General features: G+C 42.1%; 53 protein-coding genes (1 of these 53 running past the window's edge). 34 read left to right on the plus strand and 19 right to left on the minus strand.

All coding sequences use genetic code 11. The features are described from left to right. Window positions 1-423 precede the first annotated feature (423 nt). Window positions 424-1,083: a LiaF domain-containing protein gene (locus tag HUS61_RS16715; RefSeq protein WP_175083212.1), complete on the minus strand. Its 660-nt coding sequence runs from the start codon at window positions 1,081-1,083 to the stop codon at window positions 424-426. 330 nt (window positions 1,084-1,413) lie between these two features. Between HUS61_RS16715 and HUS61_RS16720 the strand changes: the two genes are divergently transcribed. The 3 genes from HUS61_RS16720 (at window position 1,414) to HUS61_RS16730 (ending at window position 2,659) form a co-directional block, all read left to right on the plus strand. Next, a complete protein-coding gene (locus HUS61_RS16720) occupies window positions 1,414-1,980 on the plus strand; it encodes a BON domain-containing protein (protein ID WP_054563315.1) in 567 nt (188 codons plus the stop codon). Between the two features lie 57 nt (window positions 1,981-2,037). After that, window positions 2,038-2,196, plus strand: coding sequence for a YqaE/Pmp3 family membrane protein (locus HUS61_RS16725; protein WP_064971745.1), 159 nt, complete (start codon window positions 2,038-2,040; stop codon window positions 2,194-2,196). A 253-nt stretch (window positions 2,197-2,449) separates the two neighbouring features. Then, window positions 2,450-2,659 (plus strand): hypothetical protein, encoded by a 210-nt coding sequence (locus HUS61_RS16730; protein ID WP_130167257.1) that lies wholly within the window; start codon window positions 2,450-2,452, stop codon window positions 2,657-2,659. Here HUS61_RS16730 and HUS61_RS16735 read toward each other — a convergent pair. Next, window positions 2,644-4,668, minus strand: a complete 2,025-nt coding sequence (locus HUS61_RS16735) for a methyl-accepting chemotaxis protein (RefSeq protein ID WP_175083213.1) — start codon at window positions 4,666-4,668, stop codon at window positions 2,644-2,646. The two genes, HUS61_RS16730 and HUS61_RS16735, sit on opposite strands and share 16 nt — an antisense overlap. 113 nt (window positions 4,669-4,781) lie before the next feature. Here HUS61_RS16735 and HUS61_RS16740 point away from each other — a divergent pair, with 113 nt between their 5' ends. After that, window positions 4,782-5,552 carry an NADP-binding protein gene (locus HUS61_RS16740; protein WP_175083214.1) on the plus strand — a complete coding sequence of 257 codons (771 nt, stop codon included), beginning with the start codon at window positions 4,782-4,784 and terminating at the stop codon, window positions 5,550-5,552. Here HUS61_RS16740 and hutC read toward each other — a convergent pair whose 3' ends face one another. Then, window positions 5,553-6,260, minus strand: a complete 708-nt coding sequence (gene hutC / locus HUS61_RS16745) for a histidine utilization repressor (RefSeq protein WP_055021370.1) — start codon at window positions 6,258-6,260, stop codon at window positions 5,553-5,555. Between the two features lie 142 nt (window positions 6,261-6,402). Between hutC and hutI the strand changes: the two genes are divergently transcribed. Together hutI and HUS61_RS16755 are read left to right on the plus strand one after the other, a co-directional pair. Further along, entirely contained in the window at window positions 6,403-7,644 is a 1,242-nt protein-coding gene (hutI, locus tag HUS61_RS16750; protein ID WP_175083215.1) for an imidazolonepropionase, read from the plus strand. A gap of 121 nt (window positions 7,645-7,765) precedes the next feature. After that, window positions 7,766-9,442 (plus strand): GGDEF domain-containing phosphodiesterase, encoded by a 1,677-nt coding sequence (locus tag HUS61_RS16755; protein ID WP_175083245.1) that lies wholly within the window; start codon window positions 7,766-7,768, stop codon window positions 9,440-9,442. Between the two features lie 247 nt (window positions 9,443-9,689). Here the strand turns inward: HUS61_RS16755 and HUS61_RS16760 are convergent, their stop codons facing one another. Continuing rightward, a complete protein-coding gene (locus tag HUS61_RS16760; protein ID WP_175083216.1) occupies window positions 9,690-10,739 on the minus strand; it encodes a formimidoylglutamase in 1,050 nt (349 codons plus the stop codon). 5 nt (window positions 10,740-10,744) lie between these two features. Then, window positions 10,745-11,242, minus strand: coding sequence for a ribonuclease E activity regulator RraA (gene rraA / locus HUS61_RS16765; protein WP_054552822.1), 498 nt, complete (start codon window positions 11,240-11,242; stop codon window positions 10,745-10,747). 212 nt (window positions 11,243-11,454) lie between these two features. Here rraA and HUS61_RS16770 point away from each other — a divergent pair, with 212 nt between their 5' ends. The 3 genes from HUS61_RS16770 (at window position 11,455) to HUS61_RS16780 (ending at window position 15,023) form a co-directional block, all read left to right on the plus strand. Further along, entirely contained in the window at window positions 11,455-11,991 is a 537-nt protein-coding gene (locus HUS61_RS16770) for a phosphatase PAP2 family protein (RefSeq protein ID WP_058583858.1), read from the plus strand. Further along, window positions 11,988-13,037, plus strand: coding sequence for an MJ1255/VC2487 family glycosyltransferase (locus tag HUS61_RS16775; protein WP_175083217.1), 1,050 nt, complete (start codon window positions 11,988-11,990; stop codon window positions 13,035-13,037). The genes HUS61_RS16770 and HUS61_RS16775 overlap by 4 nt, the downstream gene beginning before the upstream one ends. Before the next feature lie 105 nt (window positions 13,038-13,142). Beyond that, complete coding sequence (locus tag HUS61_RS16780) at window positions 13,143-15,023, plus strand: methyl-accepting chemotaxis protein (RefSeq protein WP_175083218.1); 1,881 nt, start codon at window positions 13,143-13,145, stop codon at window positions 15,021-15,023. Window positions 15,024-15,140: 117 nt separating this feature from the next. Here HUS61_RS16780 and HUS61_RS16785 read toward each other — a convergent pair whose 3' ends face one another. The 5 genes from HUS61_RS16785 to priA form a co-directional block, all read right to left on the minus strand. After that, entirely contained in the window at window positions 15,141-15,515 is a 375-nt protein-coding gene (locus tag HUS61_RS16785) for a gamma-butyrobetaine hydroxylase-like domain-containing protein (protein WP_175083219.1), read from the minus strand. Between the two features lie 76 nt (window positions 15,516-15,591). Beyond that, complete coding sequence (gene hslU / locus HUS61_RS16790) at window positions 15,592-16,920, minus strand: HslU--HslV peptidase ATPase subunit (protein ID WP_062566006.1); 1,329 nt, start codon at window positions 16,918-16,920, stop codon at window positions 15,592-15,594. Between the two features lie 11 nt (window positions 16,921-16,931). Further along, the gene (hslV, locus tag HUS61_RS16795) at window positions 16,932-17,450 is read right to left on the minus strand and encodes an ATP-dependent protease subunit HslV (RefSeq protein ID WP_054552816.1); all 519 of its coding nucleotides are present in this window, start codon (window positions 17,448-17,450) and stop codon (window positions 16,932-16,934) included. An 80-nt stretch (window positions 17,451-17,530) separates the two neighbouring features. Continuing rightward, the gene (locus HUS61_RS16800) at window positions 17,531-18,058 is read right to left on the minus strand and encodes an SPOR domain-containing protein (protein ID WP_054552815.1); all 528 of its coding nucleotides are present in this window, start codon (window positions 18,056-18,058) and stop codon (window positions 17,531-17,533) included. A 16-nt stretch (window positions 18,059-18,074) separates the two neighbouring features. After that, window positions 18,075-20,255: a primosomal protein N' gene (priA, locus tag HUS61_RS16805; protein ID WP_175083220.1), complete on the minus strand. Its 2,181-nt coding sequence runs from the start codon at window positions 20,253-20,255 to the stop codon at window positions 18,075-18,077. Between the two features lie 233 nt (window positions 20,256-20,488). Here priA and rpmE point away from each other — a divergent pair, with 233 nt between their 5' ends. Next, window positions 20,489-20,704, plus strand: a complete 216-nt coding sequence (gene rpmE / locus HUS61_RS16810; protein ID WP_036973208.1) for a 50S ribosomal protein L31 — start codon at window positions 20,489-20,491, stop codon at window positions 20,702-20,704. Window positions 20,705-21,239: 535 nt separating this feature from the next. Then, entirely contained in the window at window positions 21,240-22,481 is a 1,242-nt protein-coding gene (locus HUS61_RS16815; RefSeq protein ID WP_054552813.1) for a malic enzyme-like NAD(P)-binding protein, read from the plus strand. 100 nt (window positions 22,482-22,581) lie between these two features. Here the strand turns inward: HUS61_RS16815 and metJ are convergent, their stop codons facing one another. Next, window positions 22,582-22,902 (minus strand): met regulon transcriptional regulator MetJ, encoded by a 321-nt coding sequence (metJ, locus tag HUS61_RS16820; RefSeq protein ID WP_036973203.1) that lies wholly within the window; start codon window positions 22,900-22,902, stop codon window positions 22,582-22,584. Between the two features lie 224 nt (window positions 22,903-23,126). Between metJ and metB the strand changes: the two genes are divergently transcribed. Together metB and metL are read left to right on the plus strand one after the other, a co-directional pair. Then, window positions 23,127-24,386: a cystathionine gamma-synthase gene (gene metB / locus HUS61_RS16825; protein ID WP_175083221.1), complete on the plus strand. Its 1,260-nt coding sequence runs from the start codon at window positions 23,127-23,129 to the stop codon at window positions 24,384-24,386. A gap of 5 nt (window positions 24,387-24,391) precedes the next feature. Next, window positions 24,392-26,737, plus strand: a complete 2,346-nt coding sequence (gene metL / locus HUS61_RS16830) for a bifunctional aspartate kinase/homoserine dehydrogenase II (protein WP_175083222.1) — start codon at window positions 24,392-24,394, stop codon at window positions 26,735-26,737. An 80-nt stretch (window positions 26,738-26,817) separates the two neighbouring features. On the opposite strand, the gene HUS61_RS16835 is transcribed toward metL, so the two are convergent. Beyond that, a complete protein-coding gene (locus HUS61_RS16835; protein WP_063528766.1) occupies window positions 26,818-29,322 on the minus strand; it encodes a penicillin-binding protein 1A in 2,505 nt (834 codons plus the stop codon). Window positions 29,323-29,454: 132 nt separating this feature from the next. Here HUS61_RS16835 and HUS61_RS16840 point away from each other — a divergent pair, with 132 nt between their 5' ends. The 9 genes from HUS61_RS16840 to HUS61_RS16880 all read left to right on the plus strand — a co-directional run bounded on the left by HUS61_RS16840 (window position 29,455) and on the right by HUS61_RS16880 (window position 38,370). After that, entirely contained in the window at window positions 29,455-30,534 is a 1,080-nt protein-coding gene (locus HUS61_RS16840; RefSeq protein ID WP_054563334.1) for a pilus assembly protein PilM, read from the plus strand. After that, the gene (locus HUS61_RS16845; protein ID WP_175083223.1) at window positions 30,522-31,094 is read left to right on the plus strand and encodes a PilN domain-containing protein; all 573 of its coding nucleotides are present in this window, start codon (window positions 30,522-30,524) and stop codon (window positions 31,092-31,094) included. The genes HUS61_RS16840 and HUS61_RS16845 overlap by 13 nt, the downstream gene beginning before the upstream one ends. Next, window positions 31,084-31,689, plus strand: coding sequence for a type 4a pilus biogenesis protein PilO (locus HUS61_RS16850; protein ID WP_054563336.1), 606 nt, complete (start codon window positions 31,084-31,086; stop codon window positions 31,687-31,689). The genes HUS61_RS16845 and HUS61_RS16850 overlap by 11 nt, the downstream gene beginning before the upstream one ends. Continuing rightward, window positions 31,686-32,222 (plus strand): pilus assembly protein PilP, encoded by a 537-nt coding sequence (locus HUS61_RS16855; protein ID WP_054563337.1) that lies wholly within the window; start codon window positions 31,686-31,688, stop codon window positions 32,220-32,222. Before HUS61_RS16850 ends, HUS61_RS16855 begins: the two co-directional genes overlap by 4 nt. Continuing rightward, window positions 32,209-34,302, plus strand: a complete 2,094-nt coding sequence (locus HUS61_RS16860; RefSeq protein WP_082401713.1) for a type IV pilus secretin PilQ — start codon at window positions 32,209-32,211, stop codon at window positions 34,300-34,302. The genes HUS61_RS16855 and HUS61_RS16860 overlap by 14 nt, the downstream gene beginning before the upstream one ends. Before the next feature lie 179 nt (window positions 34,303-34,481). After that, on the plus strand, window positions 34,482-35,000 hold the full coding sequence (gene aroK / locus HUS61_RS16865) for a shikimate kinase AroK (protein ID WP_036973192.1): 519 nt from the start codon (window positions 34,482-34,484) through the stop codon (window positions 34,998-35,000). A gap of 27 nt (window positions 35,001-35,027) precedes the next feature. Further along, window positions 35,028-36,098, plus strand: a complete 1,071-nt coding sequence (aroB, locus tag HUS61_RS16870; protein ID WP_175083224.1) for a 3-dehydroquinate synthase — start codon at window positions 35,028-35,030, stop codon at window positions 36,096-36,098. Continuing rightward, window positions 36,098-37,474, plus strand: coding sequence for an AAA family ATPase (locus HUS61_RS16875; RefSeq protein WP_175083225.1), 1,377 nt, complete (start codon window positions 36,098-36,100; stop codon window positions 37,472-37,474). Before aroB ends, HUS61_RS16875 begins: the two co-directional genes overlap by 1 nt. 53 nt (window positions 37,475-37,527) lie before the next feature. After that, the gene (locus HUS61_RS16880; RefSeq protein WP_054563340.1) at window positions 37,528-38,370 is read left to right on the plus strand and encodes a Dam family site-specific DNA-(adenine-N6)-methyltransferase; all 843 of its coding nucleotides are present in this window, start codon (window positions 37,528-37,530) and stop codon (window positions 38,368-38,370) included. Here the strand turns inward: HUS61_RS16880 and HUS61_RS16885 are convergent. Together HUS61_RS16885 and HUS61_RS16890 are read right to left on the minus strand one after the other, a co-directional pair. Continuing rightward, window positions 38,342-38,527: a DUF2970 domain-containing protein gene (locus tag HUS61_RS16885; RefSeq protein WP_054563341.1), complete on the minus strand. Its 186-nt coding sequence runs from the start codon at window positions 38,525-38,527 to the stop codon at window positions 38,342-38,344. The two genes, HUS61_RS16880 and HUS61_RS16885, sit on opposite strands and share 29 nt — an antisense overlap. Window positions 38,528-38,532: 5 nt before the next feature. Beyond that, the gene (locus HUS61_RS16890; RefSeq protein ID WP_175083226.1) at window positions 38,533-38,826 is read right to left on the minus strand and encodes a hypothetical protein; all 294 of its coding nucleotides are present in this window, start codon (window positions 38,824-38,826) and stop codon (window positions 38,533-38,535) included. 333 nt (window positions 38,827-39,159) lie between these two features. On the opposite strand from HUS61_RS16890, the gene rpe reads away from it, so the two are divergent. Genes rpe through trpS form a run of 3 tightly spaced genes read left to right on the plus strand, consistent with a single transcriptional unit; the run spans window position 39,160 to window position 41,563 of the window. Next, window positions 39,160-39,846, plus strand: coding sequence for a ribulose-phosphate 3-epimerase (gene rpe, locus HUS61_RS16895; protein WP_054563342.1), 687 nt, complete (start codon window positions 39,160-39,162; stop codon window positions 39,844-39,846). Next, window positions 39,843-40,508 (plus strand): phosphoglycolate phosphatase, encoded by a 666-nt coding sequence (locus HUS61_RS16900; protein ID WP_063527519.1) that lies wholly within the window; start codon window positions 39,843-39,845, stop codon window positions 40,506-40,508. Before rpe ends, HUS61_RS16900 begins: the two co-directional genes overlap by 4 nt. Window positions 40,509-40,558: 50 nt before the next feature. Continuing rightward, on the plus strand, window positions 40,559-41,563 hold the full coding sequence (trpS, locus tag HUS61_RS16905) for a tryptophan--tRNA ligase (RefSeq protein ID WP_054552798.1): 1,005 nt from the start codon (window positions 40,559-40,561) through the stop codon (window positions 41,561-41,563). Between the two features lie 131 nt (window positions 41,564-41,694). Here the strand turns inward: trpS and HUS61_RS16910 are convergent, their stop codons facing one another. Further along, the gene (locus HUS61_RS16910) at window positions 41,695-42,585 is read right to left on the minus strand and encodes a TraB/GumN family protein (protein ID WP_175083227.1); all 891 of its coding nucleotides are present in this window, start codon (window positions 42,583-42,585) and stop codon (window positions 41,695-41,697) included. A 54-nt stretch (window positions 42,586-42,639) separates the two neighbouring features. Next, window positions 42,640-42,831 carry a hypothetical protein gene (locus HUS61_RS16915; protein ID WP_175083228.1) on the minus strand — a complete coding sequence of 64 codons (192 nt, stop codon included), beginning with the start codon at window positions 42,829-42,831 and terminating at the stop codon, window positions 42,640-42,642. Between the two features lie 277 nt (window positions 42,832-43,108). Here HUS61_RS16915 and HUS61_RS16920 point away from each other — a divergent pair, with 277 nt between their 5' ends. Continuing rightward, window positions 43,109-43,354 carry a hypothetical protein gene (locus HUS61_RS16920; RefSeq protein ID WP_055197515.1) on the plus strand — a complete coding sequence of 82 codons (246 nt, stop codon included), beginning with the start codon at window positions 43,109-43,111 and terminating at the stop codon, window positions 43,352-43,354. A 14-nt stretch (window positions 43,355-43,368) separates the two neighbouring features. Here the strand turns inward: HUS61_RS16920 and HUS61_RS16925 are convergent, their stop codons facing one another. After that, window positions 43,369-44,424 (minus strand): hypothetical protein, encoded by a 1,056-nt coding sequence (locus tag HUS61_RS16925; RefSeq protein WP_175083229.1) that lies wholly within the window; start codon window positions 44,422-44,424, stop codon window positions 43,369-43,371. 12 nt (window positions 44,425-44,436) lie between these two features. Then, entirely contained in the window at window positions 44,437-47,256 is a 2,820-nt protein-coding gene (uvrA, locus tag HUS61_RS16930; protein ID WP_175083230.1) for an excinuclease ABC subunit UvrA, read from the minus strand. Between the two features lie 162 nt (window positions 47,257-47,418). Here uvrA and HUS61_RS16935 point away from each other — a divergent pair, with 162 nt between their 5' ends. From HUS61_RS16935 to HUS61_RS16945, 3 genes are all read left to right on the plus strand, one after another. Continuing rightward, window positions 47,419-48,786: an MFS transporter gene (locus HUS61_RS16935; RefSeq protein WP_175083231.1), complete on the plus strand. Its 1,368-nt coding sequence runs from the start codon at window positions 47,419-47,421 to the stop codon at window positions 48,784-48,786. Window positions 48,787-48,806: 20 nt separating this feature from the next. Beyond that, window positions 48,807-49,496: a single-stranded DNA-binding protein gene (gene ssb / locus HUS61_RS16940; RefSeq protein WP_054563349.1), complete on the plus strand. Its 690-nt coding sequence runs from the start codon at window positions 48,807-48,809 to the stop codon at window positions 49,494-49,496. Between the two features lie 287 nt (window positions 49,497-49,783). Then, the gene (locus tag HUS61_RS16945; protein ID WP_175083232.1) at window positions 49,784-51,508 is read left to right on the plus strand and encodes an EAL domain-containing protein; all 1,725 of its coding nucleotides are present in this window, start codon (window positions 49,784-49,786) and stop codon (window positions 51,506-51,508) included. Here HUS61_RS16945 and HUS61_RS16950 read toward each other — a convergent pair. Further along, window positions 51,505-52,404, minus strand: a complete 900-nt coding sequence (locus HUS61_RS16950) for a 1-aminocyclopropane-1-carboxylate deaminase/D-cysteine desulfhydrase (protein ID WP_175083233.1) — start codon at window positions 52,402-52,404, stop codon at window positions 51,505-51,507. The two genes, HUS61_RS16945 and HUS61_RS16950, sit on opposite strands and share 4 nt — an antisense overlap. Before the next feature lie 238 nt (window positions 52,405-52,642). On the opposite strand from HUS61_RS16950, the gene HUS61_RS16955 reads away from it, so the two are divergent. The 5 genes from HUS61_RS16955 to HUS61_RS16975 form a co-directional block, all read left to right on the plus strand. After that, a complete protein-coding gene (locus HUS61_RS16955; protein ID WP_175083234.1) occupies window positions 52,643-54,670 on the plus strand; it encodes a formylglycine-generating enzyme family protein in 2,028 nt (675 codons plus the stop codon). Between the two features lie 132 nt (window positions 54,671-54,802). Next, window positions 54,803-55,846, plus strand: a complete 1,044-nt coding sequence (locus HUS61_RS16960; RefSeq protein ID WP_054552787.1) for a rod shape-determining protein — start codon at window positions 54,803-54,805, stop codon at window positions 55,844-55,846. Continuing rightward, window positions 55,846-56,688 carry a rod shape-determining protein MreC gene (mreC, locus tag HUS61_RS16965; RefSeq protein ID WP_054552786.1) on the plus strand — a complete coding sequence of 281 codons (843 nt, stop codon included), beginning with the start codon at window positions 55,846-55,848 and terminating at the stop codon, window positions 56,686-56,688. Before HUS61_RS16960 ends, mreC begins: the two co-directional genes overlap by 1 nt. Then, window positions 56,681-57,160 (plus strand): rod shape-determining protein MreD, encoded by a 480-nt coding sequence (mreD, locus tag HUS61_RS16970; protein ID WP_058583828.1) that lies wholly within the window; start codon window positions 56,681-56,683, stop codon window positions 57,158-57,160. Before mreC ends, mreD begins: the two co-directional genes overlap by 8 nt. After that, window positions 57,160-57,671: the 5' portion of a nucleoside triphosphate pyrophosphatase gene (locus HUS61_RS16975; protein ID WP_054563356.1), read on the plus strand. Its footprint extends 58 nt past the window's final position; only the first 512 of its 570 coding nucleotides appear in the window; its start codon is at window positions 57,160-57,162; its stop codon lies off the right edge, out of view. The genes mreD and HUS61_RS16975 overlap by 1 nt, the downstream gene beginning before the upstream one ends.

Genomic DNA, 57,671 nt, shown 5'->3' on the forward strand with positions numbered 1-57,671 from the left:
TAAGTACGCAGTCTGACAAAATTAACGAAGAGTATTGTGCAATAGGAGGAGTCCATATAAGGTACTTTAGTGCCGAAAATTTAAGGAGCCGTCAGCTTTCAGCTGTCAGTTTTGAGCCGAGCTGTGTTGTTTATGGGTCAGGCATAGGTTGATGAAATGGTGTTGTATGTAAGACGCGCCAAGCAAGCGTGACGCCTACGGTGTAGGAGGCGTATTAACGCCGAACAGCTTTATTTTATTCACGGCTAAAGCCGTTCCCACGTTTGATGTAGGCGTGAAATTTATTTCGCGCGCATTCTTGTAGGTCGTGCTTTAGCGCGTCATTGATGAAACGTATGCAATATCTTGTCGCCATAAATGACGACCTACACTAACATAATCGCATCTCGCACCTCGCATCTCGCAATTCGCACCTAGCAACTTTTACCGCACTTTATTCATCTCTTTCCAACTGGCTTTTAGGCTGTTGGCAAAGCTGATGAACTTTTCTTTCATGGTACGTTTAACCGAAATCTCGACTGAGCCTAGCCATACATTACCTTCAATAGTGATGGTTGGGCCTTGGCCTTTATTTAAGGCAACTGATTTATTCTCTACGCTGCCAATCACGCTAAATAATTTAGATACCACATTTACATGTTCTGGCACGTAGATTTCGTCGTTACCTAAAATACAGTTCACGTAAATGGTGACATGCTGATGTTGGAAAATTGCTTCGCTAAAGTCGAGTTCGATTGAACCTAGGCAGTTTGTTAGGTGAATTTCTTTTGGTACTACCCATTGGCCGCTGCGCTCATTTGAACCCAAAATACTCCTAAGCTGCAGGCTTTCGTTGTCGCTGCTGTGGCTGTAGTGAGGTTTAAATTGCGCATGCTTATGCGATTTGTAATCAATATCTGCCTTCAGATCTAAATCAGTAACTAGTTCAACCAGTACTTCGTTGCTGGTGGCTGCCATTGCCTGGTCTAGGCGGCGTTCGAATGCTTCGGCTGAAATAACAGCATGACTGTAGTTATAAATGAGTTGATCAATGACTTCTTCTCTTACTTGATCGATTGGGCGATCTTCAAGTTTAACGGCCATGGTAGTTCCCTGTTGTGATTTTAAAGGTGATTTTTTAGTTATTAATAACGAAGCAAGGCTTAGGCCAAAATTTATTTTCATATAAATCAATGGTTTGTGTTTTTGTGCTAATAAGCAACTTCGTTAAATTAACCACAGATTAATAAAATCAGCAACTAAATGGTTATTTTTGCAACATCGTGAACTTCTTACCGAGCAGCTTGTAAATCTTTACCTAAATGAATATAAATAGGCGCTGAATGACTGGTTAACTTGCTGAAAATAAACAAATAAATAGTTGGCATTATAGTCGCATTAGTAAAAGTGTCTTTAATCAAAAGGAGAAAGATTATGAACACTTTTAACAAATCTATGATTGCCGCTTTAGTAATTGGTGCAACTAGCATGTCAGCTCAGGCAAGCAGCTGGGAAAATGAAAGTAAAGATGCTTGGATTGATGGTAAGGCAGAAACTGTGCTTCTTATGAACACAAACCTTAACAACTTTGACATCAACACTGATGTAACGAATGGCAAGGTTGTACTTACAGGTAAAGTTGATAGCGAATTAGATAAAGAGCTTGCTGAAGAGCTAGTTCTTAGCCTAGACGGTGTTAGCTCTGTTGATAACAAACTAACTGTTGTTAAAAACATGAAAGCTAAGCACATGAAATCAGACAAAGCTGATTCAGCAGAAAGCGACTTAACCGACGCAAAAATCAGTACTGTAATCACGACACGTTATTTATTTAACTCAGAAGTAGGTGGTACAGACATCGATGTTGATACCGACATGGGTGTGGTAACACTAAAAGGTACTGTTGAGTCTGATGCAGAAAAGCAATTAGCGGTTAGCATTGCTGAAAATGCTGAAGATGTTCGCAAAGTAATCGATGAATTAACGATTGTTGCTGAATAATAGCAAGCCCAATATAGCCCAGCTTTGGCTGGGCTTATCTTTTTCAAGGAGTGAGTCATGGATTTAATACGTATTATTTTATCGGTTTTAATTCCACCTCTCGGCGTATTTTTACAGGTAGGTTTAGGTGCGCAGTTCTGGATTAATATTCTTTTAACCTTATTAGGGTACATTCCAGGTTTGATTCATGCTGTGTATATCATCGCTAAGCGATAATCACCGCATTAATCTACAAGGATGGGTAATGGAGCACAGCAAGGAGTTGCTGTAGGAGTAACGGACGATAAACCGCAAGGAGTTTACAGTATGGATAATGTAACTACGCACAAAGGACAACAAGGAAGTAACAAGGCGTTATGGAGTAGCGCACAATGGCAACGCTTTATGGATAAAGTGAATGGAGATGATAGCAAGGAATAAGCTTAGGCAGGAGCCAAACAGGATGAAGCTAGCGTAAGGAGGAGACTATATGGAACAAGTACAAACGCAACCAATACAAGGATTGACCGACAAAGGAGTTGCTTTATGGAACAAGCAACAGTGGCACGAATTTATGGAACACGCGAAAGCGGTTGCGCCACGACTAACAGGGAAGGCTGACGATAAAAACCCGATGTCATCTTCAGGTGACATCGGGTTTTTAACTACTTCAGCAATTTATCTTTATAACTTAAATTGATTCACCGTCTTATTTAAAGCGGCTGCCAATTCATTCAAATCACGTGCTTCATCCGCCAATTCATGGGCATGATCCGCAGTGCTATTCACTAAGTGATTAATCGCTGCCAAGCTATTGTTAATATCTTCTGCAACCACAGTTTGCTGCTCTGTCGAAGTCGCAATTTGATGACTTTGATCTTGCACATTTGTCACAGATTGGGCGATATCTTGTAGAGCTTGCAATACAATTTGTGTTTGCTCAACTGAGCCTTCAGCACGCTCTTGACCTTGTTGCATCATAGTCGATGCTTGTTGGGCAATTTGCTGTAAACGGCTGATCATGTTGCGAATATCATCTGTTGATTCTTGCGTTCTGCTTGCCAGTGAACGAACTTCATCAGCAACAACAGCGAAGCCTCGACCTTGCTCGCCAGCACGGGCTGCTTCTATCGCCGCGTTTAGTGCGAGTAAGTTGGTTTGCTCTGCTATTGAGTTGATAACATCAACTACCGCGCCAATGTTGCCACTTTCTTGCTCAAGACCCGCAACCACTTTAGACGCTTCACCAATATGGCTTGCAAGAGCGGTCATGACTGACTGAGCTTGAGTAGAACGCTTCGTACCGTCAACGGTAATGGTTTGCACTTCTTCAGCGGCATTATTGGTGTGCTGGGCATTGCGCGAGATTTCCATCACTGTAGACGCCATTTCGGTTACTGCCGCACTTACACTATCAACTTGTTGCTTTTCTTGCTGAATTTCATCGTTAGTTTTTTGCGATACAATTTTTAACTGGCTTGCAGCTTGGCTAAGTTGCTCGGCCTGCGCAGCAGTATTAAGCATCATTGCACGTAGCTTATCGATGAAGGTATTCATGTGATGAGCAAGTTGGCCCACTTCATCATTACTCTTGATTTCGATTTTCTGTGTTAAATCGCCATCACCTGATGCGATATCACGCATAATGTAAGTCAGTTTAGTCAGCGGCTTGGTGATCATTTGCGTGGCCCAGAAGATCATCGCAATGATAATCGCAAGAATGATGATCACTGAGGTTGTGGTTGTCATCACTGCATCATTTACTGGCTCATCAATCATACTTGTTGGAATTAAAATACCCACGTACCAATCAAGGTAAGGGGTTTCTAGCTCAAGGCGGTTGTATACAACGTAATATTGCTCACCTTTGAAAGTAACAAAGCTGCTGCCATCTTTTTGGCTTTTCATCGCGCGGTTTAATTCGCTAAAGCCTGATGTGTCGCTAAATTGTTTTTCGAGGGCATCTAAGCCTTCTTTGCCATTCGGACCTTCGTCAGTCACAGATAGCTTGTGGCCAGTGCGCTTAGATAAGTGCACAACCTTTTGATTGCCATCAAGTAAGAAACCAAAGCCTTGGCCATTAAAGCGAATTTCTTCAACCATGTCGTTGATATTATTTAGCTGTAAATCAACACCACCAAAGCCTATTAGTTTGTTTTGTTTATAAACAGGCTGTTGTACAACTGCAGAGGCATTACCTGTGGTTAAATCCACAGAAATAGGACCTACATAGAGTTTGTTGATCTTTAAAGCATCTTGCCACCAACCACGTTTGTAAGCGTAGTAAGGTTGGCCATTATAATGAGTGGTTCGCTCGTTTTCTTTGAAGTACTCACCTGTTGTTGCAGATGCAAAGAAGGCAGATAAGATGTTGTCATCGTTGCCACTGATACGCACAAAATCTTGATTAACGCTGTCGTATCCAGGTTGGTTATCAAGACTTTGATCACGTTCAGTCCAATTGTCGAACCAATTCACTAAATGCGGATTTGTAATGAAGGTTTGAACCACTTTACCGTATTTGGCAAAGTAACCTTGCATTGAAAGTCGCTCACTTTGTAAATAGCTGTCGGCTTCGCGTTGAATAGCTTGGCGCGATAGGTCTGCAATATGGCTAACAAAAAAACTAGACGCGATGATCAGTAGTACACTTATCGTCCCGCCGATGAGTAGTAATATTTTTTTACGTAAAGAGAGGTTATTTAACATAGGTGCACGTGTTTTTATTATCGGGTAGAGTTATCTATCTAATCATATTTGCACCCAAATCGCTATACCGTTAAGCGAACGTTAATAATAAATACTATGAGGTTGTTGGATAAATGAGTGATGAAAATAATAAACTAGTCGTTTTAGGTGCAGGTTGGCTTGGTAGTGCGCTTTGTGTTGAGGCAAAAAAATTAGCATGGCAAGTGCAGGGTACACACCGTAGTAGCGAGCACGAACATGACTTTCAGCGCCAGTTTGCGCTTGAAGGTACAGTGCTTAAACACGATGTTTCACTTGAAGATGCATGGTGGGTGTGTGCAATTCCACCGCGTAGTCGCAGCTCAGAAAGTAATTATTTAGCTACTTTGCAAGCAGGGCTTGAGCTTGCCAAGCAACTAAATTGCAAAGGCTTTATTTTATGTTCTTCGACGGGTGTTTACCCAACTGACAATGGTCATTACGACGAAAGCACAACAATTAATTGCCAATCAGCGCGCCAGCAACTGCTATTTGATGCTGAGCAGTTAGTGCTAAATGCCGGTGGTAAAGTATTGCGTTTAGCGGGCCTTGTTGGCCCTGGGCGCGACCCAGGTAAGTTTGTTGCAGGTAAAGAACTGTCTAGCTCAAGTCAGCAAGTGGTAAATATGGTACAGCAGCAAGATGTGATAGCGGCGATTTTTTCTGTAATTGGAAACTGGTCAAGCGCGAGCAGCATTTATAATGTGGTCAATCCGTCGCATCCTACAAAAGCAGATTACTACCAACAAAAATGCGCTGAGCAGGGTAATCAGCCACCGACATTTACTAGCCATGATAAAGGCGAGCGTCTCATTGATGGCTCGGCGATTGAGTCACTGAATTTTCGTTATCAAGCGCCTATTTAGTTATTTTTTAAAAGTTAGGTGGCCGCCCAGTCGGTATTTACTGCCCGGTGAGACTAAGCGCGCAAAGCTTACAATGCCTTGCGATGACCACGTTCGGCGGATCACTTGTAAGCATGGCTCTTCGTTGTACAGGTTGAGCCATTCACACATTTCTTGATTGGGCATAATCGCTTCAACCGTATGACGAGCCTCGGTAAGCGGGGCATTTTGCGATAAGTATTCATGGGGTGTTAGGCTGTGAAAATCTTGTTGTAAGTAGTCTTTAGCAAGAGCAGGGTTCACAAAACGCTCCTCAACTTGCAAAGGTTGCTCGTTCTCATTGTGCACAATCACACTTCGATAAACATGGCTGTCGACCTCGACACCCAAAGCAATCGCGATTGGGGCAATAGCGCTGATTGATTCCATCACTAAAATCGTACAACTGTAATTGCTGTTGCGCGCTTTAACTTCATCGGCAATGTTTTTGATTTCTAGTAACGAAGATTGTGATTTGAAGCTGGCAACAAAAGTACCTTGCCCTTGGCTGCGGGTTAAGATACCGGCATCGGTTAACTCACTGAGTGCACGCCTAGCTGTCATGCGGCTAACTTGAAATTGACTGGTGAGTTCGTTTTCTGAAGGGACACGGTCGTTTTCTTGCCATTCTCCCGATTGAATATTTTCCAGAATGAATTCTTTTATTTGCGCAAACTTAGGGACGCTCATTATGAAAAGATTATTTATAAGTTAACAGTGTGTTACAGGGTGGCATAATTTTCTTGTATATACAAGATGAGTTGATAAACTTTAAGCAAATTTAAATTTAGGCTCATACTGAGCCTTTAGCAAGCATCAAGATAGGTGAAAAATGCACACAACCAACAATGCTCAAGCGCTCTGGGATTTACTGATCACAGATGCCAATATCGCCACAATGGATCCTGCTGTTGATGCACCATACGGCGCCATTGAAAATGCAGCGATTGCCGTTAAAGATGGCAAAATTGCCTGGTTAGGTGCGCAAACCGATTTACCTGAGTTTGATGCATTAGCAACGCCAACTGTATCTGCAAAAGGTCAGTGGTTAACACCTGGGTTGATTGATTGTCACACTCACTTAGTGTTTGCCGGTAGCCGCGCAGAAGAATTCGAGCAGCGTTTGCAAGGTGTTAGCTACGAACAAATCGCTGCAAACGGTGGCGGTATTGCAAGCACCGTACGTGCAACTCGCGAAGCCGACCACGAAACACTGTTTGTTAGTGCTAAAGAGCGTTTAAATGCGTTATACGCAGAAGGCGTGACGACTGTCGAGGTTAAATCTGGCTATGGTCTTGATTGCGAAAATGAAATTAAACTTCTCGAAGTAGCTCGTTTACTTGGTGAGAACCACCCGGTTGATGTTAAAACCACGTTTTTAGGTGCTCATGCATTACCGCCTGAATATAAAGGCCGTAGTGATGAGTACATTGATTTGGTTTGCGGTGAGATGCTTGACCGTGTTGTTGAAGCTGATTTAGCTGATGCCGTTGATGCTTTTTGTGAAAACGTAGGCTTTAGCAACGAGCAAACTCGTCGCGTTTTTGAAGCGGCTAAAAAGCACAACTTACCGGTTAAGTTGCACGCTGAGCAGCTATCTAATCAACATGGTGCAGAGCTCGTTGCAGAATTTAATGGCTTATCGGCGGATCATATTGAACACTTAGATGAAGCAGGCATTCAAGCAATGGCCAAAGCGGGCACTGCAGCGGTATTATTGCCAGGTGCATTTTACTTTTTACGCGAAACAAAATACCCGCCAATCGAACTACTGCAGCAGTACCAAGTTCCGATTGCTATTTCAACTGACTTCAACCCTGGAACTTCACCATTATGTTCATTGCACTTAATGATGAATATGGCATGCACTATTTTCCGTATGACACCAGAGCAAGCATTAGCTGGTGTAACACGAAACGCTGCAGGTGCGTTAGGTCTTGACGATCGTGGCGTGCTAAAAGTGGGGGCTCGAGCTGATATTGCTCATTGGCAAATATCCCACCCGGCACAATTAAGTTACCAATTCGGCGTAAATAAACTGTTAAATCTGTGGATTTTGGGTAGACTTAGTTAGATAAGTTTTATTACGCAGTTTGGATTACATGTCATTGATTTTTAGTTTAGCGAGTAGTAGCACGCAACTCGTAAATTTAACAAGTGATGTAGTGCCAGTGTTTTTAGCTGGTAGCGTTTTTATGGCAATGATCTGTGCCCTATGCGTAACCCAAAACCCTATTTTAAGACTAAGCCTAGTCGTTAATGGCGTACTAGGTTTAGCTATTTTAAGCTTAGGATTACCATGGCTGGTGATCTTACTTGCTTTAGCTTTATGTTTTCATTTATGGCAAGCATTTCGCACCACTAATTGGCTTGCCATAATATTGAGTGTCTCTGCCGCAATTTCGTTCGCGGTTTTATACTCAGCCCATCTATTACTCGACACAGCCTTATATTGGCTTGTTTTCTCGGTAGTTATTTTATCTATTTCAGGGTTTTTTAATTACGAAGAGCCCGAAGAAGATGAGCAGGTTGAAGTAGAACCGCTCCATAACGATGACTTAGATGCTGCTCCACTGACTGGTTTACCAGACCGTAATGCACTTAGAAATAGCTTTGTTGCATGGACTGAAGAGCACTCAGCAAACTGCGCACTAGTGATGATCCGCCTTGAAGGTTTTAACGATGTTAACCAGCATATTGGTCGTGACTTTGGTGATTTATTATTAGCGCAATCGGCCACACGTATTAAACAGCAACTCAGTGTTGATGCCGTGCTGAGTATGGTAAGTAACACCGCAAATACTGAAAAATTAGCGCATTTAGGGGGCTTAAACTTTGCGTTTATTTGCTCTCTTGAAGAGCAAAAGCACCTTCATGAGCAGCTGATCAGCCAAATTAGGCAAGTCACATTAAAGCCATTCAACGTTGCTAATTGTACGATTGAAGTAAAAGTGCGCGCCAGTTACGTGAACTGTGACGAACCAGAGTACAGCTTCGAGAACTTAATTTCATTTGCCAACCTTGCCCTTGATTCAAACCCAGAGCGAGAAATTGTGCCTTATCACCCACAAATGATGATTGAGCAACTAGAGCAACAAGCACGTCTACGCGAATTAGCTCACTTAGATTTTGCCAGCGAACTTGAGCTTTATTTTCAGCCTGTTATTCGTAATAGCGACGAGCAAATTGAGTTTTTAGAATTGCTGCTACGTTGGCAGCATCCTAAGCAAGGCATTCTTTCGGCTAACAAATTTATTGATGATATTCGTGTCGCTGGCCTAAGTTACCCTGTGGCAGCATATGTTATTGAACGTGCTGCTGAGCTTGCTATGGCACTGCGTATGGAAGGCATTGAACTACCACTCAGTATTAACGTGTTTGGCCCAGAAATGCTGCACGAAGAGTTCATTGAATTTGTTGACCGCATTATGACTGAACACCGTTTAGAGCCGGGTGATTTAATCATTGAATGCCCGCTCGATCTATTTATGAGCTTAGATGATCAAGGTAAAGCCATGGTCGCAAGGCTAAATAGTATTGGTATTAAGCTGTGTATTGATGGCTTTGGCGACACGCCTATTTGGCTTGCTAAGCTGCCTAATCTTAATGTTGAGTACATTAAAGTGGCTGCTTCACTAACTGCTGATTTTGCTCATCAAAGCCAAGTTCGCAGCCTAGTTTCTGGCATGGTGGATATGCACAATCAAAATAATGCCAAGGTGATTTGTGAGGGGGTAGAAACCCTAGAGCAACTTAAATTTGTTAAGTCGTTGAACACCTACGCCGCCCAGGGTTATTACTTTAATTACCCGCTTAGCAGCGTAGGCATGATGTCGTGGTTAAAACAGTGGCGGTTAGAGCATCAGGGGTAAGTTAAAGCCGTCAGCCGTCAGCCGTCAGCCGTCAGCCGTCAGCTATCAGATTGAAAGTTAGCGAGCAGTTTGACTTGTTACATCGCGTTTTATCTCGAATCTTGCTGCCAATTTAAGGGTCGTACAGGTAGGCGTGAAACTTGTTTCGCGCGTCTGACCGCTGAAGGCTGAGAGCTGACCGCTTCTATGTGTTGGTATCGCTTAGTTCGTCCCGACCTCACAAAAATCAGTCGTTACACGCTTCTTTCTAACTTGCCTCTCTCGCCTGCAAATACGCATTCACTAGGGCGGTGATGATTTGGCCGGCGTCGTTCATACCTGCTTCTAAGCCTACTGGGTGTTGTGATGGTGCCCCTTCGCATAAGTGAAGGTAGCGAGCAGTTGTTTGGCTAGCTGCTAAATGCACAAAATGTTCTGCATCACTTACACTAAAGCCACAGTTAGTGTATGCACTAACCGGCATTAGTGAGATGCTGTCTAGGTCGACTTCGACTCCAAGCGGTGCATTATCAAACTGCGCTAATGCGTGTTGACACGCTGAAGATAAATCGACTTTACGACGTACTTGAATATCTTGGTAACTATCAAACGTGAAGTTTGCGCTTGTCAGGGCATCCATAATCGCTTGGTTATTTTTAAATTCGTGTAAACCCATCACATGGTAATCAGCAAGGTGGTTTTCACTGTACGCATATCTAAAACCATTACCGCTATGACGGCCTTCACACTCTCTGAAGTCAGCATGAGGGTCTAAGTTGATAGCGTTGACTGGTTTGCCATGTTGCTTACTAAGGGCGCGTAAAATACCTAAGCAGTTGTTATGGCCGCCACCGATTACAATTGGCTCAAGGCCAGCTGCAAAAATCATTGCAAGCACTTGCTCAACGCGGGTGTCTATATCAGCACATAATTCACGGAGTTTGGCTAAGTCAGCGTCGTTTTTATTATCAAGGTCAGCAGCTTGTTGGTTTAAGTCATCAAGGGCAACTTCGCCGAGTAGCAACACACGCTCATGGTTTAAAAACTGGTTATGAGTTTGGTTTAAAAAGCGTTTTAAAAATGCTTGCCACGCTTGCCATGAACCACCGTTACCTAAGTTAGCGCGAGGGCCAATATCTTCACATACGCCAACTAATACATAGCGAATACCGAAGTGTTTTGCATCGATGAGTGCTTGTGGGGCGTTAACTTGAGTGTCGAGAAGGGCAAGGGCTTGCCAAGCTTTAAGTTCGTTAGCGCGGCGGACGCATAAGTGCTTTACCGCCGCTTCATCATAAATTTTAAGGTAGTTTGTCACCGAGATTAGTCTTCTATTATTTCTAACTCTAATTCTTCAGCAGATAATATAATACCGGTGCTATCAGCGTAAACAAAGTCGTCATCAAAGAAAGAGACGCCTGCGAAGTTAACGCCAATGCCGTCCTCACCTGCGCCTTCGCTATCGGCAGCAACAGGAATAGAGGCGATTGCTTGAATGCCTAAGTCTAGCTCTTCAAGTTCATCAACATGGCGAATTGCACCGTAAACGATAATGCCTTGCCAGTTGTTTTCTAATGCGATTTCAGCCAGCTCAATATCAATCAGGGCGCGTCGGGTAGAACCACCACCATCAATCAATAACACGCTATCGGTGCCATCGGTTGATAAAATTTCGCGGATCAGCTCGTTATTTTCAAAGCATTTAACGGTTTTTACTCGACCACTAAAGCTTGGGCGTCCACCAAAATTGATAAACATTGGTTCGAGCACATCAACCACATCTGCAAAGTGGTCGCATAAATCAGAAGTGCTGTAATCCATTTTTTCATCCTCTAAAGAGACTGTCTGTTTAGTACTCAGTATACCCTGATACAACTCAATAACAACGACTTAATAGCGGATTATTGGTTTAAATCAAAGGAATTTCGCCATCGCAACATTAGTGTCTCAAAAGCGTCACCTAATTGTTATTTTTAGCGCCTAAGCTGAGATGAGTATAAAAATTAGACGCAAAGTATGACAAGGAGCTCACCATGGCAAACAACATACTTACTAAATTGGCAAAAGTGGATGAACAGCTGTTTTTGAGTGTATTCAACGACGCTTCGCCAATTTGGCTTAGAAGATCAGCGCTTGGCTTTTCGAAAAGCGGCGATGGCGGACTTTACGTGGTGTTGTTTCTTGGGTTTTGGTGGTTCACCGAGCAGCTGCACTTTCAACAACTGGCGATGAGTATATTGGTGGGCTTTGCCATTGAGCGACCTATTTACTTTTTAGCTAAAAAGCGCATCGCGCGGGTTAGACCCTGCGACTGCTTAGTGCAAGGCGCGTATTTGGTGCCGAGCGACCAATTTAGCTTACCGTCGGGGCATAGTGCAGGGGCATTCGTGGTTGCGACGATTTTGACTATCTATTTTCCAGAATTTGCTGTGCTGTGGCTAATGTGGGCATCAGGGGTGGCGGCATCTAGAGTGATTATTGGTGTGCATTACCCTGCTGATGTGGTGATTGGCGCAGTGATGGGTTCAAGTTGTGCAGTATTAGCTGTAATGGTGGTGGGATCTATATGAGAATTTTGTACGGTATTCAAGGTACGGGTAATGGCCATATTACTCGAGCACGAGTAATGGCAACGACCTTTAAAGCATTAGGAGTCGATGTTGACTATGTGTTTTCGGGTCGTAAAGAGCAAGACTACTTTGATATGGATGACTTTGCCGACTACCGAGCTTTTCGAGGTTTGTCGTTTACCAGCAAATCGGGGCAAGTTGATAGCTTTAAAACTTTAAAGAATGCGCGCCCACTACAATTGATTAAAGATATAAAAAACCTTGATTTACGTCACTATGACTTGGTGTTTAATGACTTTGAGCCGATTACCGCTTGGGCTGCTAAACAGCAAGGTATCCCAGTTATTGGTATGAGCCATCAAGCGGCGTTTTTATCTGATAAAGTGCCGATGTTTGGCCGAGCTTTCTTTCGTCGTGCCCTGATCCGTAACTATGCGCCAGCGAGTGTTTATTTAGGAGTGCATTGGCAGCCTTATGCAGAAAACATCATTCCGCCATTTATTGCAAATCATCATCATGATAACCCGGTGATGGTCGAAAATAAGGTATTGGTGTATCTACCTTTTGAGAATCTAGACAGTGTGGTCGACTACCTTAAAGACTTTCCTGAGCGTGAGTTTTACTGTTATCACCCAGATGCCCTGGACTGTTCAATCGGAAATATTCATCTGCGAGCGCCTTCACGCGTTGGCTTTTTAAATGATTTGGCCAATGCTGGTGGTGTAATTGGCAACGCCGGATTTGAACTTGCGAGTGAAGCGTTACAATTAGGTAAAAAGCTATTGCTAAAACCACTTGGAAAACAATTTGAGCAGGGGATTAATGCGCAGACGCTATTGTCGATGGGTGCAGCCCATGTGATGAGCTATTTAAACCCCAATGCGATGGATGATTGGTTGCAATCGCCACAGAACAAAAAACTCAATTTTCCGAGCGATCCAGCGCCTTTGGTTGATTGGTTGCAAAAAAAACAATGGGAAAAGCTGGATAAATTGCATAAACATCTATGGCAACAGGTTGATTTAGAACAAAAACTGATTGTTTAAAAGTACCTTATATTGGAAAATGCGCGGCAAGTTTAACCACTTTTTATTAGCTGCTTTAAATAGTTTAGCTATACTTTAAATGCATGTTTCTATAGGGCACTTTGAATGAATGTATTACAAAACTTAACTATAAAGCGACGTTTGCAGTTAAACGCGCTCGTTGTTGGTCTTGCAATGATTGTGATGCTGTGTGTAATTATCTTTGAGTCGCGCATGATGCTAAAGCTCAACGAAACAATTCAAAATGCGGAGGAGCTCGACATTCATGAACTTGCGATGCGTAAACATGAAAAAAACTTTTTGTTTTACAAAGATGTCGATAGCCTTGAGCTTTTTGAAAAAGAGTATTCGCAGCTAAAAAATAAAATGGCGCGACTAGACGAGTTAGTGAAAGATTTGTCGATGGACTCATCTAAGCTAAATGAATTTAGACGTCTTGCGAAAACTTATTACGATGACTTCAATGAAGTTGTGGTACTACAAAAGAAAATAGGTTTACACCCTAAAGATGCACTTTATGGTGATTTACGTGGTGCGGTGCATCAAGTAGAAACATTATTAAGTGAGCGCGAAAACTATAAATTACTAACTTTAATGCTACAGCTTCGCCGTGCAGAAAAAGACTTTATGCTGCGCTTTGATTTAAAGTACATGGGTAAGTTTGATGATTTAGTTGCTAGTTTTAGCTCAGAGATTAAAAACGCAGGGTTCGATGCAAATTACGAAAATCAATTGCTTAGTTTGCTTGCGACTTATCAAAGTAAATTTAAAGCCTTAGTTGATGCACAAGTTAGCCTGGGTCTTGATTTAGAATCAGGGGCACTCGGTGAGATGAAGCGCAGTGTTGAGCTTAGTGATGCAATTGTTACGGAGCTTACAGAACAAACAAAAGAGTTTGTAGAATCGAGTGCGGCTAGTGCGCAGTTGATTGCCATTCTTGTGTTTATAATTGCGAGCATTTTAGTGATGTTATTAGTTTACTTTACTAGCCGCTCAATTATTCAGCCTATCGAACGTGTGTACCACACGATTAACGAGATTCGTCGCAATAACGACTTAAGCATGTCGATTACTCAATCAGGTAAAGACGAAATCACCACTATGACGATCGACTTTAATAGCTTGATCAGTGATTTTAAAAAGCTGATTTACGAGGTAAATACAGCGCTAAGTACTCTTAACGTGGCAACAGAACATTTATCTGAAACGACTGCAGCAACTAGCTCAGGTATGCAAGAGCAGCTGCACGAAGCTGATATGGTTGCCACAGCTGCCACCGAAATGCAGGCAACGATTCAAGATATTTCACACAATACTGAAGCCGCAGCGAAAAAAGCTGAGTCGACTAACTTAAGTGCGCAGCAAGGCCGTTCTGAGGTTGAATCTACAGTGGTGCAAATTAACCACTTATCTGATTCACTCGGTAATGCGTCAAGCGTGGTGTCGCAGTTAGAAAAAGACGCTGAAACCATTGGCTCTGTACTAGACGTTATTCGTGGCATCGCTGAGCAAACAAACTTACTGGCACTCAATGCCGCCATTGAAGCGGCGCGTGCCGGTGAACAAGGCCGTGGCTTTGCGGTAGTAGCAGATGAGGTGCGCTCACTTGCGCAACGTACCCAAGATTCAACGCAAGAGATTGAGAGCATTATTTCGACCTTACAAGGGCGTACGCAAGAAGTGGTAAGTATTATGCAGCAATGTCGTACGCAAGGTGGCGAAAGTGCAGCACAGGCAAGTAAAGCCGGTGAGTTACTACGCTCAATCACCGAAGATGTACAAACCATAATGGATATGAGTACTCACATTGCCACCGCAATTGATGAGCAAAGCCAAGTGGCTTCTGAGGTGAATAAAAACGTGGTACGTATTCGTGATATTGCTCAAGAGGCATCTGGTCACGCGGCGACTAATGCGCAAACCAGCGAAGAGGTGTCTGAGCAAGCACGTGTGCTCTACCAGGCAATCGATAAGTTTAAAGTTTAATCAGGCAATCGATAAGTTTAATAAATTAGCCTGTTGAAAAATAAAAGCGCGGTGACGGTGTCGTCATCGCGCTTTTTTGTTGTTTGGGTGTGCTTTATCGAGGCATTTTGATAGGTATTAAGGCACAAACTTAATAGGCACGCTGTCTTTGCTTGCTTCGTGTTCAGAGACTCTTGTTTGGTATTGCTGCCAAAGCTCATCATGGTTAGCTTGCAGCTCACTTAAATAGTGCCAGCTGAATAAACCGCTATTATGATTATCGCTAAACACTAGTCGAATCGCATAATGACCAACCGGCTCAATCTTGCTAATTCCTACTTGTTGCTTACTAAGTACGAGTTTCATTGGTTCATTGCCATGACCTTGTACTTCAGCAGAAGGTGAGTGAACACGCAAAAATTCAGCACTAAATTGAGCAATAGTCTGATCGTCAAAATGAACATCTAATACTTTGCTAACGCTGTGATAATGCACTTTAGTGACTTCTTTCATGTGAGCCTCGAATATACGATTTATAAACTAAAAAGCCTCCAACTGGAGGCTTTTTAGTATAACGCTAATTTGTTGATTAAAGAATGAAACGACTTAAGTCTTCATCTTCAACAAGTGCACCTAAATGCTGCTCAACGTAATTGGCATCAATTGTCAGTGTTGAACCTGCTTTTTCTGAGGCATCAAATGAAATTTCTTCCATTAGTTTTTCCATCACTGTGTGCAAGCGACGGGCACCGATGTTTTCGGTTTTCTCATTTACTTGCCAAGCCGCTTTCGCGATACGTTCAATGGCATCATCAGTAAACTCAACGTCAACTTGCTCTGTTTTTAACAGCTCACGTTGTTGCTCAGTTAATGAAGCATGAGGCTCTGTTAAGATACGTTTAAAGTCATCAGCACTTAGTGCTTCAAGCTCAACGCGGATTGGTAAACGGCCTTGCAGCTCTGGAATCATGTCTGATGGTTTAGACATTTGGAATGCGCCAGATGCGATAAATAACATGTGGTCAGTTTTAACCATGCCATGTTTAGTGCTTACTGTTGAACCTTCGATTAATGGTAGTAAGTCGCGCTGTACACCTTCGCGGCTAACATCTGGGCCAGATGCTTCACCACGTTTACAGATTTTATCGATCTCATCGATAAACACGATACCGTTTTGTTCAACTGCGAAGATAGCTTGCTCTTTTAACTCTTCAGGGTTAACAAGTTTTGCTGCTTCTTCTTCAACTAATAGCTTAAATGCTTCTTTGATTTTTAGCTTACGCTTGCTGCGCTTATCGCCACCCATATTTTGGAACATGCTCTGAAGCTGGTTGGTCATTTCTTCCATACCAGGAGGAGCCATGATCTCAACATTTGGCTGAGCTTGTGCAACATCGATATCAATTTCTTTATCGTCTAACTGACCTTCACGTAATTTTTTACGGAAAGATTGACGAGTAGAAGAGTTCTCTTCTGTTTTTGACTCACCAAAGGTATCGCGTGCTGGTGGTAAAAGGGCATCTAGAATACGCTCTTCTGCCGCTTCTTCAGCGCGATGTTTGAATTTTTTGGTTTGCTGTTCACGCGTCATTTTAATCGAGATATCAACTAAATCGCGGATGATCGTTTCTACTTCTTTACCAACATAGCCCACTTCGGTGAACTTTGTTGCTTCAACTTTAATAAAAGGCGCATTAGCAAGTTTAGCTAGACGGCGAGCAATTTCAGTTTTACCCACACCTGTTGGGCCAATCATTAAAATGTTTTTAGGCGTTACTTCTGCGCGTAAATCGTCGCTCAGTTGCATACGGCGCCAGCGGTTACGTAGCGCGATTGAAACTGCTTTTTTAGCTTTAGCTTGGCCAATAATATGTTGATCAAGCTCGTGAACGATTTCTCTTGGCGTCATCTCAGACATGGCAGTTCCTATTACAATTCTTCAATAGTTTGGAAATTATTCGTGAATACGCAGATGTTGCCTGCAATAGTAAGGCTTTTCTCTACAATATCACGTGCACTTAGGTCGGTGTTTTCTAGTAGCGCTGTGGCTGCTGATTGCGCGAAGTTACCACCACTGCCAATCGCAATTAGGTCGTTTTCTGGCTGCACAACATCACCGTTACCTGTAATAATTAATGAAGCAGTTTCGTCTGCAACTGCTAATAGTGCTTCGAGCTTTCTAAGTGCACGATCACTACGCCAATCTTTGGCCATTTCTACGGCAGCTTTGGTTAAGTTGCCTTGGTGCATTTCTAGTTTGCTTTCAAATCGTTCGAAAAGGGTGAAGGCATCAGCAGTACCGCCAGCGAAACCAGCGATTACTTTGCCATTATAAAGACGTCGAACTTTGCGGGCGTTGCCCTTCATTACGGTGTTACCAAGTGAAACTTGGCCGTCGCCACCAATAACGACCTTGTCGTCGCGGCGTACACTTACAATAGTGGTCATGATTATTCCTCATCATCGAGCGGCAAGGCCGCTCGTAAAAAGCGATTGATGAGGTGTTTATATGGGTGAATGAACTAAAATCAAGTCCAAAGCCAAATTCCGCAGCCCATTATTTTGATGCGTTTAAGTTTATTCTTGTCACTTTCGGCTAAACGTTTGGTTTCGTATGGTCCTAAGCGCACTTTATACCAAATACCATTGCTGCCTTGTGTTTTCTTAACTTCGGCCACTAAGCCGGCAAAAGCGATTTTAGCTTTTAATGTTTGTGCTTGCTCTAATGTTCTAAAAGAGCCGCATTGCATTACATATGGGCCTTTTTGTTCAATCTCTTTTACTTCAACCTGAACTTCGTGCTCTTTAATTTCTTTGATAAATTCAGGTGTCTTAGGTGGTGGAATAACTACTTCTTCTTTTTTAGTCGGGTTTGCTTGCTGCTCTACTAACTCAGGATCAGCATTATGTTTGATATACCATAGGCCGTAACCAAACCCGCCTACCAAGATAAGCGCAATTAAAACAAGAATAATAGGGAAAGGCTTTTTCGCCGGGGCTTGTTTTTTATTATTTCGATTTGCTGGTTTTTTATTTATGTAATCGTGTTGTGCCATGACTCTTAATTGGCCTTTAAATCATATCTATAGGATCAACATCTAAGCTCCAACGCACCTTTTGCGCTAATTTACTGGTACTTATATAGTCGACCATTTGCGCTAAATATTGGTGTAAGTGGGAGCGTTCCTGCGCCTGAATATGTAACTGAAAGCGATATTTACCTGCTACACGTTCCAGTGGTGCAGGTATCGGACCGAGCAATTGTATACCAGATACGTTATGGACAGGAACCAAATCAGTTAAAAAATCCATCACTTGATTTATGTTATGTCCTTCGGCACGAACCATAGCCATATTGGTGACTGGCGGAAGTTGCGCGTCTTCTCGCTCTGTGAGTGCATAACGGGCAAAATCTTGGTAACCATTATTAACTAAGTCTTGCAGTAGCGGGTGCTCAGGAAAGTGAGTTTGTAATAACACTTGCCCAGGTTCACCACTTCGACCTGCGCGGCCTGCGACTTGTGTAACAAGTTGCGCTAAATGCTCTGTGGCGCGAAAATCACACGAATATAATCCACTGTCGACATCTAGGATTAAAACAAGGCTAACATCGGCAAAGTGGTGGCCTTTTGCCAACATTTGCGTGCCAACTAAGATACGCGCACCGCCTTGGTTAATATCATCAAGGGCTTTTTCTAAGCTGCCTTTACGACGAGTTGAATCTCGGTCAATACGACTAATCGGAATGTCAGGGAAAGTTTGTGTTAAAAACTCTTCGATTTGTTCAGTGCCTTTGCCATTTGGAAAAATCTGCGTGCTGCCGCAATCAGGGCATTGATGAGGCACCTGATGTTGTTCACCACAGTGGTGACAAATCATCTGGCCAATGGCTTTATGAAAGGTTGCACTGGTGCTACAACGTGAGCACTCACTTAGCCAGCCACACTCATGGCAGATAAGGGTAGGCGAAAAACCACGACGGTTTAAAAACACCATCACTTGCTTACCACGTTCTAAATGTTGGCGCATATAAGCAAGGCTGGCATGGGCAATCCCTGCCTGCTCAGGCTGACCTTTCATATCCATTAAGTGGAACTGGTTATCAGTACTGGTTTGGGCCCGTTCAGTGAGGCTCAACAGCTGATATTTGTTATTAATTGCCTTATGTAAGGTCTCAAGTGCCGGTGTGGCACTACCTAGAACGAGCGGAATATTATGTTGGTATGCCCTATAAGCGGCTAGGTCTCTAGCATGATAGCGCAATGTATCTTGTTGCTTAAACGAGCTGTCGTGCTCTTCATCAACGATGATCATGCCAAGAGATAAAAAGGGCAAGAAAATACTAGAACGTGTGCCGATCACTATGGCGCAGCTGCCTTTTTCACAAAAACGCCAGGTCTGTAAGCGTTCGTTATCTGTTAGGGCTGAGTGCCATAGCATAATTGGTGTATCAGGAAAGCGACGACGAAAACGGTTGACTGTTTGTGGCGTTAAGCCAATTTCAGGCACTAATACTAAGGCTTGCTGACCTTTTTTTAGCACTTCTTCTAGGCATTGCAAATACACTTCGGTTTTACCACTGCCTGTGACACCTTCAAGTAAAAAGCTGGTAAAGCCACGAGCTTGGTTAATGCTGGTGCAGGCAACAGCTTGCTCTTTATTAAGCACCGGCTTGCTACCAACAGTCGGCGCGCGTTGCTGCCATTGGTTATCATGTTCAATAAATTGAGTGATCAGTTCTTTATCGAGCAGACTGTCGATGGTTTTTTTGGTAAATCCGAGTGCTTTTAATTCTGTAACTGATGATTTGCCCGATTCGGCTAGCTGCTTTAATAAATTTAACTGGGTTTTTGCTTTCAGCGACGGCAGCTTTGCACCTTTATCGGTTAGCTCAACCATGTTAATGCTGGTTTTATCTGGGCATTCGCCTTGCCTTAATGCAGCCGGAAGTGCCGTATGAATGGTCTCGCCCAATGGGTAACAGTAGTAGCGTGCTGTGAATTTTAGTAATGCTAAGTGTTGCTCAGATAACACTGGCGTGTCGTCTATAACATCAATAATCGGCTTTATTTTGTCAGCGGGAACATCGGTTGATGTTTTAAGAGCCAAGACCACGGCAACCTTTTTTTGGCTACCAAATGGCACGCGAACGCGCATACCTGGCTTTAACTCAGGGCTATGCAGCAGCTGTTCAACTTTATAATCGAAGGTACGCTGTAAAGGGACTTTTATGGCAACTTCTACAAAGTGCATAACAACTCAACTGAAACAAAGATAGAAAGATAATGTACTAAAATTGCAGTTAAAAACCTACCAACAAATACTGAACAACAGACCACTTGGTTATTTTTTTAGCGAAAGATGTATTTAAAGCTTGTCGTAAGGCTTCTTGAGCTATAAAATACGCGGCCTATTAATTGTATTAACTGCGTATGGTGCCAGACTTCGGGTTTGGAGAGCGATACGGCCTTAACTAGAGGTTCCCTATGAAAGAAGGTATTCACCCTAAGTACGAAGCTATCACTGCAACTTGTTCATGTGGTAACAAATTCGAAACTAGCTCAACTCTTTGTAAAGACATCCACTTAGACGTATGTTCTGAGTGTCACCCGTTTTACACTGGTAAGCAAAAGATTTTAGACACTGGCGGCCGTGTTGATCGTTTCAACAAGCGCTTCGGTGCACTTAGCAGCAAGAAGTAATCTCTGCTGTTTAGTTAAAAAAAGCACCTTAGGGTGCTTTTTTTATGCCTAAAATTCACAAAATTCTTTATTAACATTGCTACTCACTCATCATCTTCACTTATGTATCTTGCATAACTATTTCTGGCTGTTATGCCCATTATGTCGCTAATTTTGCAGACAAAGTGCCACCCCTTGGCTATATTCTTTTTTGTATAAACTTTAATAAAAGTTATTAAAAATAATAAATTTAAATAACTTTGTGAGTAAATGCTGTGAACTTCGTTGAAATGGCTATTTTGGGCTAATTTCGGCTAATTGCAGTGTACGTGCGTATAAAATACAAAAACACGTGCTTAAAAGGTCATAAATAGGTGAATTTTTATGTCTGATTAATCGCAACTATGCACAGAAATTGTTGGGAAATCCTTTAAAATTAAGCGATATAGCATATAACAGGATAGACCTGATAATACTTGGAATTTTTATACATTACAGGTATCGTACTGATGCAAGCTCTCTCACTTTTTAACTTTTTGCAGGATACTATCGCGTTATGTCAGATTTTCGTGAACAAGCATTACATTACCACGCTCACCCCGTTCCAGGTAAAATTAGTGTTGAACTAACCAAGCCAGCCGAAACGGTTAACGATCTCGCTTTAGCTTATAGCCCAGGTGTGGCTGAACCAGTCCGTGAAATTGCTGCTGATCCAGCAAATGCCTATAAATACACAGGCAAAGGCAACATGGTTGCAGTTATTTCAAACGGTACCGCAATTTTAGGTTTAGGTAACTTAGGTCCGCTTGCATCAAAACCTGTAATGGAAGGTAAAGCGTTACTATTCAAACGTTTTGCTGGTCTTGATTCAATTGATATTGAAGTTAAACACCGCACAACAGAAGATTTCATTAATACGGTTGCTAACATCGCTGATACGTTTGGTGGTATCAACCTTGAAGATATTAAAGCGCCAGAGTGTTTTGAAATCGAAAAAGCGCTTATCGAGCGCTGTGATATTCCAGTTTTCCACGATGACCAACATGGTACAGCTATTGTGACTGCTGCTGGTATGCTTAACGCCCTTGAAGTGCAAGGTAAAGATATCGAAGATGCTATCATCGTATGTTTAGGTGCCGGTGCTGCTGCTGTTGCTTGTATGGAGCTTTTAATTAAGTGTGGCGCACTGCGTGAACACATTTATATGCTTGACCGTAAAGGTGTGATCCATACACGTCGTGATGACTTAAACGAGTATAAGCAATTATTTGCTAACAATACCGATAAGCGTACATTACAAGATGTTATTGCTGATGCTGACGTATTCGTTGGTGTATCAGGTCCTAACCTGTTAACAGCAGATGATCTTAAGCTGATGGCTGATAAGCCAGTCGTGTTTGCATGCTCAAACCCAGATCCTGAGATTGCTCCAGAAGTTGCACACAGTGCGCGTAACGATTTAATTATGGCAACGGGTCGTTCAGATTTCCCTAACCAAGTAAATAACGTGCTTTGTTTCCCATTCATTTTCCGTGGTGCGTTAGATGTTCGTGCAACGGCAATTAATGATGAAATGAAAATTGCTGCAGTGCACGCAATTCGTGGTATCGCGAAAGAGCCTGTACCAAGTGAAGTATTAAAAGCAGCTGGCGTTGAGTCACTTGAGTTTGGTGCCGAGTACATCATTCCTAAGCCTATGGATCCGCGTTTATTACCACGTATTGCACGTGCTGTTGCTGAAGCAGCAGTAGAGTCGGGTGTGGCGCAAATCGACATGCCAGAAGATTACATGCGTTAAGCTTAATTAGCTATTAGGTACATCGCGCAATAAAAAACTCAGCCTAGGCTGAGTTTTTTTATATCTGCGATTATCGGCGGTGATCCGATGGCCGAAATACTTATTCTGAATCAAGCACTGGGATATCTAATCCCATTTCTTGCATAATTCTTTTAACTTCTTCAGGTACCTTTTCAGGGTTGTCTTTACGTAGGTCGTCATCATTTGGTAATGGTTGACCTGTAAAAGCATGTAAGAAAGCTTCACACAATAACTCACTGTTCGTCGCATGACGCAGGTTATTGATCTGGCGGCGTGTACGCTCGTCAGTTAATACTTTTAATACGTTGAGTGGGATCGATACGGTAATCTTTTTTACTTGTTCTGATTTTTTACCGTGTTCTGCATATGGGTGAATGTATTCACCGTTCCATTTAGCCATAAGTTGTTTCGTTGCCTCGGTTGTCAGTGATTTACGCCTTATTCACAGCGCAAGATGCGGAAATTCTATCTCTTTAAAAAAGATAGTCAAATACTAGTTATTTAGCCATCTAGTGGTGTAAATGTATAAACTTCTATGTGTAAGCGATAAATGCTTTGACTTCTCATATTTGATCATCTAACCTTTTAGACGTCTAAACATCCAATTAAAGAATAGGTGATGAAATGAGCGAAAAAAATAAAGCGACGATTGCTGTTCGTCACGGCATCGAAGCCGATAAACATCATGGTGCGGTTGTGCCTCCTTTATACTTATCAACCACCTATTCGTTTGCTGATTTTGATACTAAGCGCCAGTATGACTATGGTCGCAGTGGTAACCCAAATCGCGATATCTTAGCTGAAACCTTAGCTGAGCTTGAAGGTGGTGCTAGAGGTATTATCACTGCAACAGGTATGTCTGCTGTGCATTTAGCCACTCAGCTATTAAACAGTGACGATACGTTAGTGATCCCACATGACTGTTATGGCGGTAGTTACCGTTTATTCACCTCGCTTGAAAAACGTGGCCTGTTAAAACTGAAAGTTTTGGATTTAACTAAAACTGAAAATCTCCAAGAAATTTTAGCGATTAAACCCAAGTTGATTTGGATTGAAACGCCAAGTAACCCAATCTTGCGTTTAACAGATATTAAAGCAATTACTAGTATTGCTAAGCAGTGTGGTGCTTTGGTTGCGGCTGACAACACCTTCTTATCACCTGCATTACAAAACCCAATTGAGTTTGGTGTTGATATTGTTGTGCATTCAACCACTAAATACATCAATGGTCACTCTGATGTAGTGGGCGGTGCAGTGATTGCTTCAACGCAAGAGCTAGGCGACGAACTTGCTTGGTGGGCGAATAATATCGGTATTACTGGTGCACCATTTGACAGCTACTTAACGCTTCGTGGTTTACGTACTTTAAATGTACGCCTAAAGCAGCACCAAGAAAATGCCTTTGCCATTGCTGAGTATTTAGAAAACTCTCCTTATGTAAGCCAAGTTTACTACCCAGGCCTTGCTTCTCACCCACAACATGAGCTTGCTAAAGCACAGCAACGTGGCTTTGGTGGCATGGTGAGCTTTGATATTAAAGGCGACATCAACGATGCTGCTGCGTTTTTAACAAGCCTTAAAGACTTCAGCCTTGCTGAGTCGTTAGGCGGGGTAGAAAGCTTGATTTGTCACCCTGCAACAATGACCCACGCAGGAATGGAGCCTAAAGCGCGCCTCGAAGCCGGTGTGGGCGATACGCTGATCCGTATTTCTGTAGGTATTGAAGACGTAAAAGATCTCATTGCAGATTTAGACCGTGTTTTCAATTTAGTAAAACCAGGTCAAGGCCAGCAAGTTACAAAAGCTGAAGCTAAGCAAACACAGCAAGATACCCAACAAAACGCGTCATTTAAGTTAACGCCAGCACATACGGCACTGTGGTAGAAGAAATGGTAAATATTGTTCATAAATTTGGTGGCTCAAGCTTAAGCTCGGCAGATCGTTACCATGCGGTAGCGAACATTGTTCTTGCTAATACTGAGCAGGGCGATTGCATCGTTGTGTCGGCATCGGGTAAAACAACCGATACCCTAGTAAAGCTTTGGCAAAGTTACCAGCAGCAAGATAGTCAGGCTGTTAGCGATATTCTATTGCTTATTGATAACAATCAACGTGCGCTTATAGAGCAGCTACTTACAGGGCAGAATAAACAACAGGCGTTGGCACAGTTAAAAGATGAACTTGCCGTATTAAATGAATTAATTAGTCAGCAGCAGTTACTTGAAGCACCTTTACTTGCTCATGGTGAAGTGTGGTCGGCGCGGTTATTGGCCGCTTACCTAAATCAGTTAGGTGTTGATGCGCAAGATGTTGATGCAAGACAGCTATTTACTCTAAATGATGGTCAGCTTTTACATCAAAAAAACCAACAGCAATGCAGTGATGCGATTAGCAAAACACATATCAACGTAGTAACGGGTTTTATAGCAGCAGATTGCCAAGGTAATACGGTGACATTAGGCCGCAATGGCAGTGATTACAGTGCCACCTTGTTAGCGAGTTATACTTTTGCCAAGCAAGTGTCTATCTGGACAGACACACAAGGGGTATTTAGTACTGACCCTCGGAAAGTTAAAAATGCGGTTAAGTATGCCAAGGTGTGCCGCGAGCAAGCTAACCTATTAGCGCGTTTGGGTAACCCAGTATTGCATGCAAAAACCTTGTCGCCGTTAAAAGACACAGAAATTAAATTGGTGGTAAGAAGTAGTTTTGATTGTGATGCAACGCCAACCGAAGTAGTAAAAGAAGGTTACAGTAAAGCAAAGCGTTTTATTACTACCTTAGATAACATCGATTTATTACGGGTTGATAAACTAAGCGGTGGTGAAGTTGGTGAGCTTAGTCAGTTAATTCAACACAGCCTGCACCACTTTACTAAAGATGGCGATACTTACTTGTTAGTGCCAGGTCAAAGCACTCACCAAGTTGTAAGCCACTTAGCGGGCCGTGCAAATATTGTCGAGTCTAATTTAAGTGGTTGTGCAGTGGTTGCACCAACAGCTGATGTCATTGCGCTAACAGAGCAAGCAACAGCGCTTTTAAAAGAGCAAAGCATTCATCCTCGTTTTGTACAACAAGACGATAACTATGTGTTGATCTTAAACGATCAGGCAATTGACAGTGATGTTTTAACTCTTCTACATGACAAGCTGGTAAACAAAGGTCAAGAGTTGGCCATTATCGTTGCTGGCCTTGGTAACGTAGGCGAAGTGTTCTTATCGCAACTACAAGCTCAATTTGCTCGTTTATCTGCTCAGTACAAAGTAAAAGTAGTAGCTCTTTTACGCTCTAAACAAATGCTTTTTAGTGCCAGTGGTTTAAATACCGAAACATGGCAAGAGCAGTGGCACAATGAAGCGCAAAGCTACGATAAAGCTGAGTTATTAGCACGTATCAATGAGCTAGATTATGAGCACAAAGTAGTGATTGATATCACTGCCAGTGAGGCTTTTAGCCAGTTGTATCCTGATTTTGTAGAGCTTAACTGTCATTTGATCAGTGCAAACAAATATGCGGGCACTGCAGAAAATAGCTGGTATCAAAACCTACGCACTAATTTGGCTGAGCGAAACTTGTTGTGGCGTTATAACACCAGTGTGGGCGCAGGTTTACCGATTAACTTTGCTTTAGCTGATTTGCAAAATAGCGGAGACAGCATTAACCGTATTGAAGGGGTATTCTCGGGTACTTTATCGTGGTTATGTAGCAGTTACGATGGCAGCGTGCCGTTTTCAGATTTAGTGCTTCAAGCTCAGCAAATGGGTTATACAGAGCCAGATCCTCGTGAAGACTTATCTGGCCGTGATATGCAGCGTAAACTACTGATTTTAGCACGTGACTTAGGCCTAGATTTAGAGCTAGATGATATTGCTTTGACACCTCTGATGCCTGAACAGCTTGCAGCAGGTAGCTGGCAAGATTTTCTTGCAAACAAACAGCTACTTGATGAATTCATGATAGAAAAAGCAGCCCAAGCTGGGGCAGAAGACAAAGTGGTGCGCTACACCGGAGCTATTACACTCGTTGATGGTAAGGTTCAAGCTCAGGTTGGTTTAGTCAATGTTGGTAAAGATGATGTATTAGCCAGCCTTAAACCGGGCGATAACATTTTTGTGATCAATTCACAGTGGTATACAGATAATGCGTTGGTGATCCAAGGCCCTGGAGCGGGTAAAGAAGTCACTGCGGCTGGGGTTCATTCAGACCTGTATTGGCTGGTAAATAACCTAAAATAATTTTGCTGATCTTAGTTTAAATAGCTAAGCAAAAAGCGCCCAGAAGGGCGCTTTTTTATGTCTTATAGCAACTTAGCTATTTAGAACAACTCTTCCTCTGTGGTGAGCTTTTCTTCAAATACGTCTGTTGGTTGATCAAGTACGTACTTGGTTGGTGCAGTGCCTTTAATGAAGTATTCAAAACGACTGGTATAGTCATTCTTATGGCTTAAAAGACCTGTTGCTAAGTCGATACGAACCGATACCAAACCTTCAGGAAACTCAATAGGTGCTTCTGGCATGCCATCAAGAGCCGCTCGCATAAAGTCGACCCATGCAGGTTGCGCGGTTTTAGCCCCCGATTCTGCACCAGAGATTTGTGACTTATCGAGGTTACTATTGTAGGTCGAACGGCCAAGGGCTTTTCCAGGGTTATCAAAACCAACCCATACCGAGGTCATCACATTGCGGTTAAAGCCACTGAACCAGGTATCAACCGAGTCATTGGTGGTACCTGTTTTACCTGCTAGATCACGACGATCAAGGGCCTGTGCACGCCAACCTGTACCACTCCAGCCTGTTTTGTGAGTCCAGCTACCACCACCCCAAATTGCGCTGTGCATAGCTTGCGAAATTAAGAATGCATTTTGCTTTGAAATGATACGCGGAGCACAACGTGGCGTGCTCACACTTTGTGCTTGATCCAATTGGTTATCATCTAATGATGCAAACTCTGGTGTAACAACTTGCTCTGGTTCATCACAGGCCAGTTCTGGCTCTGTTTTGAATAACACATTACCAGCAGAATCCTGAATTTCAGAAATAAAGTAAGGGGTAATTAAGTGGCCGCCATTGGCGAAAGTACTCATCCCGCGAGCTAGTTCAAGAGGAGTGATTGAGGCACTACCTAGGGCCAATGACTCGCTACGATTAATATCACTATTTAAAAAACCAAACTTAAGTAAGTGATCTGCAGTACGTTCAAGACCTACACCACGTAGTAAACGTACAGAAATTACGTTTTTCGATTGAGCGAGTGCACGGCGAATTCGGATAGGGCCATTATAAACTGCCGGGCTATTCTTAGGGCGCCATGCAACACCTTGGCTTTTATCCCATTGATTAATTGGTGCATCGTTAAGAATTGAAGCGAGTGTGTAGCCGTTTTCAAGTGCTGCTGAATAAATAAATGGCTTGATGTTTGAACCAACTTGGCGCTTTGCTTGAACTGCGCGATTGTATTGGCTTTGTTCAAAGCTGTAACCACCGACAATGGCTTTAATACGACCATCTTGTGGGTCAAGTGAAACAAGTGCGCTCGATGCTTCTGGTACTTGGCTAAGGATGTAGCTTTCATCTGCATTTTTACGCAGCCAAATTTGCGCTCCCGCTGATAAAATTTCAGTAGCCGTTTTTGGTGCGAAACTTTGACGGTAACGGGTAATATATTTGCGTGCCCATTTTAGACCATCCCACTCAACCGTCACTTGTTCGCCGCTTTTTAATAGCACATCAATTGATTGCTCAGCGACATTAGTGACAACACCAGCTAATAGTGGACCAAACTCTTTGACATCTTTTAATTTAGATAAGATCTCTTCTTGGTTAAGTGGACTTTCGTTTTCACTGTCCCATAACTGAGCCGTAGCACCACGGTAGCCATGACGCATGTCGTAAGCGTGTAGATTATCAACAATGGCATCTTGTGCAGCTTGCTGAATATTTGAATCAACACTGGTGTAAACTTTGAAACCAGTATTGTAAGCACGCTCATGACCATAGCGTTCAACCATTTCAGCACGCACCATCTCAGAGATATAAGGGGCGTACACTTCAATTTCTGCACCATGGAATTTAGCTGTAATTGGTGCATTGATAGCCTCTTCGTATTCACTCTGTGTAATATACTTTTCGGTATACATACGGCCTAGTACAACGTTGCGGCGTGCCTTTGCGCGTACAGGGTTGCGAATAGGGTTAAGGGCTGAAGGAGCTTTAGGTAAGCCAGCGATCATCGCCATTTGCGCTAAAGTAAGCTCATTGAGGTCTTTGCCGTAGTAAACTTGTGCTGCTGCACCAATACCAAAAGCGCGGTTACCTAATTCAATTTTATTTAAATATAATTCGAGGATTTCGTCTTTACTTAATATACTTTCAATATGTAAAGCGATGAAGATCTCTTTGACCTTACGAATGTATGCTTTTTCTCTAGTTAAGAAGAAGTTACGGGCAAGCTGCATGGTTATAGTACTTGCGCCTTGTTTCTTTTCGCCTGTAGATATGAGTACAATGGCTGAACGTACTATACCAATTGGATCGATACCAATATGCTCGTAAAAACGGTTATCTTCTGTTGCTAAAATTGCATCGATTAATGGTTGGGGGATTTGGTCTATTGTAACGGGAATGCGGCGTTTTTCACCGAATTGGTTAATCAATAATCCATCACGTGAGAATACCTGCATAGGTGTCTGTAATTGAACGTCTTTTAGAACCTGTACGCTAGGAATATCAGGTTTAACGTAATAGTATAGACCAACTAAAGTGATTAGTCCTAAAAATGAGCAGATGATAATAAATTGTAAAGTTCGCTTTAATAAAATCACTTATATTTTCCCTAAATGGACTCCCAATTAGAATCGGAGACTGCTAGTATATATTGATTAAAAAATGAATAATATTTTTTCAGATAAAAATTATAACTTGTTTATTATTAAAACAAAGGCCAAGTTGCAAACATGCTAAGTCAGCTATTTAAAAAGCCTTCATCTATGATGGTAGGAATCGACATCGGATCGCACTGTATAAAAGCAGTGTTGTTGCAAGAGACAGACGCAGGTTTGCGGCTTGAAGCGTTAGCTATTGAACCTATGCCTAAAGGCGCTATGTCTGAGCGTTCTATTCAAGACATAGAAGCGATAGGTAATGTTATCGCTAAACTAAAAAGAAAAATTCCTAAATCAGTGCAAACCGCAGCAGTAGCTGTTTCAGGTCAAACTGTAATTACGAAAGTAATTTTTATGGATGTATCATTAACAGATGCTGAATTAGAGTCACAAATTGCCATCGAAGCTGATAGTTTAATCCCATATCCACTTGATGAAGTAAATATCGATTTTGAAAAACTTGCCATCAATGAAGCTGATCCAAGTAAAGTGAATGTTCTTCTCTCTGCTGCGCGAACTGAAAGTGTGCAAGCGCGAGTTGGTGCTCTTGAAACAGCCAATTTAAAAGCTGCGGTTGTCGATGTAGAAACTTATGCGCTAAGTCGAGCAATGGATGTGTATTATCAACAATTACCTAGTGATGCATACAATAAATGTGTCGCTGTGGTTGATATTGGTGCTGTGCTGATGCTTGTTAGCGTTGTACAAGAAGGTGAAACAATTTACACCCGTGACCAAGTATTTGGTGGCGACCAGTATACCAATAGCATTGTTGCGTATTACAACAAAAGCTTTGATGAAGCTGAAATTGGTAAAACTACAGGTGATTTACCACCAAATTATACCTTCGAAGTTTTAGCTCCATTCCAAACTTCATTGTTACAACAAGTTCGTCGAGCAGTGCAGATGTTCTTAACAACCAGTGGTAAAGATCAAGTTGATTACATTGTCCTGACTGGCGGCACTGCTATGATCGAAGGCTTAGATAGGCTCCTAATTGAAGAGCTAGGCATTCACACTGTTGTTGCAGAGCCATTTGCTAACATTGAAATTTCGCCAAAGATTGATCGCAATATGTTGCAGCGTCACCGCACTCAATTTGCGATAGCCACAGGATTGGCATTAAGGAGCTTTTCATCATGCCACATATAAATCTGCTGCCTTGGCGCGAACAACAAAGAAAAGACTCACAAAATAAGTTTGTCACTGTGTTGTTTGGTGTTGTTGTTATTAGCTTCTTAAGTATGTATTTACTCAGCTCTTTTTATGGCGGATTACGCGATGGGCAAAATGTAAAAAATAACTTTTTGAATACAGAAATAGCTTTATTGAACCAGCGTATTCGTGAAATTAACGAACTTGATAAGAAAAAAGAAAACTTACAACAGCGTATGCGTCTAATCGAAGAGCTACAAAGTAACCGTAACCTAGGTACACAAATCATGGATGAAGTCGCCAAGATTGTTCCAGCTGGGGTTTATTTAACGAAACTTGAACGTCGTGATGACCGCATTCATGTAGTTGGTCGCAGTGAATCAAATAACCGTTTATCTACCATGCTGCGTCAAGTTCAGAGCTCATATTTATTAGAACGACCTATTATGCAAGGTATTGTCGCAGGTGAACAAACCTCAAGATTATTGAGTGACTTTAATATGGATTTTTACGTTAAACCATTTGATCAGATAGGTGAGGCACGCAATGAACCTTGATATCAAAGCGTTAACAGACATAGATTGGAATGAAATTGAGCTTGAAAACATGGGCGATTGGCCTATTGCTGTTAAAGCTCTGTGCTGTGCGTTTGTGGCTGCGCTGGTTTTATACTTTAGTTACAGCTTATTAGTTTCTGACGAAATCGCCAGTTATCACAGTGCGGTAGCCAAAGAAACCGAGCTACGCCAAACATACAAAGCAAAATATGCCATTGCGAGTAATTTAGAGATTTATCGCCAGCAAATGGTTGAGATGGAAGATAAGTTCTCGCAGCTATTAAAGCGCTTACCAACCTCGAACGAGACACCGGGTTTGTTAGACGACTTATCTTACGTTGGCACTACTAGTGGTTTGACGTTTTTGAAAATTGGCTGGTTACCTGAAGTGGAAAAAGAGTTTTATACAGAGCTGCCAATTAAAATAGAAGTCGTCGGGACGTACCATGAATTTGGTGAATTTGTTGGTAAAGTTGCTCAGTTACCGCGAATTGTAAGTTTGCATGACTTTACTATTCAAACTCTCGGCAATAATGAACTCACTTTTAGTGTTGTTGCTAAGACTTATCGTTATGAAGGGGGCACTAAAAAATGAAAAAGCTTCCCTTAATTATTGCCATGACACTTGTACTTAGCGCGTGTAATGATGATACTTCAGAACAAAAAGAGTTTATTGATCAAGTTAAAGCAAGTACAACACCTAAAGTTGAGCCGATTCCTGAAATCACTAAGTTCGAGCACTTTGCTTATAATGCCGGAAAATTACGTAGCCCATTTGTGGCGCCTAAACCGGAAATTATTCAGAGCAATTTAGTGCAAGTTAAAAACTGCTTACACCCAGATCCTGATCGTGTTCGTCAACCACTTGAAAAGTACCCGCTAGATAACCTTGTTATGCAAGGAACTATTGGCCGTGTTGGAAATACGTGGGCGCTGATAAAAGCTGCAGACGATACGCTTTATCGAGTTACTGTAGGTAATTATATTGGTTTGTATCACGGTGAAATTAAACAAGTGCACGACAATTATATAGAATTATTAGAATTAATCCCGGATGGGGCTGGTTGTTGGAAAGAGCGCCTGACTAAGCTAGAAATGTTAGAGGCGGAAACAAATGGTGCAAGTTAATCTTATGAAAGGTAAAAAGAAGATGCATAAAGGAATGGCTTGGTTAAAACACATGCATAAATTCATGTTAGCTGCATTAGCCTTAATTTTGACGCAGACAGCAATCGCTGCCCCTTTACTGTATGACGTACGTTATAACCCGCTAATGAAAGGCGAAACACAATTACAGCTAGTATTTGATGAAGCGCTAACATTTGAACCAAAAGTTCAGGTATATAACGCCCCAGCTCGTATTGAAATGCTTTTCAGCAATGTAGGTGTTGATAATGAAGTGCGTGATGTGCCTGTTAACCAAGCAGGTATCCAGCATGTAACCAGTACTTTGACCGCAGACGGTTTAAAAGTTGTTGTAACGCTAGATAAGCTAAAAATTTATAAAACAATGGCGAAAGACAATATCGTTACTTTGCATGTTTCAGATAACCCAATCGCAACGGATGATTCAGCGGATGGACTGACAGCGTCTAGCAACTTTATTAATACAGTACAGTCGATTGATTTTCGCCGTGGTGAGAAAGGCGAAGCTCGCCTGTTAGTTTTTTTACAAGATACGCAAGCAGCAATTGATGTTCATGAGAGTGGCGGCAAAATTATTGCAGAGTTCCACCACACAGATATTTTAGACGACTTATTGTATCAATTAGATGTGATGGATTTTGGTACAGTTGTAAGTAACATCGAAACCTTCAAAGAAGGTAATATGACGCGCATTGTGGTTGAGCCAAATGCAGCGTTTAAGTTTACTCACCAACAAATTGAAAATATCTTTACGCTAACTGTTGAAAAAGATGATACACAGCGTGCCTACCTCGAAGGCGGTATTGAATATCAAGGTCGCCCAATGAGCCTTAATTTCCAAGATATTCCAATTCGCTCTGTGCTACAGATTATTGCAGGCTATAACGAGTTTAACTTAGTAACCAGTGACTCAGTTACAGGCAATATCACATTGCGTTTAGATGGTGTTCCTTGGGATCAGGCACTTGATGTTGTGCTTAAAATTAAAGGTCTAGATAAGCGCATGGACGGTACTATTTTGATGGTTGCACCATCAGAAGAACTTGCCGCACGTGAAGCAAAAGAGCTTAAGGCAAAACAGCAAGTTGAGGATTTAGAGCCACTTTACAGTGAATATATCCGCCTTAACTATGCTAAAGCAGAAGAGTTTGCTGACTTATTGAAAACAGACACCAACAGTATTATTTCTGCGCGAGGCAGTGTGTCTGTTGATAAACGTACTAATACCTTACTTATCAAAGATACAGCGAAAAGCATCGAAAGCGTGCGCCGTATGGTGGAAACCTTAGATATTCCTGTTAAGCAAGTGGTGATTGAATCACGCATGGTAACAGTGAATGATAATGTGCAAGAAGACTTAGGTGTGCGCTGGGGTATCAGCGATGTAGGTAGCGACGGTGCTATCTCTGGCACATTAGAGGGCGCTGGTGGCATGTTTGGTGCTGGCTCTTACGATAATATCCCAAGTATTTCTGACCGCTTAAATGTTAACTTACCGGTTTCTAGCCCTGCGGGTAGTATTGGTGTTCAAGTAGCTAAATTAGCTAACGGCACAATATTAGATTTAGAGCTGAGTGCCCTTGAAGAAGAAAACCGTGGTGAGATTATCGCAAGTCCTCGTATTACGACGGCTAACCAACAAAAAGCCCGTATTGAGCAAGGTACTGAGATCCCATACGTTGAAGCAGCATCAAGTGGTGCAACGACAGTAACCTTCAAAAAAGCAGTATTGAGCTTAGAAGTAACGCCACATATCACCCCTGATAACAAAGTGATTTTAGATCTCGTTATCACGCAAGACACGCGTGGTGATACAGTACAAACACCAACAGGTTCTGCTGTAGCAATTAATACCCAAGAAATTCAAACTCAGGTATTAGTAGAAAACGGCCAAACTGTGGTGCTTGGTGGTATCTTCCAACAGCAAATCGTTAACTCAACTAAGAAAGTACCTCTGTTAGGCGATATTCCTTACTTAGGCGTATTGTTCAAAAGTACGAGTGAATTTAACGAGAAGAAAGAGCTGTTAATCTTTGTAACACCAAAAATTCAAATCGATTAAGTGATTTTTTCTTAAGCAACGAGCAATTAGCATGTTTAATTGCTCGTTATCTAGCTTTTTATGCTAATTGACTTGAAATACCCAAGCAATTACTGAGATAATCCCCTCCTTAATTTTGGGGCCAGGTCGTTAGGCGGGGTTTTATTTCAAATTTTAGAGTTCGTTTGTACTAAAAAGATATGGCTGAGAAACGTAATATATTTCTAGTGGGCCCTATGGGGGCTGGCAAAAGCACAATTGGTCGTCACATTGCTGACCAATTACACCTTGAATTTTTCGATTCAGATCAAGAGATCGAGCGTCGTACTGGAGCAGACATTGCTTGGGTATTCGATCTTGAGGGTGAAGAGGGCTTTCGACTTCGTGAAGAAACTGTAATTTCAGATCTAACTGAGATGCAAGGTATTGTTCTTGCTACTGGTGGTGGTTCTGTGATCAGTAAAGAAGTGCGTAACAAGCTATCAGCTCGCGGTATCGTTGTATACCTAGAGACACCAATCGAAAAGCAAGTTGCACGCACGCAGCGCGACAAGCGTCGCCCATTATTGCAAACAGAAGAAGCACCGCGTGATGTATTAGAACGCTTAGCTGAAGAACGCGAACCGTTATACAAAGAAGTTGCTGATTTTGTTGTCCGCACTGATGAGCAAAGCGCGAAAGTTGTTGCTAATCAAATCATCGAGAAATTAGATTTTTAAAAACCAATAATAAAAAGGAAACTAGCTATGCTTGAATTAACAGTTAATTTGGACGAGCGAAGTTATCCTATTTATATTGGTCAATCTGCTCTTAAAGAGACTGGTCGGCTACGCGAGCACATCGGCGATTGTCGACCTATCATTATCACCAACGACACCATTGCACCTTTATATCTTGATGATGTAATGACGTCGTTGGCTGATCTTAACCCGTTATCTTTTACCATCCCTGATGGCGAACAATATAAATCACTTGAGTGGTTTGAAAAGATATCGGCGTTCTTACTTGAACATAACTGTGGTCGTGACACTTGCCTTATTGCCTTAGGTGGCGGTGTTGTAGGTGACTTAACTGGTTTTGTTGCTGCATGTTATCAGCGTGGCGTGCCTTTTATTCAAGTACCAACTACCTTGCTTTCGCAAGTGGACTCATCGGTTGGTGGTAAAACGGCAGTGAACCATCCACTTGGTAAAAACATGATTGGTGCATTTTATCAGCCGCAAGCCGTGTTTATCGATACGCAATCGTTGCATACTTTACCTGAGCGTGAATTCGCAGCCGGTATGGCTGAAGTAATTAAATACGGCCTCATTTACGACACCGAATTATTTGCCTACCTAGAGCAAAATATCGCTAACCTTAAATCACTTGATGAGCAAACATTACAGCATGTGATTTACCGTTGTTGTGAAATCAAAGCCGTGATTGTTGCACAAGATGAAAAAGAAGCAGGGTTACGCGCCTTACTTAACCTAGGGCATACCTTTGGTCATGCTATCGAAGCACAAATGGGTTACGGTAACTGGCTACACGGCGAAGCCGTTGCGGCAGGTATGGTGCTGGCAGCACGCCTTGCACATACCCGTGATGACTTAACTACTGCAGAAGTTGAACGCATTGTTAAATTGATTGCTGAGTATGATTTACCAGTCGATATTCCGGCAGAAATGACAAGCGAGCAGTTTTTAACGCACATGCGTAAAGATAAGAAAAACAAAAAAGGTACGATTCGCTTTATTCTACCTACTCAATTTGGTCAATGTGCGCTGGTAAGTGATGTTACTGATCAGCAGGTTTGTGATTTAATAGCGCGCTAATGCAATCGCAAATATTGCCTAGCCGTGCTGCGCTAGTTGATCGAATCGCTCTGCAGTTTGAATATGGGCAAAATCTAATTTGCTTACTTGGCCCGTCAGGCCTTGGTAAAAGCTATTTATTAGAAACCTTCATTACTGATAAATACCTCGACTTTAATAAAGCGTTTGTTCAGTTGTCAGGAAAAATGACCGACCAACAGTTTATGACTGAACTGTTAGAACAAAGCTTTAGCAATCCGCTAATTGATCACTCTTTGAGTTTGTCTGAAAACTTCTATCAACTCTATAAGCAACAGCCTTGTGGTGATTGTTTATGGGTGATTGATGGAGGGCGTCATTTATCTGAAGAATTAATTCAGCAATTAGAAATTCTTGCCAAGCAAAGCCCGAGCACGTTATACATATTGATTGCATCACAATCGGTCGGCCAGTTTAGCCAAGCGGTCGAAATTCACCTTGAAGCGCTTAACTTGAGCGAAAGTAAGCAACTTATGCGTTGGTTTTTCGATAACCTCCCTGTTGAAGAAGACCCAGTTTTTCGCACATTTTTACAAGAAGCGCATGGTAACCCTGCCTTATTGCTAGCTTGGCAGCCTGAACAGCAAACTGCGGATATTCGTACACCCGAGAAAAGCTATAAACTGCTTTATTTAATTTTGCTCTTAATCACAACCATGCTGTTGATCATTGGCTTTTTATATAAAGCTGATATGACCGAGTGGTGGAAAGCACATTACCAACAAGATACAACAAGCTCTGTGGCAACAGCACTGCCTGCAGAAGCAGTAATAAATAGCCCAGAAGCAAGCAAAGAGCCTGTTCTAGAACAAGCTCAAGATGAGCCTCAAGCCCAGCAGCCAGTTGCTACTAATGATGATAACAACACGACTCTGGAAACCGAGATGCCAGTTGATGGCTCTGACAGTAAAAACCATAACAATAACGTGGCTGCGATTGTTGATAGCCTTTTGCCAGCAGAACCAGTTACACAAGAGACTGAGCAACCAACCACAGATGAAGTTGTAGCAGTCAGCATCAGCGATGCTGAGTCTGCAATTGAAGCAGAGCAGCCATTAGTTGGGAATGCATGGTATTTGTCTCAGCCAGACGACAATTTTGTAATCCAATTACTAGCGGTCACTAAGCAAGAGATCAGTGATAAGTTTATTAATGAAAATGGCTTGCAAGGGCAGGTAAATACTTACCAAAGCTTACGGAGCGGTAAGCCGTGGTGGATTGTAACTTATGGCAGTTATGCCACACTGAATGATGCTAAGAAGGGCGTAACAACACTTTCTGATAATGTGCGTAAAAATCAGCCGTTTTATAAAAAAATAAGTAAAATTAAACAAGAAATCGCTTCACTAAATCAGTAAATTAAAACTGATTAGTGTAAAATCGCGCAACACCGAATTGAAGTTAAGAGCAGATGCAGCAAAAGACCAGAGCCTTCCTTAAATGGGCGGGTGGAAAATACAGCCTAGTTGAAGATATTCGTACCCGCTTAAAGCAAGCGAGTATGGATGCTGACACCTTAGTTGAACCTTTCGTTGGTGCTGGCTCTGTATTCCTCAATACTGATTTTAAGCATTATATTTTAAACGATATTAATGCGGATCTGATCAACCTGTACACCGAGCTAAAGCGCACGCCTGACGAATTTATTAGCGATGCAAAAAAACTATTTGTAGAGCTCAATAACCATCCTGAAGCCTATTATGAGTACCGTGTTCAGTTTAATCAGAGCAGCGATGTGTATGAGCGCGCAATTTTATTCTTATACATGAATCGTCATGGTTATAACGGTCTGTGCCGCTACAATCTTAAAGGTATTTTTAACGTTCCTTTTGGTAAATATAAGCGCCCGTATTTTCCTGAAAAAGAAATGCACTTCTTTGCTGAAAAAGCCCAGCAAGCCACCTTTACGTGTTTAGGCTATGATGAAGTCTTTAAGCTTATTCCTAATAATGCGGTAGTGTATTGCGATCCACCTTATGTGCCTTTGAGTAAAACAGCTTCATTTACTTCTTACGCTAAAGGTGGTTTCAATTTAGATGATCAAGCTAACTTGGCGAATTTAGCTGAGCAGGCTGCATTCGAAAATAACACGCCGGTACTTATTTCTAACCACGATACGGTGTGGACTCGTAAGATCTACAGCCAAGCATCACTGGATGAAATTCAGGTAAAACGCACGATTAGCCCGAAGGGCGGTTCACGCAATAAAGTGAATGAGCTAATGGCTATGTATTTAGCACCAAAGAAACGGTGAAATAAATCGCTGCTACAAACAGGCTGAATAAAACGAGGGCAATGACGATAATAGTACTGAGCGAATGCTCTTTAAAGTCAGCTTGACGCTTATTTTCTGATTGCACACCAAAAAATGCCGCAAAGACACTTTGTAATGCACTAATGAATTTGTTCATGCGATTTAGAACTTAGAACCTAAACCGCTAACTTTCTTTGACTCTTCACTACTTGTTAATAACTCAAGTAAATCAAGATAATGGAACTGAGCGCTGCGGCTATCACCCGTTAACCAAGAAAACCATCCTGTTTCTTGTTCTGCTTTCATACACTGAGCAGAAGATGATGCGTTAAGCGTATTGCATGAGCAACCAGACGCCGCTGCTAAAAAGTCGTCTTCATCAGCAGATGAAAAAGATACAAACGCAGCAACCGTAAGTGCGGACGCGATTAAGATCCCTATTTTAAAAGCACGCATGAGAATAACCCTTGTTTGTGTTATTTAGACAAGCATACATAACAATTGCTCAAATAACAAACTTAATTACGGCTGAATTAAATAAAAATTTAATAAAATTAGTCTTTTAAAGTAAATTTTATGTTTATATTTTGTTTCATTTAAATGCATTTATGCAAGCAGCTGAATAGAACGATTGTTCAATTTTTGATTAAATTTACATTAATTCAATAAGCTAAAAGGATTAGCCTTGAGTAATAGCGTTTTAACAGTTAGCTGTGGTGTTTTAATCAGCTGTCGATTGGGTTACATTATGCGCTCTTCTTGCAGTCGCAAATTATGATGGAATCTCTCATGTTGGAAACATTACAAAAGTATTTAATAGCCCCTTCTATTTTATCAGCTGACTTTGCCCGTTTAGGTGAAGATGTTGATCGTGTACTCGCAAGTGGGGCAGATGTTGTACATTTTGATGTGATGGATAACCATTATGTGCCAAACCTAACCTTTGGCCCAATGATTTGTAAAGCACTGCGCGATTACGGTATTACAGCCCCGATAGATGTGCATCTTATGGTTAAGCCTGTCGATCGTTTAATTCCCGACTTTGCTGAAGCAGGCGCTTCTATTATTAGCTTTCATCCAGAAGCTAGCGAGCATATTGACCGTACCTTGCAACTTATAAAAGACAGTGGTTGCCAAGCAGGGCTTGTATTTAATCCTGCAACCAGCCTTAGCTACCTTGAGCACGTGCTCGATAAAGTTGATGTAGTGCTATTAATGTCGGTTAACCCTGGCTTTGGCGGCCAAAGCTTTATTCCTCATACCCTCGAAAAGCTTCGCCAAGCGCGTAAAATTATTGATGACTCAGGTCGCAATATTCGTTTAGAAGTTGATGGTGGCGTTGGTGTTGATAACATTGCTGAAATTGCAGAAGCGGGCGCTGATATGTTTGTTTCAGGCTCAGCGATTTTCAATCAACCAGATTACAAAGCTGTTATCGATGCGATGCGCAGCGAGCTTGCAAAGGTTGAGTCATGAAATACGATGCGGCATTTTTCGATTTAGATGGCACCTTAGTCGACAGTGTTTATGATTTATACATTGCGATGAATCTGACTCTAACTGACCTCGCATTTCCGGTTGTTACACAAAAGCTAGTTGAGAGCTGGGTAGGTAATGGCATAGAAACACTTGTAAAGCGTGGTTTAAGTGGCGATATGCAAATCAGTGAGCATTTAGATGAAGCCCTTGCAGAGCGTGCAATTAATTTGTTTTATCAGCACTATGACCAAGTTGTAGGTGACTACAGTGCGCTTTATCAACATGTAGAAACTGGGCTTGCTGCACTTGCTGGTATTCCTAAAGTGGTGATTACCAATAAGGCACGTCGTTTTACCGAAAAGTTACTTGATAAGCTTTCACTGACTAGTCATTTTCAGTTGATTGTATGTGGTGATGATATGGCAAAGAAACCATCACCTGAGCCTTTACTATTTGCTTGTCAGCAATTAGATGTCAGCCCAGCCAAAGCGGTTATGATAGGCGACTCAAAAAGTGATATTTTGGCAGCAAAAGCTGCTAAGGTTGACGTTGTCGCACTCGGTTATGGCTATAACCAAGGTGAAAACCTCGCTGATTTCAATCCAGAGTACCTCTGCGAGAATTTCTTAGATATAATACCCGTTCTTACCCAAAGGTAAGTGCATTTTAATTTCGTCTTTTTAGTTTAGTAAAAATATAAAGGAACATCATGAGTAAACCAGTAGTGTTAAGTGGCATTCAGCCAACCGGTGGTATGACAATAGGCAACTATGTTGGCGCTATTAACCAGTGGCTTAAGCTACAGGAAGACCACGAAAGTTTCTTTATGTTAGTAGATTTACACGCCATTACTGTACGCCAAGATCCTGAGCAGCTACGCTCGCGCGTGCTGGACGGTATTGCGCTTTATGCTGCATGTGGTATCGACCCAGAAAAAGCGGCGTTATTCGTACAATCTCAAGTGCCAGAACATGCACAGCTTAGTTGGGTGTTAAACTGTTACGCGCAAATGGGTGAGCTTAACCGTATGACGCAGTTTAAAGATAAGTCTTCTAAGCATGCGAATAACGTGAATGTGGGCTTGTTCTCTTACCCTGTACTGCAAGCTGCAGACATCTTGTTATACCAAGCAGATCAAGTGCCTGTGGGTGAAGACCAAAAGCAACACCTTGAATTGACACGTGATATCGCAACACGTTTTAACAACTTATACGGTGACGTGTTCAAATTACCTGAGCCTTACATTCCTGAGTTTGGCGCGCGTGTAATGAGCTTACAAGATCCGCTGAAGAAAATGTCTAAATCAGATGAAAATCCAAACGGTTACATCATGTTATTAGATGAGCCGAAGAAGATTGAAAAGAAACTGAAGAAAGCTGTAACCGATTCAGACGAGCAAGCTCGTATCTACTTTGATCGTGAAGAAAAACCAGGTGTATCAAACCTACTTACTTTATTATCAGTCGCAACTAAGCGCTCAATTGAAGACTTAGTGCCTGAATATGAAGACAAAATGTATGGTCACCTGAAAAAAGACACTGCAGCAGCGGTCGTTAATATGATTGAGCCAATCCAAGCGCGCTTTAAAGAAATTCGCGAAGATCAGTCACTACTTGATAGCATTATGAAGTCAGGTGCTGAAAAGGCGAGTATTCGCGCTGAGAAAACATTAAAAGCAGTCTACGATGCGGTAGGTTTTATCCCTCGTCCGTAAGCTTGCACAAATTATTGAAATAAAAATACCGCTTAATAGCGGTATTTTTTATCTATTAAAAACTCAGCACAATTAAAACAGTAAACAAGCAGATAAGTGCGGCAGCGGTTTTGTCTGTTTTTTCCATTTTCTTACTCCTCATCAGCGCTCAACTGTGCAATCACGTAGCCTTTACTTTCTAACAAGGCTAATAGGCTATCTTCACCGGCCAAATGAGCAGCGCCAACAAGTACCAACTCTTTTTGCTGATCAGTAAAGTAATCTTCAATATGATTAAGCCAATTCAAATTACGTTGCTTAATGAGTATTTGGTAGGTGAGGGGATCATGTTGTTTTAATGGCATGATAGTTAGCTCATTCATTGCGTGCATATCGCCATTGCGCCATGCATCAAGCATTGCACTGTAAAGCGCTTGGTAACTTGATACTTGAGCTAACTGTGACTGAATAAAGGCATCTTCGTCTTGGCTGCCTAATTGCTTAAAAAGGTGTAATTGAAATGCCAAGGTTTCGAGGAAAGCTAATTCTTTGCTGTCTTGTTTGGCTCGCTTTGCTAAATAGCTATCAACACCTTCACCGAAAAGCTGTTGCTTTTGTAGTTCTAGCGACATCATCAGCAAGCTCACCATAAAAGGGCGAAAGCTGTCGAGTTCGCTAAGTTGCATATCGTATTGAGTAAGCTGTGCTTCTAATTGTTTTTTTACTGTTGCAGAGAGCTTACTACTTAAAGTTTCACCAGTTTGGTAGCTCAGTGCTTTAAGCATAGTAAGTTGTGCTGAGCTATTACTTGGCGCTGGCATATCGGCTTCAATTACTAGGGTATCGGCCTGTTTATATGCTTGATTAAATTCAGCCGGTAGCGGTAGTTCCTTGGGCGGTAAAACATGAATTGACCCCGCAATGTATATAAATTCATCACCTTTACTTACCTGCCAAACGGCACTTTTTGCATTACAAATACTCGTTGTTAACAAGCATGATGCAGCAATTGTTGAGAGCAGTAATTGAGTTAGTTGTTTCATTCTTTTAGCCTGTTAATTGAAAAAGCTTGCCCAATGTCCTGGGCAAGCAGGGCATTACTTGTTGAGTTTTAACTCAATTTGATGGTCAACTTTTTTGTTCATTTGCTCGATAGAAACCTCGATAGATATCTCAAGATGTTGTTCTAATTTTTGAGTATCTTGGCTATTAAATAAGGGGTTTGGCAGTGTAACAACAAGCGTGCTTACTGCGAGTATCGACACTATTTTTAAAACTGAGTTGCTCATAACTTTATTCTCTTAATTGGTTGATTAGTTTTATCAGCGAAGCAAAGTTGGTTGGTGGCCCGTTGATGGAAACTACAATAGCGAGGAAAGTTGCTTGAGTCGCTTATCTAGTTCTAAGCGATTTATATATAAGGTTTTAAAATGCTAACTTAACTATTTTCAATAGCTTAAGTGTGATTCTTATGAGAGGAAATAAGGTTTTAAATCATTTTATTTTTGTGTTTTTGCCTATTGATGATAATTTGAATGTAGCAAATAGGAACTTGGAGGTTTTGATATGGGTTTTAAAGTAAAACATTATGCGGCTAAAACTGTACCTGCGAATAGCTCATTAGAATGGGAACTAATTTTAACTGAACTTATCATTGGTAGCCTTTGTGCTGCATTCGCAAAGATCGGCTATGATGCTACTATGTTACTTATTTTTATACCTAATTTAGTAATCGCCTTAGTTTGCTTTGGTTTTATTGGGCTTTCGATATTTCATTTCATAAGAGAAAAACGCAGTAAGCCAAGCGAGTAATATTGATTGCTGCGCTATTTTTCTACAGGTGTAACGCCTGGCGAGTCACAAGCAATGACTTCAAATCGATAGCCATACTCAGCATGGTGATCAGGGGTTACTTGCACTATTTCGTAATCATTCAGCTCAACGGCTTTACTGTTTTCTGCTTTTAAACAGCGTGAATAGCTATCGGCTTCAAAGCTGTAAGCAAACATCGCAATTAAACGTTTGCTACGCTCAAAGTAACCTTTGGTATCTAAAAACTGACGAAGGTTTTCGGCGGTTTCGCTGTCACCTTCTATATTGACGTCTTGGTTAGGGGCTGAGCTTTCTTCACTTTCAGGAAGTTGTTGCTCAAGCTTTTCACCGAGTTCTTCGACTGCTATTTGCTGCTCTTCACCAGATTCTTTGGCAATGACTTTGCTATCCAAAAAGGTGCTAACCATGTTGTCGAGCACTTCTTCAGGTGGCTGATCGTCGATAAACGAAATCAGGTTAATAAATACCACTGATGCTAAAACAAAGCGCACGATGGCAGTTAATAGAGGTGAGTAGCTTTGGCTTATAAATTTAATTCGCTCAGAGCCAAATGGCTTTATTAGTAATAAAACAAAGATATAGAAAGGTAAAAAAAGTTGAAATAACAATAAAGTACCTAGGGTTATTCCCATTGCCCAAGGGGGTAAATATAACAGGGTGGCAAAGTTATGGGTGTAGTTAAAATGACTGGAAGACACATGAGTCACATCATTAACTATGCCGCTCGCACCGGCCAACACAAAATTAGCGATACTGGCATAGAAGATTAAAATTAGTGCTTTGCCGGCAAGCGAGTGCCAAAGTTGGTTAAACTTGGGCCAAAATTCAATAACAAGCGCAATAATGGTGATGGTGGCACTTAACCAGCCCGATTGCAGAACAATCAGGCTGCTTAATGCTAAAAGATAGAGCTTTTGTGCGGTACTTAAGTTAAACCAAATGGCTTGTAATCGTTCAACCAGCCTCGTTTTATGAGGCTGCCAGCTACGTTGCTGTTGTTGAAACTGTTTATTAGCGCGCCATTTTGCAATTTTTAAATACCTACGCACGCAATATCCTTTTTATAGTAGTGGTTTTAAGTACCTTCCTGTGTGTGAACGCTCACACTCTGCAACGTCTTCAGGTGTACCAGAAATTAAAATTTCACCACCGCCAGAGCCACCTTCTGGGCCTAAGTCAACAATCCAGTCTGCGGTTTTGATCACATCAAGGTTATGCTCAATAACAACAATGGTATTACCGTGATCGCGTAAGCGGTGAAGTACTACTAATAATTGCTGAATATCAGCAAAGTGTAAACCCGTAGTTGGTTCATCAAGGATATATAAGGTTTTACCGGTATCCCGTTTTGAAAGTTCACGAGCCAGTTTCACACGCTGCGCTTCACCACCGGAGAGGGTAGTAGCAGCTTGACCTAAGCGAATATACGACAAGCCTACATCCATTAAGGTTTGCAGTTTACGTGCAATAGCCGGAATTTTATCAAAATAGTCACGGGCATCTTCTACGGTCATTTCGAGTACTTGGTGAATGTTTTTACCTTTGTACTGTACTTCAAGGGTTTCACGGTTGTAGCGTTGACCTTTACATACATCACAAGGTACATACACATCAGGTAAAAAGTGCATTTCTACCTTGATCACGCCATCACCTTGGCAGGCCTCACAGCGACCACCTTTAACGTTAAAGCTAAAACGACCGACCTTATAGCCACGTGAACGGGCTTCTTGAGTACCCGCAAATAGCTCTCGAATACCGGTAAAAATGCCAGTGTAAGTTGCAGGGTTTGAACGCGGAGTACGGCCAATCGGGCTTTGGTCAATATCAATCACTTTATCAAAATGATCTAGGCCTTTAATTGACTTATAAGGTGCCGCTTCTGCGGTAGTTGCGCCATTTAACTCGGTATGAGCCAGCTTAAATAAAGTGTCGTTGATAAGCGTCGATTTACCTGAGCCTGATACACCTGTGATACAGGTCATTAAGCCAAATGGAATACGTAAATCAACGTTCTTTAAGTTGTTACCTGTGGCACCAAATAACTCAAGCCATTTGTCGGTAGTTTGATGGCGAGCCTCAGGTACTTCAATTTTCTTTTCGCCAGAGAGGTACTGACCCGTGATTGAATCTTTGCTAGCTAGAATATCGTCATGGGTACCTTGTGCAATAACATGGCCGCCATGAACACCGGCACCCGGGCCGATATCGATAATATGATCCGCAGCGCGAATAGCATCTTCGTCATGCTCAACCACAATGACGGTGTTACCTAAATCGCGTAAGTGAATAAGGGTTTTTAGTAGGCGGTCGTTATCGCGTTGGTGCAAACCAATTGAAGGCTCATCCAGTACGTACATAACACCAACAAGACCTGCACCAATCTGACTTGCTAAACGAATACGCTGCGCTTCACCACCTGACAGGGTGTCGGCACTTCGCTCAAGTGATAAATAATTAAGGCCTACATTAATTAAGAAAGATAAACGATCGCGAATTTCTTTGAGAATTTTTTCGGCGATTTGTGCGCGCTGACCAGTTAGATTCAAACCATCAAAAAATGCCATGCTTTCACCAATACTCATTGTGGTGATAGCTGGCAGGTTTGTTTGGCCAATAAATACGTGACGAGCTTCTTCGCGTAATCGAGAGCCATGACAGCTCGGACACGCTTGGCTTGTTTGGTATTTAGCAAGCTCTTCGCGAACTGAGTTTGACTCGGTTTCACGGTAGCGGCGGTTCATATTATTTAAAACGCCTTCAAACTCATGGTTACGCGTAATTAAGTCGCCACGGTCGTTACGATAGTTAAAGGCAATTTTAGTTTTGCCAGAACCTTCTAGAATCACCTTTTGAGCATCTTTACCAAGTTCTTGGAAAGGCACTTCTAGGTCAAACTTATAATGCTCTGCGACAGCTTGCAGCATTTGGAAGTAATAAAAGCTGCGTTTGTCCCAGCCTTTAATTGCACCACCCGATAAGCTTAGCTCAGGATTTTGCACAACACGGTTTGGATCAAAATACTGACGCACACCTAAACCATCACAGCTTTGACATGCACCCGCCGGGTTATTGAACGAGAATAAGCGCGGCTCAAGTTCACTCATGGCATAGCCACAAGTAGGGCAGGCAAAATTAGCAGAAAACAGCATGTCTTCGCTGAGTGAATCGTCCATTGCCGCTACATGGGCAATACCACCTGATAGCTCAAGGGCTGTTTCGAATGATTCAGCTAAACGCTGTTGTTGGCCATCTTTAACTTTAAAGCGGTCAACAACGACCTCGATAGTATGCTTTTTATGAAGCTCAAGAGTCGGTGGATCTGATAAGTCACAGACTTCGCCATCGATACGGGCGCGAATGAAGCCTTGGCTTGCGAGTTGCTCAAGCAGCTTAACGTGCTCACCTTTACGATCTTTTACTACTGGCGCTAATAGCATTAGCTTACTTCCTTCAGGAAGCTCTAAAACTGTATCGACCATTTGGCTGATAGTTTGTGCGGCAAGAGGTAAATCGTGAGTAGGGCAGCGAGGCTCACCTACACGGGCAAATAATAAACGTAGGTAATCGTAAATCTCGGTAATCGTACCGACCGTTGAACGCGGGTTATGCGACGTTGATTTCTGCTCAATAGAGATAGCCGGCGATAAACCTTCGATGTGATCAACATCGGGTTTTTCCATTAGCGATAAGAACTGTCTTGCATACGCTGACAGTGATTCAACATAACGACGTTGCCCTTCTGCATACAAAGTATCAAACGCTAAAGACGATTTCCCTGAACCAGATAGGCCAGTGATAACTATCAGCTTATCACGGGGAATGGTTAGGCTGATGTCTTTTAAATTGTGCGTACGGGCGCCTCGGACTTCAATGTTTTCCATGCTATCTCGTTTTATTACCTAATTATTTTTTCAGTATCTCATAATACGCGATAAGATTAATCCTTGATCAAAGAAAAAATCATCACTTACAGGTGATTATTTAGTTTTCGCTTGTGGTAGAATCCACGCTCAAATTTTAATAGACAGCAAGATCAGTAATTCATGACAGCATCTTCACTCAACTCTCGAGAAAAACGCGCTGCCGTTTCGTTGGCGAGCGTCTTTGCATTCCGTATGCTTGGCCTATTTATGCTGATGCCAGTATTGGCGGTTTATGGTCAGCAATTAGAAGGGTTTTCGCCGCTTTGGATTGGCTTTGCTATTGGTGCTTATGGTTTAACGCAAGCCGTGCTGCAAATCCCTATGGGTTGGTTGTCTGATAAAATTGGTCGTAAAAAAGTGATTATTGGGGGCCTTTGTGTGTTTGCACTTGGCTCTGTTATTGCGGCAACCGCTGAGACTGTGCAAATGGTTACGCTAGGGCGTGCACTTCAAGGCATGGGGGCGATTGCCAGTGCCTTATTGGCGCTTGCTTCTGATTTAAGCCGTGATGAACAACGTCCGAAAGTTATGGCCGTTATTGGTATGTGTATTGGTATGAGCTTTGCCGTTGCTATGCTACTAGGGCCAATTGTTGCTGCATCGTGGGGAGTTGCTGGGGTATTTTGGCTTACTGCAGGACTGGCCATTTTAGGTATTTTAATCGTGTTGTTTTTGGTGCCAAATGCTGTCAATAAGGCGCCAAAAGGTGACACACTTGCTACCCTTGATGATATTAAGCAACTAATTAAACATCCACAATTAGCACGCCTTGATTTTGGTGTGATGCTGCTTCATCTTACATTAACTACCGTATTTGTAGCCTTACCAGGCCAGCTTATAAAAGATGGCTTAGTTGCAGACCACCATTGGTATTTATATATACCTGTACTGTTTTTAGCGTTTTTCTTGATGGCACCAATGATGATTGTGGCGATTCGTAAAGAAAAAGAAAAACAAGCCTTTATTGGCTCAATCGCACTGCTTGTTTTAAGTATGCTCGCGATGTCGTTATGGGTTGATTCGGTGATTGGCATCGGTATTTGTATGTTGGTTTACTTTATTGCTTTTAACTTTTTAGAAGCAACCATGCCAGCACTTGTTTCGCGTATTGCTCCTGCAAACCAGAAAGGTTCTGCGATGGGGGTCTTTTCATCTACGCAGTTTTTTGGAGCCTTTTTAGGTGGTTTATTAGGGGGTTACGTAGCTCAAGCATTAAGTGCGCAAGCAGTGTTTGCGGCGGCGGCACTTGTTGGGGTAATATGGCTTATCCTTGCTTGGAATATGCAAGTCCCACCAAGAAGTAAAATAATTAGCTTAATGACTGAATTAAGTTCAGAGCAGCAGGCACAAGCGCTTGCTTCTCGTCTTGTTGCTTTACCGGGCGTAATTGAAGCAACGGTTGTCTGTGATGAAAATCGCAGCTATTTAAAGATTAATGATAAAGAATTTGACCTAGACCAAGCACGCAAAGTGGCTGGTTTAATCTAACGTTTTATAGGAGAAGTTCCATGGCACGCGGTGTGAACAAAGTTATCTTGGTTGGTAATTTAGGCCAAGATCCAGAAGTACGTTATATGCCTAATGGCAATGGCGTAGCGAATATCAGCATTGCTACGACAGATAGCTGGAAAGATAAAAACACAGGGCAAATGCAAGAGCGTACTGAATGGCACCGTGTCGTGTTATTTGGCAAACTAGCAGAAGTTGCTGGTGAGTACCTTCGTAAAGGTTCACAAGTGTACATTGAAGGTCGTTTACAAACGCGTAAATGGACTGACCAATCAGGCCAAGAAAAGTACACCACAGAAATCGTGGTAGACATGGGCGGTCAAATGCAAATGTTAGGCGGTCGTGGTGAACAGCAAGGTGGTGGCTATCAAGGTGGTCAATCACAAGGCGGTTACCAAGGTGGCCAACAACAAGGTGGCGGTTACGGCGGTGGTGCACAGCAATCACAAAGCAATAATAGCTATGCTCCACAGCAACAGTCTGCGCCAGCACAGCAGCAACAGCGTCCACAACAGCAATCTGCACCACAACAACAAAGCAATAACCAATATGGTGGCGGTTATGGTCAGCAGCAAAGCAGCGCACCTCAACAAGGCGGTTTTGCTCCTAAACCACAAAATGCACCACAAGGCGGCGCATCAAACCCAATGGAACCACCAATCGACTTTGATGACGATATTCCGTTCTAATTCACAGTATATTTAAGATTGTAGATTAAATTTCTACCTACAACCCCTTTAAGTGTTTGAAATATTTTAAACCCAGCCTAGTTGCTGGGTTTTTTATTTGCCTAATACTTCGTTATCACTACTTTTACTTGAGTAGTTACATTTACAAAATAATTCTCATTAACTGTTTTTGCTAGGTGTTTAAAATTACAAAACTTTTGACAGCGCTGGTTCTAGGATATTTCTGATATTGCTTTAAATCGCCCTGCAGCCTTGTATTTATAGGGTTCTTGAACAACACTTTGTATATGTTTAAGCAACTAACCTGTGAAATGAAACGAGACTTAGCTTCACAAATAAAGCAACCGGTGGTCATCTATGTGGCGGCCGCTTTTTTGCTATTAGTTGTTTTTAATATTTTCTTAAGTGATGTGTTGCACGACAAAGTTCATCGCACCGGTACTGAGCTTGCCAAGCAAGTGTATGAATTAAACCTCGACCCGATTGCCTCGCAAGATATTATTGCTACCTTAGTTAAAAGCCAAGGCTTTGCAATGAGCGCTAGTGATGTACCACATAACTTTGCAAACTTTATCGACTTAGAGCAAGAGGTATTTAGCTATAAAACGGTTAATTTGCGTTTATTTCATTGGCCTTCTTGGTTGGTCGAAAGTCACTTATTTATTTTCCTAAATTTAATATTGCTTGGCACTGGGTATTGGGGTTTCCGCTGGTGGAAAAAAATGTTCAAGCAATTGGCAATAACAGAAAAACCGCTGAGCAAACCATTTGAACAATTAAACACTCAGGTTACAACCAAGAAAGTTGCATCACCTAAACCATTAGGTCATCAGGATTTAAATATTTTGTATGGTGTGCCAACAAACTATAACCATTTATTTGCGCTATTCTTTTGGAAGAACCCTTTCCCTGCTAACCTCGACGTTGATAATTACTTTAAGTTAGTCATTGCAAAAGGGTTTGGTGAACTTGTAAATCGCTCTGTGAAATTATTGCCATCGGGTGGTATTGCCGTGACCTTAAACAGTGTGCCTGCCACCGAAGTTGATAAATACACTAAGCGATTACATCAGGTTATATATCAAGCTTGTTTAAATTATCGTAGTGACTTGTCTCGTGCTGATATAAAAATTGGTGTGTGTAATTACCGCACAGGGTCTGATCAGGCCGTGGTTTATCAGCTTACTAAATCAGCATTAGCGCTGGCGAAACAAAGTGCTTGGCAGCACATTCATCGCTTACCCTTTGGTCATACGCAGTCAAGCATGCTTGCTGATAGTAAAGAACACCTATTTGAGTACATTAAGAAAAAACATTTTATGTTGTTTTTTCAGCCTTTGTTCGACTTACAAACAGGCGATATTTTACAGCATGAGGCGTTGATCCGTATTCGCCACAAGAGTTTAGGCTTGCTTGCGGCTCGGCATTTTATTCCTCATATGAGTAGTAAAAAAGATGTCTTGTTATTGGACCAAACTGTGATTTCTCAAGTGAAGAAAATGCTGCTGAACGAAACGGGCTCATTAACGGTGAGTATAAACTTACACGCAATGAACTGGTTTAATGACGAGTTTTGGCTGTGGTTTAAACAGCAAATGGAAGGGTTTAATAGCGCAGACAAATTGCAATTTGAACTAAGCGAAGACGATTATCTAAAACAGCATAAAAAGCTCAGTGAACAGTTTGAATGTTTAGAGAAACTGTCTGCTGGTATTGTTATTGATAACGTGCGTAGTGCAGAACATATAGCAACTTATAGAAATATCAAAAATATATGCAGTATTAAGTTAGCATTTGAACTGATACACAATATAGATACCAACACCCAACAGCAAAAAATGGTTAAGCAAATAATTTCTAAGGGTACTGAGCTAAACTTTCCTGTTTATGCGGTTGGAGTAGAAACACAGAACGAACTTGCGACCTTAAAAAACCTAGGGATCATTGCGGCTCAAGGCTTTTACTTTGCTGAGCCATTGCAAAAACTGGCGGATATTACACCTTACAGCTAGTCAATTAGCCCTCGGTACTTAAGGCCGTCTAAACCTTGTAGCCCACCAGTATGAACTGCAATGATATGCGTTCCTTGACTAAAGTAACCTTGCTCTATTAATTGCCAAACGGCATAGAGCATTTTGCCGCTGTAGATTGGCTCAAGCGGGATTACGTGCTGCTCACTAAAGGTTTGGCAAAATTGCCACAAGTCATCGCTAAACTTTCCGTAACCACCATCATGAAAGTCGCAAAGCAGCTGCCAGTTTTGTTGCTGATTTGCTTTATTACTTAGCTGCTTTATCTCATCAATTAAGTAGTGCGCTTGCTTTAGTACTGCGACACCTAACAGCTTTGTGTGTTGTGGTGCACCTTCGATTAAACCTGCTAGTGTGCCGCCACTACCAGTTGGGCAAACAATCACATCAGAGCTTGGTAGGCTTTGCGCTAATTCTTTACACCCTAAAAGTGCGGCTGTGTTAGTGCCGCCTTCTGGCAATATGTAGGCATTCGGAAACTGCGCTTGTAACTTTGCTAAATACGTTTGGTCGTGCCTTAAGCGGTAAGTAATTCGATTTACTGGGTGTAAGCGCATACCGCATTGCTTTGCGTAGTTGAGTGTTGGATTTGCTTCGTCTAGCTCAGGGCCGCGAATAATACCGTGGGTTTTAAAGCCAAATAGTTTACCTGCAGTTGCCGTGGCATGAATATGATTTGAAAATGCGCCACCAAAAGTGAGTAGTTCAGATTTACCCTGTTGCTGCATAGCATCTAAGTTAAACTTTAGCTTACGCCATTTGTTGCCACTAATTTGCGGATGAATAAGATCATCTCGCTTGATGCTCAGCTGAATTTTACGTGCAGCTAATAAGGGGTGATGAATTGTTTGTACTGGTGATTCAAAAGAACTATTCACGGCATTAATTTTCGTAAAAAAACACGTCTTATTGTAGCAAAGTCGTCTTACAGATAGAAATTAGTCAATTAAACTCAAATGATTTTGTTATTTACTGGCATCAACTAAGGTAATAGATGTAAACTCAGATAATAATTGAACAAAGCTTGTGTTTTGCCTTGCAAGTACATAGCATAAGAGTTTAATTATAAAAAAATAATAATGACCAAATAATTGCCGCTTTTTGGGAATGGAATATATGCGAATTGCTCCTTTATCTCTGTTAATTTCAGTTAGTTTGCTAGCAACTAGTGCATTTGCACAAGATACTGCTACGGTAACTGGCATTGAATCAGAGATCAGTAAAAAACAAGCCGAATACGATAACTCGACCTTAATCCTGGAAAAACACCTAAAAGAAGAAAGTCAGTTACAAAAACAACTCGAATTATTGCGCGCCCGCTCAACTGAGCTAGATAAAGAAAAAAACCAAGCGCTAGATGCAATGAACGAGATGTACCGCCGACTTATTGATGACCCAACTCTTGATATCAGCAATGCGCAGTCGCGCTATCAAAAAGCTGTGGTTGATCACAAACAAAACAAAGATGATATTTCGATGCAATTGGCGGCAATTGCTTCACATAGAAAAGACATTGAGCAAATTCGTGTATCAAAGCACACCCAGTTAAACACCTTAGAAAGTTTAAAAGAGCAGTTAGCAACGGCACGTGTTGAGCGTTTACGTAACGAATTCACTAGGGAAGGCACATTAGAGGTTAATCACACGATTAACTGTAAGCGCACCGAAACACTTGCTGCCTGTGAACAACGTGGCCAACAAATGGGCTTACAAAAAGCCACTAAGCGTTTTGTAGACCAGATTTTTGCTAACTTAACTGAAGAGCGTTTAGTTGAGCCAAAACGTAACCTTGCCGGTGCACAAGTTAAGATTTTAAGTAGCCATGTCGTGAACAGCGCGTTCAGTGGTCAAGGTAACTACAACGTTAACTTAAGTGTGACGATGCGCGGTGATGTAAACAGCAGCCGTTTATGTAGCTTACTTAACTTAGATAATCGTTTTTGTGCTGACTATGGCACGCCACTGGCTGGTAACTTTCAGCCAAGCTACGGCACTACCTATTCAGATAGTCAGTTAACATTCAGTGACTCTCAGGATAATGGTCAGGTGGTATCGGTTTCACGTATGAGTGAGCAACCAGTAAGCGATTATTCTGTAAAAAAGCCAATAAAGGTTGAACCATTACCTGATCTAAAAAAATCTAAAATGGTTGAATTAACACTGCGTTCAAATGTTTATGACGACGAAGTGTTTATTGATGGTGTTAGCTATGGTGCAACTAGGTTAACGACATCATTACCAAAAGGTTTTCATGATATTGAAATTCGCAAACGTGGCTACAAAAGCTATAAAGCGCGAATTGATCTGCGTAAAGCACAAACCATTAATGCAAACCTAGTTAAAGTGCCAGAGCCTGTTGTTGCTGAAGTGACTGCGGCACCAGAGCAAGCTGTAACAGCACCTGTTGCAAGTATTGTTAATAAAACTAGTTCTGCCAGCATTGTAGTTATTCCCGCTGGTAAATTTAAGATGGGTGACATTAACGGCAATGGGTTAGCGAATGAGCGCCCAGTGGTAGAAAAAACCATTGCTAACTCATTTGCAATGCAAAGCAAAGAAGTAAGCGTTGGTGAGTATGAGCAATTCGTTGCGAATACCGGCTATAAAACAGAAGCAGAAAAAGATCGCGGCTGTGCGTATTACTTAAATGGCGAACCAGTGTGGGAAGCAACCTTAAACTGGCGCAACCCAGGCTTTGATCAAGAAAGTGATTTTCCGGCGGTTTGTTTAACTTACAACGATGCCAAAGCGTATGCCGATTGGTTATCGGGTCAAACAGGCCAGCTGTTTCGTTTACCAAATGAGGTTGAGTGGGAATACGCTGCACGTGCAGGTAAAGAAACTGAATACCCTTGGGGTAACGAAATTGGTAAAAATTTAGCGAACTGTGGCTGGTGTGGTAGCGAATGGTCAAACAAGAGCGCTGCACCAACAGGGTCGTTTTCTCCTAACGCATTTGGCCTATACGATACAGTAGGTAATGTGTGGGAATGGACAAACAAAAAGTCAGGACAGTCTGATGTGGCTGTTCGAGGCGGTGCATGGAATTTTGCTCCTAGCCTAGCACGCGTATCAACGCGCTTAATCTTAGCGCCAGATTTTCGTGCAAACTATATCGGTTTCCGTTTAGTACGCGAACGATAAGAATTTAAAAAGGAAGCAATGGATGCTTCCTTTTTTAGCATTTTAATTAAAGCAGTTGCGCTTTTTCATGATTAGCATGATAGAGTGAGAGCAGCTAGTATAAGAACGAATTTTCAAAGGTCATCCAGCCTCATGTTTAAAAAACTCCGTGGTATTTTTTCAAACGATCTATCGATCGACTTGGGTACAGCCAATACCCTAATTTACGTAAAAGAAGAAGGTATCGTATTAAACGAACCTTCAGTTGTTGCTATTCGTCAAGAGCGTGCTGGTGGCCCTAAGAGCGTAGCATCTGTAGGTACCGAAGCTAAGCAAATGTTAGGTCGTACTCCGGGTAACATTAAAGCAATTCGTCCAATGAAAGACGGCGTTATTGCTGATTTCTACGTTACTGAAAAAATGCTGCAACACTTCATCAAGCAAGTGCATAACAACAACTTTATGCGCCCAAGCCCACGTGTACTTATTTGTGTGCCTTGTGGTGCAACGCAAGTAGAAAAGCGTGCTATTCGTGAGTCTGCAATGGGTGCCGGTGCTCGTGAAGTATATCTAATCGAAGAGCCAATGGCTGCGGCTATCGGTGCTGGCTTACCAGTGTCTGAAGCAACCGGTTCAATGGTTGTTGATATCGGTGGTGGTACAACTGAAGTTGCCATTATCTCATTAAATGGTGTGGTTTACTCTTCATCTGTACGCATTGGTGGTGACAAATTTGATGAAGCTATCATCAACTATGTACGTCGTAACTTCGGTAGCTTAATTGGTGAAGCGACAGCTGAAAACATCAAGCACCAAATCGGTTCTGCTTTCAAAACAGACGAGCCAATTGAAATTGAAGTACGTGGTCGCAACCTTGCTGAAGGTGTACCGCGTTCATTCACGCTTAACTCACACGAAATCTTAGAAGCACTGCAAGAGCCATTAATGGGTATTGTGAGCGCGGTAATGGTTGCATTAGAGCAATCTCCACCAGAGCTTGCGTCTGATATCTCTGCACACGGTATGGTATTAACCGGTGGTGGTGCATTATTAAAAGACCTAGACCGTTTATTAATGGAAGAAACCGGTATTCCAGTTGTGGTTGCTGATGATCCATTAACGTGTGTTGCACGTGGCGGCGGTAAGGCACTAGAAATGATTGATATGCACGGTGGTGACGTATTTAGCTACGACTAATGAAGTTACTTTTTGGTCGTACCATCTCTTTGCAACTGCGACTTTTTGTCGCAGTGCTTTTGAGTGTCGTGCTGATCGTGGGCGATCGCTACACTCAAGGTGGTACAACAATCCGCACCAGCCTAAACACTTTGGTTAGCCCACTTATTTACCTTGCCAACTTGCCCTATGAGTTATTTAGTATTGGCGCGAAGAACCTTCATACCCGCGAACAGCTTTTAACCGAAAACGAAGCGTTAAAAAAGAAGCAGTTACTACAAAGCGAACAACTACAACAACTGCAATTTTTATCTCGTGAAAACGATAAGTTACGCGCTTTACTCGGTTCATCGGCTAAGCAATCAAATCGTAAAATTATTGCACAAGTGCTCTCTGTTCATTCAAACCCGTATAGCCACCAAGTGGTTATTAACCGTGGTACAACGGATGGCCTAAGCGAAGGCCAAGCTGTGATTGACGAAATGGGGGTAGTGGGGCAAATCACTCAAGTGGGTTCAACTACCTCGCGCGTACTACTGATGACCGATACAACCCACGCAACTCCTGTGCGTATTTTACGTAACGATGTGCGTACCGTGGTTGAGGGGATTGGCAAAATCAACGTGGTAAAACTTTCGCATGTACCACATAGCCTTGATGTTCGCATTGGCGATATCTTGGTTACGTCAGGCCTTGGTGGCACCTTCCCAGAGGGATATCCGGTTGCAGTAGTGACCGAAATTAACCGTGATGAAGGGCGTCCTTTTGCGCAGGTTTATGCTGAGCCAATTGCGCAACTTGACCGTATTCGCTTATTGGTTGTGCTGTGGCGTAATCAGCAGGAGAGCATCAGCAATGAATAGTCGTCACTTTTTGCTGATTGCTATCAGTATCTTCTTTGCATTGGTAATGGCGCTAATGCCGTTACCGATTTCGTTTGAACCATACCGCCCAGACTGGGTGTTAATGGTATTAATGTATTGGTCGTTAGCGGTGCCACACCGTTTAAATATTGGCACAGCTTGGGTCGTTGGTTTATTAATGGACCTTGCATCAGGCTCGCCACTCGGTGTGAACTCACTGACTTACTCGGTATGTATATTTATCACTGCGAGTAACTTCCAAAAAATTAGAAACTTTTCTTTATGGCAGCAAAGCATTTTAATTGCTTTGTTTTTAACGCTTTACCACCTCATGCAATTTTGGCTTAACCACTTTTTAATGGGCGTTTATTTTAGCCCGCATTATATGTGGCCAGTACTAACCGGCATGCTTTGTTGGTGGTGGATATTCTTAATTTTGCGTAAATATCGCCGTCATTTCAGGATTAGATAATGCAAACCGCAATTTATTTGGCGTCTGCATCACCGCGCCGAAAAGAGTTGCTCAGCCAACTTGGCGTTGAGTTTTCTCAATTTAGCGTTGATGCAGATGAAAGCCAATTCCCAAACGAAGCCCCGCGCGATTATGTAGAGCGTCTTGCTAGACTCAAGGCACAATCGGGCGTTGCTATGGGTTACACTGACCGCCCAGTACTTGGCAGCGATACCGTGGTTGTCATTGATGATACCGCACTTGGTAAGCCGCTAGACCAAGCTGATTTTACCGCCACCATGAAGCGCTTATCTGGCCGTACTCATCAAGTGATGACGGCTGTGGCAATTGCTGATAGTGAGCAAGTAAAAAGCTGCCTTGTTGTCACCGATGTTACATTTAAACCGCTCAGCGATGCTGAAATTGATGCTTACTGGCATAGTGGAGAGCCGCAAGATAAAGCAGGTGGTTATGGCATTCAAGGCTTAGGTGGTCGCTTTGTTAGTCACCTTTCGGGTAGCTATTTTGCGGT

The organism is Pseudoalteromonas sp. 0802 (assembly GCF_013350085.1).
Taxonomy (GTDB): domain Bacteria; phylum Pseudomonadota; class Gammaproteobacteria; order Enterobacterales; family Alteromonadaceae; genus Pseudoalteromonas.

Bases quoted from the DNA above. Each gene is read 5' to 3' on its own strand.
- HUS61_RS16715 (WP_175083212.1), bottom strand. From the start codon at position 1,083: ATGGCCGTTAAACTTGAAGATCGCCCAATCGATCAAGTAAGAGAAGAA.
- HUS61_RS16720 (WP_054563315.1), top strand. From the start codon at position 1,414: ATGAACACTTTTAACAAATCTATGATTGCCGCTTTAGTAATTGGTGCA.
- HUS61_RS16725 (WP_064971745.1), top strand. From the start codon at position 2,038: ATGGATTTAATACGTATTATTTTATCGGTTTTAATTCCACCTCTCGGC.
- HUS61_RS16730 (WP_130167257.1), top strand. From the start codon at position 2,450: ATGGAACAAGTACAAACGCAACCAATACAAGGATTGACCGACAAAGGA.
- HUS61_RS16735 (WP_175083213.1), bottom strand. From the start codon at position 4,668: ATGTTAAATAACCTCTCTTTACGTAAAAAAATATTACTACTCATCGGC.
- HUS61_RS16740 (WP_175083214.1), top strand. From the start codon at position 4,782: ATGAGTGATGAAAATAATAAACTAGTCGTTTTAGGTGCAGGTTGGCTT.
- hutC (WP_055021370.1), bottom strand. From the start codon at position 6,260: ATGAGCGTCCCTAAGTTTGCGCAAATAAAAGAATTCATTCTGGAAAAT.
- hutI (WP_175083215.1), top strand. From the start codon at position 6,403: ATGCACACAACCAACAATGCTCAAGCGCTCTGGGATTTACTGATCACA.
- HUS61_RS16755 (WP_175083245.1), top strand. From the start codon at position 7,766: ATGGCAATGATCTGTGCCCTATGCGTAACCCAAAACCCTATTTTAAGA.
- rraA (WP_054552822.1), bottom strand. From the start codon at position 11,242: ATGGATTACAGCACTTCTGATTTATGCGACCACTTTGCAGATGTGGTT.
- HUS61_RS16770 (WP_058583858.1), top strand. From the start codon at position 11,455: ATGGCAAACAACATACTTACTAAATTGGCAAAAGTGGATGAACAGCTG.
- HUS61_RS16775 (WP_175083217.1), top strand. From the start codon at position 11,988: ATGAGAATTTTGTACGGTATTCAAGGTACGGGTAATGGCCATATTACT.
- HUS61_RS16780 (WP_175083218.1), top strand. From the start codon at position 13,143: ATGAATGTATTACAAAACTTAACTATAAAGCGACGTTTGCAGTTAAAC.
- HUS61_RS16785 (WP_175083219.1), bottom strand. From the start codon at position 15,515: ATGAAAGAAGTCACTAAAGTGCATTATCACAGCGTTAGCAAAGTATTA.
- hslU (WP_062566006.1), bottom strand. From the start codon at position 16,920: ATGTCTGAGATGACGCCAAGAGAAATCGTTCACGAGCTTGATCAACAT.
- hslV (WP_054552816.1), bottom strand. From the start codon at position 17,450: ATGACCACTATTGTAAGTGTACGCCGCGACGACAAGGTCGTTATTGGT.
- HUS61_RS16800 (WP_054552815.1), bottom strand. From the start codon at position 18,058: ATGGCACAACACGATTACATAAATAAAAAACCAGCAAATCGAAATAAT.
- priA (WP_175083220.1), bottom strand. From the start codon at position 20,255: ATGCACTTTGTAGAAGTTGCCATAAAAGTCCCTTTACAGCGTACCTTC.
- rpmE (WP_036973208.1), top strand. From the start codon at position 20,489: ATGAAAGAAGGTATTCACCCTAAGTACGAAGCTATCACTGCAACTTGT.
- HUS61_RS16815 (WP_054552813.1), top strand. From the start codon at position 21,240: ATGTCAGATTTTCGTGAACAAGCATTACATTACCACGCTCACCCCGTT.
- metJ (WP_036973203.1), bottom strand. From the start codon at position 22,902: ATGGCTAAATGGAACGGTGAATACATTCACCCATATGCAGAACACGGT.
- metB (WP_175083221.1), top strand. From the start codon at position 23,127: ATGAGCGAAAAAAATAAAGCGACGATTGCTGTTCGTCACGGCATCGAA.
- metL (WP_175083222.1), top strand. From the start codon at position 24,392: ATGGTAAATATTGTTCATAAATTTGGTGGCTCAAGCTTAAGCTCGGCA.
- HUS61_RS16840 (WP_054563334.1), top strand. From the start codon at position 29,455: ATGCTAAGTCAGCTATTTAAAAAGCCTTCATCTATGATGGTAGGAATC.
- HUS61_RS16845 (WP_175083223.1), top strand. From the start codon at position 30,522: ATGCCACATATAAATCTGCTGCCTTGGCGCGAACAACAAAGAAAAGAC.
- HUS61_RS16850 (WP_054563336.1), top strand. From the start codon at position 31,084: ATGAACCTTGATATCAAAGCGTTAACAGACATAGATTGGAATGAAATT.
- HUS61_RS16855 (WP_054563337.1), top strand. From the start codon at position 31,686: ATGAAAAAGCTTCCCTTAATTATTGCCATGACACTTGTACTTAGCGCG.
- HUS61_RS16860 (WP_082401713.1), top strand. From the start codon at position 32,209: ATGGTGCAAGTTAATCTTATGAAAGGTAAAAAGAAGATGCATAAAGGA.
- aroK (WP_036973192.1), top strand. From the start codon at position 34,482: ATGGCTGAGAAACGTAATATATTTCTAGTGGGCCCTATGGGGGCTGGC.
- aroB (WP_175083224.1), top strand. From the start codon at position 35,028: ATGCTTGAATTAACAGTTAATTTGGACGAGCGAAGTTATCCTATTTAT.
- HUS61_RS16875 (WP_175083225.1), top strand. From the start codon at position 36,098: ATGCAATCGCAAATATTGCCTAGCCGTGCTGCGCTAGTTGATCGAATC.
- HUS61_RS16880 (WP_054563340.1), top strand. From the start codon at position 37,528: ATGCAGCAAAAGACCAGAGCCTTCCTTAAATGGGCGGGTGGAAAATAC.
- HUS61_RS16885 (WP_054563341.1), bottom strand. From the start codon at position 38,527: ATGAACAAATTCATTAGTGCATTACAAAGTGTCTTTGCGGCATTTTTT.
- HUS61_RS16890 (WP_175083226.1), bottom strand. From the start codon at position 38,826: ATGCGTGCTTTTAAAATAGGGATCTTAATCGCGTCCGCACTTACGGTT.
- rpe (WP_054563342.1), top strand. From the start codon at position 39,160: ATGTTGGAAACATTACAAAAGTATTTAATAGCCCCTTCTATTTTATCA.
- HUS61_RS16900 (WP_063527519.1), top strand. From the start codon at position 39,843: ATGAAATACGATGCGGCATTTTTCGATTTAGATGGCACCTTAGTCGAC.
- trpS (WP_054552798.1), top strand. From the start codon at position 40,559: ATGAGTAAACCAGTAGTGTTAAGTGGCATTCAGCCAACCGGTGGTATG.
- HUS61_RS16910 (WP_175083227.1), bottom strand. From the start codon at position 42,585: ATGAAACAACTAACTCAATTACTGCTCTCAACAATTGCTGCATCATGC.
- HUS61_RS16915 (WP_175083228.1), bottom strand. From the start codon at position 42,831: ATGAGCAACTCAGTTTTAAAAATAGTGTCGATACTCGCAGTAAGCACG.
- HUS61_RS16920 (WP_055197515.1), top strand. From the start codon at position 43,109: ATGGGTTTTAAAGTAAAACATTATGCGGCTAAAACTGTACCTGCGAAT.
- uvrA (WP_175083230.1), bottom strand. From the start codon at position 47,256: ATGGAAAACATTGAAGTCCGAGGCGCCCGTACGCACAATTTAAAAGAC.
- HUS61_RS16935 (WP_175083231.1), top strand. From the start codon at position 47,419: ATGACAGCATCTTCACTCAACTCTCGAGAAAAACGCGCTGCCGTTTCG.
- ssb (WP_054563349.1), top strand. From the start codon at position 48,807: ATGGCACGCGGTGTGAACAAAGTTATCTTGGTTGGTAATTTAGGCCAA.
- HUS61_RS16945 (WP_175083232.1), top strand. From the start codon at position 49,784: ATGTTTAAGCAACTAACCTGTGAAATGAAACGAGACTTAGCTTCACAA.
- HUS61_RS16955 (WP_175083234.1), top strand. From the start codon at position 52,643: ATGCGAATTGCTCCTTTATCTCTGTTAATTTCAGTTAGTTTGCTAGCA.
- HUS61_RS16960 (WP_054552787.1), top strand. From the start codon at position 54,803: ATGTTTAAAAAACTCCGTGGTATTTTTTCAAACGATCTATCGATCGAC.
- mreC (WP_054552786.1), top strand. From the start codon at position 55,846: ATGAAGTTACTTTTTGGTCGTACCATCTCTTTGCAACTGCGACTTTTT.
- mreD (WP_058583828.1), top strand. From the start codon at position 56,681: ATGAATAGTCGTCACTTTTTGCTGATTGCTATCAGTATCTTCTTTGCA.